The sequence below is a fragment of the Geodermatophilus sp. SYSU D01180 genome (assembly GCF_054050415.1).
In genome coordinates, this window is record NZ_JBJGZH010000024.1 from 1 (window position 1) to 56863 (window position 56863).

The following is a 56863-nucleotide window of genomic DNA, read 5'->3' on the forward strand; positions in this document are numbered from 1 at the left end:
CCCCCCCACCCCCCCGACCCCGACCACGCCGGCCCCGCCGGCCCCCACCACCCCGCCCACCACCCCCCCCCCCCCCCCCCCCCCCCCCCCCCCCCCCCCCCCCGCCCCCCCCCCCCCCCCCCCCCCCCCCCCCGGGCTGGTTGGCGTACGGCGACTCGGTTGTCTACGTTGTAAATGCGGTTGAGCAGGCAGCCGCGCACGCCGGCCGGCCGATCGCCTCCGGCGTGTCCACTGCGACGCCGGACCGCCCGGGGGCGACGACACCTCCGCGGCATACGGCGGTAGATTGACCGGTGGCCGCACCGCTCGGCGTGGCCACTGAGAGGAGCTGCGTCCGTGACCGCATCCGACCTGCCCGCCGGGGGGCAGCACGACGTGTCCACCGAGGGCACGGAGGCACCCTTCGACGACGTGATCACGCTCTCGACCTCCACCGGTGAGGACGGCGCGGTCACGGTGACGGTCGTCGGCGAGGTCGACACCTTCACCGCCCCGGTGCTGCGCTCCTCGCTGGACACCCAGCTCGAGCAGCAGCCCCGCGAGCTGGTCATCGACCTGTCGGGGGTCCAGTTCCTGGGTTCCGCCGGTCTGGCCGTGCTGGTCGAGACCCAGAAGTCGGCGAAGTCCCGGGACGTCGAGCTGCGCCTGGTCGCCACCACCCGGGCGGTCACCCGCCCGCTGGAGGTCACCGGCCTGATCGACCTGTTCACCATCGTGGACAGCAGCGCCCGCTGACCCCTCCGCACCACCTGCGACGAGGCCCCGCTCCGGCGGGGCCTCGTCGGCTTTCCGGGGCAGCTATGCGGACAGGAGGCGGCAGACCGCCTGCTCGAGGACCTTCTGCGCCTCGCGGTCGTCGTCGGCGCGGGCCAGGTCGGCCAGCGCGTCGGCCACCGTCTCCCCGTTCTCGTAGCGGTCGACCACCCGCGGGTCGACGTAGCTGGCCTTGCACACCGCCGGGGTGTTGCCGAGCTGCTCGGAGACCCGCACGTAGGCCTCGCGGATCGTCCGGTTCCGCGCCGTCCGGCTCTTCGGCGGCGGCTGCTCGGCCAGGGCGGCGGCCATCATCACCGTGGCGTTCCAGGTCCGGAAGTCCTTGGCGGTGATCTCCGCGCCGCTGACCTCCTTGAGGTAGGCGTTGATCTCGTCGCTGGTCACGTCGTGCCAGGTGCCGTCGTCGAGCCGGTAGGCCAGCAGTTCCTCGCCGGCGTCGTCGGGCCGCTCGAGCAGGTGCCGGACGACGGTCGCCGTCGGCCGGTCGGTGATCTCCACCTCCCGCTCGATGCCGCCCTTCGCGGTGTACCGGAAGAACGTCCGCTCCCCGCGCACGGTCACGTGCTCGCGGCGCAGCGTGGCCAGGCCGTAGGTGCCGTTCTCCTCCGCGTACTCCTCGCTGCCGATGCGGAAGGTCCCGAGGTCCAGCAGCCGCAGCGCGCAGGCGAGCACCCGCTCCCGGTTGGGCCCGCGGGTGCGCAGCGCCTCGGCCACCCGGTCGCGGACCTCGGGCAGCTCGGAGGCGATGGCCAGCACCCGCTCGTGCTTCTCCGCGTCCCGCCGCGCCCGCCAGGCGTCGTGGTAGCGGTACTGGCGGCGGCCGGCCGCGTCGAGCCCGGTGGCCTGGATGTGCCCGTTGGGCCACGGGCAGATCCACACGTCCTTCCAGGCCGGGGGGATCGCGATCGACCGGATCCGGTCCAGTCGCTCCGCGTCCCGGATCAGCTGCCCGTCCTCGTCGCGGTAGGAGAAGCCGCGACCGGCCCGGCGACGGGTCCAGCCGCGCCCGTGCACGTCGCTGCGCCGGAGTCTCACGCGCAGTGGATGCGCACCACGCCGGTCCCGTAAACGGACCGTCGCCCGGCGGGGGTCAGCGCAGCTCGACCAGCCGCTGCAGTCCGCTCACCTCGAGGATGTGCCGGGTGACGCCGCCGTCGGGCGCGTGCACCACCAGCCGCCACCCCTCGGCCTCGGCGATCGCGGCGACGGCGAGCACCACCCGCACCGCCGCGCTGCTGAACAGCGTGACCGCGGTGAGGTCCAGCTCGACCCGGACGGTGCCGCCGTGGCTGGCCTCGAGCAGCCGGATGCGCAGCTGCTCGGCGCTCACCAGGTCGACGTCGCCGGCCGCCCGCACCACCGGGTCGGCGCCCTCCCGGTCGACGACGACGGTCGCGCCGCTGCCGCCCGCCGGGTGCTCGGGCTCCTCGTCCGGCGTCTGCCGCAGCCGCGTGCGCAGGGTGACCGTCGTGCCGTGCTCGCCGCGCACGACCATCCCGTCGACCAGCTGGCGCATGATCAGCAGCCCCCGGCCGCGGTCGCCGGGGTCGCGGTCCGGCGGGCGCCAGGTGCCCTCGTCGTGCACGGTCACGGTGAGCACGCCGTCGACGTCGACCGCCGCGGTGACCTGCATCGGCCCGGGGTCGGTGTCGCGGTAGGCGTGCTCGGCGGCGTTGGCGCAGGCCTCCCCCACCGCGACCACGACGCCCACCCGGTCCTGCTCGCCCATGCCCAGCGCGGTGAGCCACGCGCTCAGCCGCCGGCGCACGGCGGGCAGCGACGCGGGCACCGCCAGCAGGTCCAGCCGCAGCGCCTCCACCGACCGCGCGCGGCGGTGCGCCACGAGCACGGCGACGTCGTCGGGGCGGCCGCCGCCGGTGAGCACCCCGGCGGCGATGGTGGCGGCCAGCCCGGCCGCCGCGTCGCCGTCGAGGGCCTCGGGGTCGGCCAGCGCCGCCCGGGCGACCGCGGCGAGCCGGTCCAGGCCCGCGGCAGGCGGCGGACCGGCGGCGGCCACCGCGCCGTCGGAGTAGAGGACCAGGGTGGCACCCCGCTCCAGCCGGGCCGAGGCCACCGGGGTGGCCGCGCCACGCACCGTCCCCAGCGGCGGCCGGGCGTCGACCGGCAGGCGGGTCGTGCGCCCGTCGGCCTCCACCAGCAGCGGCGGCGGGTGCCCGGCGGCGGCGTAGGTCAGCGCGCCGGTGGCCGCGTCCAGGACGGCGTAGAACACCGAGGCGCCCTGGACGTCGTCCATCTGGCCGGCGAAGTCGTCGAGGGCGGCGAGCACCGCGGCTGGGGCGGGGTCGCGCAGCGCGCTGGAGCGCATCGCCCCGCGCAGCCGGCTCATCGCGGCGGCGGCCGGCACCCCGGAGCCGACGGCGTCGCCGATGACCAGCGCCAGCCGGCCGTGGCCCAGGGACACGGCGTCGTACCAGTCGCCGCCGGCGGCGCGGTCGGAGCTGGCCGGGTGGTAGCTGCCCGACAGCCGCACGTCGGGGAGCAGCGGCAGGGAGGGCGGCAGCAGCGAGTGCTGCGCCTCCCCCACGACGTCGGCGGGGGCCGGGCCCTCCTCCTCGCCGCCGCTCTCGAGGACCAGGACCGCGCCGGGCTCCGCGCCGGCGGCCAGGGGCTGCACGGCCACGGTGACCTCCGGGCCGTCGCCGGCCAGGACGCCGGAGAGGGTCACCGGCCGGCCGGTGCGCAGGACGTCGGCGACGACGTCGGCCACCGGCCGGTCGCCGACGACGGGCAGGTCGTGCGGGGTGGGCCCCAGCGCGCGGGCCCGGGCGTTGGCCCACAGCGTCCGCGGGCCGGGCCCGGCCACGAACCACAGGGCCGACGGCGCGTCCTCCAGCGCGGCCACCAGCGCGGCAGGGCCCTCGTCCTCGGCGGGACGGGGCCCCGGCGGCAGACTGCCCTGGCTGGCGTTCATCCGGGGACCAACAGACCACAGGGCCGGTGCCCCGGCAACCGCGCGCGACGCCGTCGACACACGGTGTTTGCCGACGCGCCGGCGACGGGTAGTCCGTTCCGCTGGGACACGGCCCGGTCGCCTCCCGCCCCCGCCCCGCGCACACCGCGGAGCCGCGTGCGGGGCAGGATGGGACCGGGCGCCGCGGCCCCGGACACCTGCGGAGCAGACCGGCCGCGGCCGGACGTACTGATGAGGAGCGGACGACGCATGGCGGACTCGAGGGGTGCCCTCGCCCAGGACGGGCGGCGCGCGGAACGGCTGGAGCTGCGCGTGCCGACCACGCCGACCCAGCTGCCCGCGGTGCGGGCGATGGCCGGTGACCTGGCCATCCGCATGGACTACGACCTGGACTCGGTCGAGGACCTGCGGCTGGCGGTGGACGAGGCCTGCGCGACGCTCGCGGCGATCGCGCTCGGCGACGCGCCGCTGACGGTCGTCTTCGAGACCACCCGGGCCGGGCTGCACATCGACGCGTGGGTGCCCACCGCCGAGGGGACCGACGTCCCCCGCGACGGCTTCGGCTGGGCGGTGCTGCAGACCCTGGCGGACAACGTCGAGGGCCGGCCGGCCTCCCAGCGGGAGGTGCCGGCCGGTGACGGCGGCGAGGGCGCGGTGGCGGTCATCTCCATGGACAAGTACCTGCCCGGGCAGCGGCCGGCGCAGCTGGTCGGCTCCGCGGGCAGCGACGACTCGGTGGCCCCGTGACGCCGGCGACCGCCGGTCCCCGGGCCTCCGCCGAGGAGGACGCCCTGCACGACGATCCGCCGGTGACCGCCCCGGACCCGGCCGGCCGGGCCGAGGACGTCGAGGCCGAGGACACCGACACCGAGGACACCGACACCGAGGACGGCGAGGACGCCGAGGACAGCGACACCGAGGACGGCGCCCGGTCGGGCACCGGGCGGACCGCCGGCGCCCGCGAGGGCGACAGCGCGCCGGTCTCGGACAACCGGCGGCGGGCCGAGCGGACCGCGCCGCTGTTCGCCGAGCTGGCCACCCTGGAGAAGGACGACCCTCGGCGGGAGCGGCTGCGCGAGATCCTGGTCGAGGAGCACCTGCCCCTCGTCCGGCACTTCGCCCGCCGGTTCAGCAACCGCGGCGAGCCGTTCGACGACCTGCTGCAGGTCGGCACGCTGGGCCTGATCGCGGCGATCGATCGGTTCGACCCGACCCGCGGGGTGGAGTTCCTCTCCTTCGCCGTCCCCACCATCACCGGGGAGATCAAGCGGCACTTCCGCGACCAGGGCTGGTCGGTGCGGGTGCCGCGGCGGCTGCAGGAGCTCCACCTGTCGCTGAACTCCGCCGTCGGCGAGCTGGCGCAGAAGAACGGCCGCGCCCCCACGCCGTCGGAGCTGGCCGAGCACCTGGGCATCCCGCGCGAGGAGGTCCTCGAGGGCCTGGCGGTGGCCAACGCCTACCGCAGCAGCTCGCTCGACGAGCGGCTCTCCGGCGAGGACGACTCCCCCACACTCGCGGCCACCCTCGGCGAGGAGGACGCGGCGCTGGAGGGCGTGGAGTACCGCGAGTCGCTGCAGCCGCTCCTGGCCACCATCCCGGCCCGCGAGCGCCGCATCCTCATCCTGCGGTTCTTCGGGAACATGACCCAGTCGCAGATCGCCGCCGACATCGGCATCTCCCAGATGCACGTGTCCCGGCTGCTGAGCCAGACCCTGGCCAAGCTCCGCGAGGGCCTGCTCAAGGACTGAGGGAGGGCCCCCCGCGGGGGGCCGTCCCGGTCGCCCGGGTCAGCCCTGCGGCCGCCCGCCGTCGGGGGTCCCCCCGTGGGCGACGTCCTCCTCCGCCGCCCGCGCCAGCGACGTCGTGGGCGGCAGCTCGGGGGCCGGCAGGGCCGGTCCGGCGTCGGCGATGCTGTGCAGCTCGATCTTCGCCTCGGGCTGCTCCGCGGCCGGCGGCAGCTGCGACTCGAACCAGCCGCTGGTGTCCAGGCCGGCGCCGGCGGGGGCCCCGTCGGCGGGCGGCGGGACGTCGAGGAACGACCGGCCGTCGCCGTCGGCGCCGCCGAGCTTCGCCAGGCCCTCCAGCGCGCGGCTGAACTCGCTGGGGACGATCCACATCTTGTTCGCGTCGCCCTGCGCGATCCGCGGCAGCGTCTGCAGGTACTGGTAGGCCAGCACGCCCTGGTCGGGCCGGCCCTCGTGGATCGCCCGGAACACCGTCTCGATCGACTTGGCCTGCCCCTGCGCCTGCAGGTACAGCGCCGCCCGCTCGCCCTCGGCCCGCAGGATCCGGCTCTGCCGCTCCGCCTCCGCCTCGAGGATCGCGGACTGCTTCTTCCCCTCGGCCGACAGGATCGCGGCGGCCTTCTGGCCCTCGGCGGTGGTGATCGCCGACTGCCGGGCGCCCTCGGCCTGCAGGATGATCGCCCGCTTGTCGCGGTCGGCGCGCAGCTGCTTCTCCATGGAGTCGCGGATCGACGGCGGCGGGTCGATCGCCTTGATCTCCACCCGCGCCACCCGCAGCCCCCACGGGCCGGTGGTGCCGTCGAGCACCTCGCGCAGCTGGCTGTTGATGCCGTCACGGCCGGTCAGGGACTGCTCGAGGTTCAACCCGCCGACGACGTTGCGCAGCGTCGTCGTGGTCAGCTGCTCCATGCCGGTGATGTAGTTGGCGATGCCGTACACCGCCAGCCGCGGGTCGGTGACCTGGAAGTAGACGACGGTGTCGATGCCGACCTGCAGGTTGTCGGCGGTGATCACCGGCTGGGGCGGGAACGAGACCACCTGCTCGCGCAGGTCGACCGTCGCGCGCACCCGGTCGACGAAGGGCACGAGCAGCGACAGGCCCGGGGAGAGCGTGCGGCTGTAACGACCGAGCCGCTCCACCACCTTGGCCTGGGCCTGCGGGACGATCGTCACGCTCTTCGCGACGACGAGCACCACCAGCAGGGCGACGACGATCAGCGCGATCAGGGCAGGGGTCACGGCGGCGCTCCTCGGGTCGGGTCCCGCTGTGATCATCCCCCGGGTGGCACCCGGGGTCACGGCCCCGGCGCGCGGGGCTCAGAGCTCGAGCGCCTCGCCGACCACCGCGGTCGCCCCGTCGACCTGCATGATCCGCACCGTGGCGCCGACGGGGAAGGTGCCGTCGCCGTAGTCGGTGCGGGCGGTCCACTCGTCGGCGCCCACCCGGATGCGGCCACTGGACCGACCGACCTCGCGGGTCACCGTGGCGGTGCGGCCGACGAGGGCCTGCACGCCGTCGACGTGCCGGGGCGTCCGGCTCTCCAGGTGCGCCTTCGCCGCGGGCCGCACGCTCGCCAGCAGGAACACCGAGACGGCGATGAACGCCACGATCTGGAAGGCGAGCGACCCGCCCGCCAGCGCCACCACGGCCCCGCCCAGCGCGCCGCCGGCGAACATCAGCAGGACCAGGTCGAGGCTGGCCACCTCGCCCGCGACGAACAGGCCCGAGGCGACCAGCCAGAGCACCCACGCAGCCACGTCCCCAGTCTCCCAGACCACCCGCCGTCTCCGGGCCCCCGCATCGCGGCCGACGTAGCCTCGCTGGGTGCTCCACGACCTCCCCGCCGGGCGGTTCGCCGTCTGGGCGACCGCGTGGCTGTCCGGCCGCGCCTCCTACGACGACGCGCTCGACGCGCTGACCGACGACCGCGCCCACCGCGTCACCGGCCTGCCCGGCACCTCCGGCGCCGTCCCCCTCGGCTGGGCGCTGACCGCGCTGCGCGGCCTGGGCGAGCGGCGGCTGTGGCTGGTGCTGCCGGTGCCCGGCGACGTCCGGGGCGTGCCGTCCGCGCCGGGCCTGGCCGCGCTGGCGCTGGAGGCGGGGCAGGTCGCGGTCGGCGACGCTGTCGCGCTGGTGCCGGAGGACCTCGGGCCGGAGGTCACCGCGTGGACGGCGGTCGACCTGACCGGCGTCCCGCCCGCGCCGCCGCCGGTCGAGGGCTCGCTGCGCGCGGTGTCGGGGGCGCTGGACCTCGCCGTCGGCGACGCCGCCCGGACCCTCGCCGCCCTGGACCTGGCCCGCTGGAACCCCGAGGTGCCGGCGCTGCTGGCCGGCCTGGGCAGCGCCCGCGCCCCCGAGCTGCCGCCGGACACCGACCCGCTGGCGTCCTCGGTGCTCGCGCGGGCGCAGCGGCTGGCGCGGGTGCTGGACCTGGCGCTCACCGACACCCCCGGCGGCGCGGTCACCCACGGCCAGGCCGCCGCCCGCGACGAGGCGCTGCGCCCGCTGGCCACCGCCGTCCGCGAGGCGACCGTCGCCGCGTACAACGCGGTCCCGCGCCCGTAGCGGCACCCCGGGCGGGCCGCCGCCGCTACGGTCCGCCGCCATGACGGTGCCGACCATGAACGGCCTGATCCACAACGCCGTGCGCCGCGACCTGGCCCGGCTGGCCGCAGCCCTGGACCCCTGGCGCGACGGCGACCGGGAGCGGGCGCGGCAGCTCGAGCGGGCGTTCGCCAACCTCCGCCGCGAGCTCACCCACCACCACGAGGGCGAGGACGCCCACGTCTGGCCGTTCCTCGAGGGCACCGGCGTGGGCCGGGACCTGCTCGCGGAGATGGAGACCGAGCACGCGGCGCTGTCGGCGGCGCTCGCGGACACCGGGGACGCGCTGGCGGCGCTGGCCCGCACCGGGTCCGGCGCCGATGCCGGGGTGGCCCGCGCCGCCGTCACCCGCGCCCGTGAGGTGGTGGTCGGCCACCTCGACCACGAGGAGGCCGTGCTCGAGCCGCTGCTGCGCGAGCACGAGGGCACCGCCGAGTGGCGGGCGGTCACCGGGAGGCTGCGGCACACCTCTCCCGGTGACGCCGGCTCGTTCTTCGCCTGGCTCACCGACGGCATCAGCGACGGCGACCGGGCGGCGCTGCGCGCCACGGTCCCGGCGCCGGTCACCGCCGTGCTGTCCCGGGTGTTCGGCCGCCGCTACACCCGGCAGATCGCGCCCGTGTGGCGATAGGCGCCCGTCGGGCGCTGGGCGCCCGTCGGGCGCTAGGCGCGGCGGGCGGTGACCAGCCAGGCCGCGGAGCCGAGCTCGACGCCGTCGGGCCCGGCGTGCGCCTCGAGCCGGCGCCGCAGGTCGGCCACGGCGCGGTCCCGGGCGGCCGCGTCCCGCCCGTCGAGCAGCCAGCCGGCGAGGCCGAGGACGAAGGTCAGCGCCTCGTCGGCGTCGGCCCCCCACCACTCCGGCTCGGCCAGACCCTCGACCTCCACCTGACGGTGACCCGACGCGGTGAGCACCTCGTGGACCCGCGCCGGGTCGGCGAGGGAGAACGGGCCCGGTGCGCCCGGCGGCGGTGCCGGCAGCGTGCGGCCGGTGGCCAGCGCCCCCGTGATCTCGGTGATCCACTCGTTGGCCTCGGCCGCCTGCCAGACGAGCAGGACCAGCCGGCCGCCGGGCACGAGCGCCCGCCCGACGTTGGCCAGCGCGGCCACCGGGTCGGCGAAGAACATTGCGCCGGTCCGGCTGATCGCCACGTCGAACGCGGCCGGCGGGAAGGCCGCCACCTGGGCGTCGGCCTGCTCGAACCGGACGCCGGTCAGCCCCTCGTCGGCGGCGCGGCGCCGCGCGACGTCGAGCATCGCCGAGGACAGGTCCACCCCGAGCGCGGACCCGGTGCGGCGCGCGGCCTCCCGCGTCGTCCGGCCGGTGCCGCAGCCGACGTCGAGGACCCGGTCCCCCGGCCGCAGGTCGGCCGCGGCGAGGAAGGCGGCGTCGTAGCGGGCGACCGACCGGTCGAAGCGGTCGGCCTGCGCGGCCCAGTACGCGCCCTGCGCGCCGTCCCACGCCTGCAGCTGCGCGGCGTTGGCGGGAGCGACCTCGACCACGGCCCACCGTCCTCGTCCGGCCCCCGGTGGCCCGACGGTCCACCCGCGGGCCGGGGCCCGTCAACGGGTCAGGACGGACGGTGGACCGGTCGCGGGGGCCGGAGGCTCCCGCGACCGGGACACCGACGGGGCTCAGCTCACGCCGGGGACGGTTCCTGGTCGCGGTGTCGCCCGGTAGGGCGACGAACGAAACAGCAGGACGCCGGGCAGTTCGTGCCCAGCCGCGGCTCGCCGCCCGCGCGCCGCTCCTCGAGCAGCTCGCGGACCATCGCGACGAACGCCGGGTGGGTGCCCGCCGTCGCGGCCCGGACGAACGCCAGCCCGAGCTCCCCGGCGGTCTCCTCGGCCTCGTTGTCGAGGTCCCAGATCACCTCGAGGTGGTCGCTGACGAACCCGATCGGGAACAGCACGACCGCCGTCTCGCCGTTCTCGTGCAGCGCGCGCAGGTGGTCGTTGACGTCGGGTTCCAGCCACGACACCGACGGCGGGCCGCTGCGGGACTGCCAGACCAGGTCGAAGTCGCGGCCCGGCTCGACGGCGTCGACGACGGCGCGCGCGGCCGCCAGCAGCTCCGCCTCGTAGGCGTGCCCGTCGGGGCCGGCGACGTCGGCCATCGCGTCGGGGATCGAGTGCGCCGTCGCCACCAGGCGCGCGGTGGCCCGGTGCTCCTCGGGCAGCCGCGCGAGCGCCGCGGCGAGGGCGTCGGCGTTGGCCCGCACGAACCCCGGGGTGTCGAAGTAGTGCGGCAGCTTCTCCGCCGTCGGGCCCCCGCCGGTCGCGATCCGGGCCCGGGCGACGTCCTCGTGGTACTGCCGGCACCCGGAGTAGGAGGCGTAGGCCGACGTCGCCAGCACGTAGACGTGCTCGATCCCGTCGTCGGTCATCTGCTGCCAGACGTCCTCGACGTAGGGGTCCCAGTTGCGGTTGCCCCAGTAGACCGGCAGGTCGACGCCGTTCGCGGCGAGGTCCTCGCGGACCGCGGAGACCAGCGCCTCGTTCTGCTCGTTGATCGGGCTGACGCCGCCGAAGTGGTGGTAGTGCTCGGCCACGTCGAGCAGCCGCTCGCCCGGGACGCCGCGGCCGCGGGTGACGTTCTCCAGGAACGGCATGACGTCGTCGTGGCCACGGGGACCGCCGAAGGACAGGACCAGCAGCGCCTCGCGGCGGCCGGCGGGGGCGGGCGCCGCCGCGGGCGGCGTCCCCCCGTTGTTGCGGACGGCCAGCGAGGGGTCCTCGTCGGGACGCTGGCCGGGGTTGATGTCGACGGTGGCGCGGGGCACGGACGTCCTTCGGTGCTACGGGGCGGTTCGGATGCGGTCGGGCGCCGACGGCGTGGCCCTGTGACCGGTCACACGCCGACGGCGTGGAACCCGCCGTCGACGTGCACGATCTCGCCGGTGGTGGCGGGGAACCAGTCCGACAGCAGGGCGACGACGGCCTTGCCGGCGGGCTCGGTGTCGGTGACCGACCAGCCCAGCGGGGCGCGGCCCTCCCACGCCTCCTCGAACTGGGCGCTGCCGGGGATGGACTTCATGGCCATGCTGCGCAGCGGGCCGGCGGCGACGATGTTGGACCGCACGCCGTCGGGGCCGAGCTCGCGGGCCACGTAGCGGCTGACCGACTCCAGGGCCGCCTTGGCCGCGCCCATCCAGCCGTAGACCGGCCAGGCGACGGAGGCGTCGAAGGTGAGCCCGACGACCGAGGACGGGTTCGCCAGCAGCGGCCGGCAGGCCTGGACGAGCGAGGCGTAGGACCACGACGACACCTGGAACGCGGTCGCGGCGTGCTCCCAGGCGACCTCGGGGAAGCCCTCCCCCATCGCCTCCTGCGGCGCGAAGCCGATGGAGTGCACGACGCCGTCGAGGGTGTCGAGGCCGGCCTCGCGCAGCCGGTCGGCGAGCGAGGCCAGGTGCTCGGTGTCCGTGACGTCGAGCTCGACGACCGGCGCCTCCTGCGGCAGCCGCTTGGCGATCCGCTGGCACAGCGACAGCGCGCGCCCGAAGTTGGACAGCACCACCGTGGCGCCCTGCTCCTGCGCGATCCGCGCGGTGGCGAAGGCGATCGACGCCTCGGTCAGCACGCCGGTGACGAGGACCTTCCGGCCCTCGAGAATGCCGCTCATCAGTGCCCCATCCCCAGTCCGCCGTCGACCGGGACGACCGCCCCGGTGACGTATCCGGCCGCGTCGCTCGCCAGGAAGCGGACGACGGCGGCGATCTCGTCGGCCTCGGCGTACCGGCCCAGCGGCACCTGCCCGAGGATCTCCTGCTGTCGCTTCTCCGGCAGCTCCGCGGTCATGTCGGTGCGCACGAACCCGGGCGCGACGACGTTCGCGGTGACGTTGCGGCTGCCGAGCTCGCGGGCGATCGAGCGGGCCAGGCCCACCAGGCCCGCCTTGCTCGACGCGTAGTTGGTCTGGCCGGCCGAGCCCAGCATCCCGACGACGGAGCTGACGAACACCATGCGGCCGAACCGGGCGCGCACCATCTTCGCCGAGGCGCGCTTGGCCACCCGGTAGGCGGCGGTGAGGTTGGCGTCGAGGACGTCGGTGAAGTCGTCCTCCTTCATCCGCATGAGCAGCCCGTCGCGGGTGATGCCGGCGTTGCTCACCAGCACCTCGACCGGCCCCTGCTGCTCCTCGACCTCGGCGAACGCCCGGTCGACGGCCGCGGCGTCGGTGACGTCGCACTGCACGCCGAACAGCCCGTCGGGGGCGCCGCTGCCGCGGTGGGTGACCGCCACCGAGTCGCCCTGCTCGGCGAAGGAGCGGGCGATCGCCAGCCCGATCCCCCGGTTGCCGCCGGTCACCAGCACCGACCTGCCCACGCTCGACCCCCTGGCCACCGGCGACGTTGTCAGGTGCCGAACCTAGTCGCTGGCCGCAGGTCACACCCGGTCGCGGTCGGCCGCCTCCCGCAGCACGGCGGCCACCTCGGGCGTCGCGGCGTGCGCGCCCGCCTGGAAGAACGACTGCTGCAGCACCTCGTCGACGCGCTCGCCGGACATGAAGTCCGCGCCCATGACCTCCTGCTCGGCCGCACCGGGGGTGAACACGACGGTCCGGATCCCGGCCGCGCGCAGCGCCTTGACCTCCCGGTCCAGCTGCCGCTGCGAGAACCGGCGCATGGCGGCGGTGAAGTCCTGGCGCCAGCCCGGCGACCCGCTCATCGGGGCGAGCACGACGACGACGTCCACCCCGGCGCGGCGCAGCACCGCGGCGTTGGTCGCGGAGTGCACGCCGCCGTCGACGTAGGCGTGCCGGCCGATGGTCACGGGGGCGAAGTAGCCGGGCACCGCGCAGGAGGCGGCGACCGCCAGGTGCACCGGCGCCGGCGGCGCCCCGGGACGGCCGAAGACGACGCGGCGCCCGTCCCGCCGGCGCACGGCGGTGATCCACAGGTCGCGCTCGGGCCAGGTCGGCCCCTCGACCTCCCGGAGGGCTCCCAGCTGGGACACGATGTCGTGCCGGCCCGCGGCCAGCAGCGTCATGCCGGCGGTGAGGGGCCGGAACCGCCACGGGCGGGCCAGGGCGCGGGCGACCAGGTGCGGGCCGGGCACGCGCATCGGCCGGCGGAGCACGTCGAGCGGGCGGAACGGCGCGAGCTCGGGGACGGGGGTCGCGGCGATGGTCCGCAGCACGTCGTCGTCGCCGGACAGCGGCGCCTTGACCGTCCACGCGGCGAGGTCCTCCGGCGAGACGCCGGCCCGCAGCAGGGTGCCGGTGATCGACCCGGCGGAGGTGCCGACGACGACGTCCGCGGTGCGCGCGTCGAAGCCGACGTCGTGCTGCAGCACCGCCAGCACGCCCGCGTGGTAGGCCTGCCCCACCACGCCGCCGCCACCCAGCACCAGACCCACCCGGACCATCCCTCCACGGTCCCACGGCCCGGTCCGGACGGCGCCCGGGCCCTCGGGCCGACCTACGCTGGCCGGGTGTTCCTCCTCTTCGGGTTCGGCACGCGGCAGAAGGACCTCGGCCCGGGGGCGGTGCGCACCTGCCCGCGGTGCGGCAACACCACCCGCTGGGCGCGGGTGCGGCAGTTCCGCCAGCTGAGCGTGTTCTTCGTGCCGGTCGCCCGGTGGGGACGCCGGCGGCTCGAGGTCTGCGGCGTCTGCGGCACCGCCGTCGGGGTCTGAGCCCCGACGGCGGCGCCGCCGGCCGCGGCCTCAGCCGATGCGGAGCGGCAGCGCGCGGGGGCCGCGGATCTGGCCGGTGGACCAGCGCACCCCGGCCGGGTCGGCCAGGGAGAACTCGGGCACCCGGTCGAGCCACACGTCGAGCGCCACCCGCATCTCCATCCGCGCCAGGTGCGACCCGACGCAGCGGTGGATGCCCAGGCCGAAGGCGGCGTGCCGGTTGACCTGCCGGTCGATGACCACCTCGCCGGCCCGCTCGAACTGGGCGGGGTCGCGGTTGGCGGCCGGGAAGGACAGCAGCACCCAGTCCTCGGCCCTCATCTCGACGCCGCGCCAGGTCACGTCCTCCTTCACCAGGCGCGCCATGGTGACGGGGGCGTACGCGCGGAGGAACTCCTCGACGGCGGTGGGCCGCAGCCCCGGCTCGGCGACCAGCCGGCGCCGGTCGTCGGGGTGGCCGGCGAGGTGCCACAGCGAGGCGCCGATCGCGCTCCAGGTGGTGTCGATGCCGGCGATGAGCAGCAGCGCCATCGTCCCGGCGACGTGCGCGGGCTCGAGCCGGCGGCCGTACAGCTCGGCCTCGAGCAGGTAGGTGGTGAGGTCCTCGCGCGGGCGCTCGAGGTGGTCCTGGATCTGCGCGAGCAGGTACTCGAACAGGTGGCTGCTGCGGGCGAGGCGCTCCTCGGGCGGCAGGTCGATGCCCTCCAGCGCGTTCTCGACGAACTGCCGGAACCGCGGGCCGTCCTCGGGCGGGAAGCCGAGCACGTCGGCGATGACCCGCACCGGGATGTGCTGGGCGTAGTCGGCGGCGGCGTCGACGACGTCCCGGCCCTCCAGGGCGTCGACCAGCGAGTGGCAAAAGGCCCGGGTGCTCTCCTCCTGCCGGCCGACCGCGGACTTGGTGAACGCCGGCAGCAGCAGCTTGCGCGCGTCGTGGTGGAACGGCGGGTCCGAGGAGATCGGCGGGGTGCCGCCGACCGGGGCGAGCGCCCGCGGCGGCCGGAAGTTGCCCGCGATGATCGCGCGGGAGGAGAAGTGCTCGGTGTCGTAGGCGACGGCGGCGACGTCCTCGTAGCGGGTGGGCAGCCACGCGCCGCCGAACCGCTCGGTGTGCGCGATCGGGCAGCGCTGCCGCAGGTCGTCCCAGATGCCGATCGCGCCCTGCGCCCACTCCTCCGCGGTGTGCGAGAAGTCGGTGGCCCAGTCCTCGACCGGGCCGCTGCGCACCTCGCTGAACGTGCCGAGGGCCGGGTCCGAGCGCAGGGTGCCGGCGTCGGCGAAGGGGCGGTCGTCGACGGTCACCGCGCCGGCTCCTGCGCGAGCACCAGCACGGCGGCCTCGGGGCAGTTGTCGGCGGCCAGCTGCGCGTCGTCCTCGAGCCCGGCCGGCACCTCCCCGCCGGGGACGAGGAGGGTCGAGTAGCCCTCGTCGTCGGCGCCGAACAGGTCGGGCGCGAGGTCGTAGCAGCGGCCGTGCCCCTGGCACAGCGACGGGTCGATCGAGATCCTCACGGGCGGCTCTCCGTTCCTCGGGCGGGTGGTTCCTGCGGTGCGAGTCCGGCGACGAGGCGGGCGAGCAGCGCCGTCCACTCCGCGTCGTCGACCGGGTCCACGTCGGGGCCGACCAGCGCGGTGCCGACGGCCAGGGACAGGCACAGGTGGGCGACCGCGCGCGGGGACAGCGCGGCGTCGATCTCGCCGTCGTCCTGGCCGCGGCGCACCAGGCCGGCCAGCCACGCGGCGCGCTCCTGCACGTAGTCGCGCACCGGGCCGGCGGCGTCGTCGTCGCGGCGGGCGGCGACCAGCGCCTCGACCAGCAGGTCGCCGTCGGGGTCCCGGCGGCGGCGCAGCGTGCGGCCGCTGGCCAGCAGCAGGTCGGCGACCGAGCGGCCGGGGTCGGCGGCGACGAGGTCGGCGAGCAGCCGGCGGCCGTGCACGCGCAGCGCGTCGACGAGCAGGGCGGCCTTGGAGCCGAAGTAGGCGTAGAGGGCGCCGTTGCTCAGCCCGGCGGCGTCGGCGACCTCGGACACGCGCGTGCCCTCGTAGCCCCGCCGGGCGAAGACGTCGGCGGCCGCGCGCAGCAGCCGCTCGCGCGTGCCCGCCGCGGTGGCGCCCGGAGTGCGACCCACGTCACGAATCGAACAGTGGTTCAATTCGCGCCGTCAAGGGGTCGGGAGGCGACGTGACCGGTGGGCTGGCCGAGCTGCTCGACCTGCGGCCGGCGGGTCCGGACGCGTTCGCGGCCGGTCCGCGCCGCGCCTCCCCCGAGCGGGCCTTCGGCGGCGCGGTCGTCGCCCAGGCGCTGGTCGCCGCCGGGCGGACCGTGCCGGAGGACCGGTCGGTCCACTCGCTGCACGCGTACTTCCTGCGCGCCGGGGAGGCCGCCGAGCACACCGGCTACTCCGTGGAGCGGGTGCGCGACGGCGGCAGCTACGCCACCCGCCGGGTGCGGGCGCAGCAGCGCGGCCGGACGACGCTCGAGCTCACCGCGTCCTTCCACCGGCCCGAGCCCGGCTTCGCCCACCAGACCCCGCGGCTGGACGCCCCGTCGCCGGAGGAGCTGCCCGGCCCGCTCGAGGCCGGCGCCGGGGCGGAGGGGCTGCTGCGCGCGTGGCTGGACGGGCTGGCCGACCGGCACCCGCTGGAGTTCCGCCTGGACGGCGAGCTGCCCCGGCAGGCCGCCGCGCGCGGCGAGGCGGCGGCGCCGCGCCAGCGGTTCTGGGTGCGCTCGCGCGAGGACCTGCCCGACGGGCCGCTGGCGCGCGCGGCCGTCCTGGCCTACGTCTCCGACGTGCTGCTGCTGTCCACCTCGCTGGCGCCGCACCGGACGGTGATCGGCGCGCCCGACGTCGCGGCGGCGAGCCTGGACCACGCGGTGTGGTTCCACCGCCTGGCCCGCCCCGGCGAGTGGCTCCACTACGACCAGGAGAGCACCTGGGCCGACGGCGGGCGGACCATGTGCGCCGGCCGGCTGTTCGACCGGTCCGGCCGGCTGGTGCTCACCGTCGCGCAGGAGGGGACGGTGCGCCCGCTCGGTCCCCGCTGACCGGCGCGCGGGTGTGACCTTGACAACACTCCGGGTCCTGCCCGAGTGTCTCCCCGCGTTCCGGAACGGAGCACTCCCGGGACGTCCCGCCGCCGTCCGCGGCGGGGTCCGACCGGCCTGGGGCGCGCCGACGACGTCGCGCCGGAGGAGGCGCCGTGCCCCGCTCCTACGTCCGCCGGCTCGACGAGTACCCGACCGGGCGCCGCCGCCGGCGGATCCTCGCGATGGCGGTGCTGGCCAGCCTGATCTGCTCGTTCGAGGCGCAGATCGCCCCGGTCGTGCCGCTGCTGCTCGACGACCTCGGGATGAGCCTGGCGGCCTACGGCGGCATCTCGGCCACCGCGATGCTCGCCGGCGCCGTCGCGGGCCTGATCGGGGGGCGGCTCACCGACTCCGTCGGCCGCGTCCGGCTGCTGGTGCCGCTCATGCTGCTCACCTCGCTGCTGTGCGTGGCCACCACGCTGGTGCAGACGCCGACCCAGCTGCTGGTCGCCCGCACGGTGCTGTCCTTCGTCGACGGCGTGGCGATCGCCAGCACCGCCCCGCTGGTCCGCGACTTCTCCCCGCGGATGGGCCGGGCGACGGCGTTCGCGTTCTGGACCTGGGGGCCGGTGGGCGCCAACTTCCTCGCCGCGGCGGTCGCCGGCGCGACGCTGGCCGCTTTCGACGACAGCTGGCGGTCGCAGTTCTGGCTCATGGGCGGCGTCTCGCTCGTCGTCTCGCTGGTCATCGCCGCCAACATCGCGGAGCTGTCCCCCACGCTGCGGGCCAGCATCCTGCAGAGCGAGCAGCGCGCCCTCGGCGTCGCCGACGACGCCCGCCCGGCCCGCCCCGGCGACCTGCTGCGCTCGGTCGCGGTGTGGGCACACTGCCTGGGCATCGCCTGCTGGCTGGTCACCTACCTGACCCTGGCGCTGTACGGCCAGACGATGCTGGTGGACACCTTCGCGCTGACCACCGCGCAGGCGTCCCAGGTGATGATGCTGTTCTGGGTGCTCAACCTCGGCACGCTGGTCGCGGCCGGGCGGCTGTCGGACCGGCTGCAGCTGCGCCGCCCGTTCTCCCTCGGCGGCACGCTGGTCGCGCTGGTGTGCGGCGTCGTGCTGATCCGGCTGATGGCCGACCCGGCCGGGGTGTCCTGGACGGCGCTGATGGTGACCGGGGTGCTGCTCGGCGCCGGCCTGGGCGTGGCCTACGGGCCGTGGATGGCGAACTACTCGGAGAACGCCGAGGACGTCGACCCGCGGCTGCAGGGCACCGCGTGGGGCCTGTTCTCCTTCCTCAGCAAGGCCATGGCGGTCGTCGTGCTGCTGGGAGCCCCGCGCGTGGTCGACGCCGCCGACTGGCGCACCTGGATGGTCGTGTCCCTCGGCACGATGGCGTTGTTCGGGGTCGCCGTCCTGTTCTTCCGCGGCCCGTGGCGCCGGCCGGCCGGGGTCGCGCTCCCCGTGCTGCCGCGCCCGGTCGTGGTTCCGGTCGTGGGCCCGGTCGCCGAGCCCGCGCCGCCGGTGGCCCCCGGGCGCTGAGGGGCGGCGTCGTGGCGTCCCGGTGGGAGCGCGTGTGGGCACGCTGGCTGGTGCACCGGCTGGAGGTGGCGAACCGGCGGTCCGCGTGCCCGCACGACGGGCTCTCCCTGCTCTGCTCGACCTGCCTGGCCATCGCCTCGGCCGGGTTCCTGCTGCCGGCCGCCCCGCCCGTGCCGGCCGGCGGGCCGCGGGACTGACCGGTCAGTCCCCGTCGTCGGCGAGGACCCGCTCGGCCACGTGCTCGCCGATGGCCAGCGAGGAGGTGGCCGCCGGCGAGGGCGCGTTGCGGACGGTGACCACCGGGCCGAGCCGGTGGACCCGGAAGTCGTCGACCAGGCTGCCGTCCCGGTCGACGGCCTGGGCGCGGACGCCGGCGGGGGCGCGCACCACGTCGTCGTCGGTCAGCGCGGGCACGAACTCCCGCGCCGCGGCGAGGAACACCCGGCGCGACAGCGACCCGCGGAACTCGGCCACGCCCATCCGCCAGTGCTGCCGGGCCAGCGGGCGCATGCCCGGCCAGGTGAGCGTCCGCAGCAGCTCGGCGGGCCGGACGTCGCGGCGCCGGTAGCCCTCGCGGGCGAGGGCCAGCACGGCGTTGGGCCCGACGTCGACCCCGCCGCCGACCCGGCGGGTGAAGTGCACGCCGAGGAACGGGTACCGGGGGTCGGGCACCGGGTAGATCAGCCCGCGGACCAGGTGCTCGCGCTCGGGCACCAGCCGGAAGTACTCGCCGCGGAACGGCACGATCGCCGGCCCCGCGTCGTCGCCGGCCAGCCGCGAGACCGTGTCGCTCTGCAGCCCGGCGCAGACCACCAGCCGGTCGACGGCGAACGCCTCGCGGCCGGAGGACACCACCACTCCCCCGCCGACCTGCGGCAGCACCGCGGTGACCTCGAAGCCGAGCCGCACGTCGTGACCCTTGTCCCGCAGGTCGCCGGCGATGGCGCGGGCGACGGCGCGGAAGTCGACGATCGCGGTGTGCGGCGAGTGCAGCGCCGCGACGCCCGCCGCCTCCGGCTCCACCTCGCGCAGCCCCTCGGCGGACAGCCGGCGCAGGCCGGGCACCCCGTTCGCGGTGGCCCGCCGCTCGATCTCGTCCAGGGCGGGCAGCTCGTCGTCCCGGCGGGCGACGACGAGCTTGCCGCACTCGGCGTAGGCGAGGCCGTGCTCGGCGCAGAACTCGCGCAGCAGGCCGCGCCCGCGGGTGCACAGCCGCGCCTTGAGCGAGCCGGGCGCGTAGTAGAGCCCGGCGTGCACCACGCCGCTGTTGTGGCCGGTCTGGTGGACGGCGACGTCGTCCTCCTTGTCCACCACCGTCACGTGCAGGTCGGGCCGGAGCTCGGCCAGCCGGCGGGCGACCGCCAGGCCCACGATCCCGGCGCCGACGACGCCGATCCGGTCGACGGTCCCTGCGGTCACCGGCCACCTCCGTCCTCCGGGCAGGACCGCGGGCCCCGCCGTGAGCAGGGATGGTGCCCGCCCGGGCCGGGGAGGGCCAGCCCCCGGCCCGCGGGCGGTCAGGCGGTGCCGCGGCGGGACCGGACGGCGGCGGCCAGCTCGGCCAGCAGCGCCTCCGTCGTCGCCGGGTCGACGCAGGCGTCGGTGACGCTCACGCCGTACTCGAGCCGCTCGGGGTGCTCGCGGTCGAGGTCCTGCCGGCCCTCGGCGAGGTTGCTCTCGATCATCACGCCGCGGATCGCCTGCTCCCCGCCGGCGACCTGCTCGGCCAGGTCGTGCACGACCGCGGGCTGGCGCCGGTGGTCCTTCTGGCTGTTGCCGTGGGAGGCGTCGACGACGACCACCTCCGGCAGCCCGCGCGCGGCGAGCTTCCGCCTCACCTCGGCGACGTGCGCCGCCGAGTAGTTGGGGCCGTCCTTGGTGCCGCGCAGGATGACGTGACCCGTGTCGTTGCCGGTGGTCGACAGTTGCGCCGACACCCCGTGGTGGTCGACGCCGAGGAACTCGTGCGGGGCGCGCGCGGTGACGACGGCCTGGATGGCGGAGTCGACGCTGCCCTCGGGCGAGTTCTTGAAGCCGACCACCGAGGAGAAGCCCGACACCCGCTCGCGGGCGGTCTGGTCGGTGACGTTGCGCGCGCCGACGCCGTTGTAGGTCACCAGCCCGTTGACGTACTGCGGCGTGAGCGCGTTGAGCGGCTCGGCGGCGACGGGCACGCCCAGCCCGGTGATGCGGCACATGAGCATCCGGGTGGCGACCAGGCCGACGCTGATCCGGTTGGACCCGTCGAGGAACGGGTCGTAGGCGAAGCCCTTCCAGTCGACCTCGGTCCGCGGCTTCTCCGTGTAGGTCCGCATGAGGATCTCGAGGTCGTCGCCGTGCCGCGCCCGCATGCGGCCGAGGAAGGCGGCGTACTCCAGCGCCGCGACGGGGTCGTGCACCGAGCAGGGGCCGGCGATGACGACGAGGCGGTCGTCGGCGCCGGTGAGGACGTCGGTGACCGCGGTCCGCGCGGCGCGCGTCGTGGCGGCCGACTCCGGCGACAGCGGGACGACGGTGGCCACCGCCGCGGGGGTGACGACGACGCTCAGGCCGGTGATCCGCGCGTTCACCAGGCCGGACAGGTCGGCGCCGTCCGCCGCCGAGACGCCCACCTGCTGCTGGACGCCGGGCAGCAGGTCGGCGAGCGTGGCGTCGATCTGCGCGTTCACCGTCGTCTGGACGTCGAGCAGCAGGTCGGCGATCCGCGTCGCCGCCTCCAGGATCCGGTCAGCGGGGATGGGGGCCTCCTCGGTCGTTCCCGACCGTCGAGCCAACCACAGCGGCGCAACGGCCCGGCGCCCGGTGGCGGACGGCCCGCCCCCCGTCCCCGACGGGGCGGGTGTGACGCCCGGGACGGGTGGGGCGGGCCGCCGCCTCGCGAGGGCCGGCGCGCGCACCATGGGCGCGTGCCCGCCCGCCCGGACGCCGTCGCCGTGCTGCCGGCCGCGCCCGGCGTGTACCGCTTCCGGGACGGCGCCGGGCGCGTGCTGTACGTCGGCCGCGCCACGCACCTGCGCTCCCGCGTGAGCTCGTACTGGGGCGACCTGCGCGACCGCCGCCACCTGCGCCGGATGGTGGGCCGGGTCGCCCGGATCGAGGCGCTGGTCTGCGACTCGGTGCACGAGGCCGCGTGGGCCGAGCGCAACCTGCTCGAGCGGTCCCTGCCACCGTGGAACCGGATCCCCGGGGGGCTGGAGGTCCCCGTCCGGATCCGGCTGGACCCGTCGGCGGACGCGCCCCGCCTCGACGTCGTCCACGACGCCCGCCCGGCGCCAGGGGTGCGGCACTTCGGCCCCTACCTCGGCCGGCGCCGGGTGCGGTCGGCCGTCTCCGGGCTGAGCCGCGTGTACCCGCTCGCCCACGCCGGCCCCGGCCGGAGCGCCGGCGAGCGGGAGCTGGCGCGGCTGCGGGGTGCGCGGGACGCCTCCCTGCCGGAGCTCGCCGCCGCGCTGACGGCCGTGCTCGACCGCGAGCCGGCCGCGGTCGCGGCCGCGCTGGCGGCGCTGGGCGCCCGGCGGGACGCCGCGGCCGCGGCGCAGGCCTACGAGGCCGCGGCCCGGTTGCAGGAGGAGATCGAGGCCGTCGAGTGGGTGGTGGCGCCGCAGCGGGTCACCGCGCCCGAGGGGCAGGCCGACGGCGACGTCACCGGCTGGACGGGCGAGGTGCTCGTGCGGCTGCGCATCCGCGGCGGCCGGGTGCGCGACTGGGACCAGGAGCCCTGCACCCGCGCCGCCCCGGGGACCCGAGCGCCGGCCGGGTGGACGCCGTTCCTCCGCCGCAACGCCGAGCTGGCCGCCCGGCTCGTCGCGCTGCCGGTCACCTGAGCCCGCCCTGGTCGGAATTCGAAGCACCTAGGCTCCCGCCATGAACGCCTCGTCCCCGTCGCTCGACCCCGTCCAGCTCGGCGCCTACTTCGACCTGATCGAGGTGACCAGCCTCCTGCGGCACGCGGTGGAGCAGCAGCTGCGGGACGCCGGCGGCCTCAGCTACGTGCAGTTCCAGCTGCTGGCCCGCCTCGGGGACTCGCCGGCCGGGAGCGCCCGCATGACCGACCTGGCCGACGGCGTCGTCTACAGCCGCAGCGGCCTCACCTACCAGGCCGGCCTGCTGGAGAAGGCGGGCCTGGTGGCGCGCGCCCCCTCCCCGGACGACGAGCGGGGCGTCACGGTCACCATCACCGACGCCGGGCGCGCACTCCTGGCCGAGGTGCTGCCGGGTCACGTCGAGGTCGTCCGCGACCTGCTGTTCGCGCCGCTGTCCCGGGCCCAGGTCGCGGACCTCGCCGGCCTGCTGGCACCGGTGCGCGACCACATGCGCGCGGCACCGCCCCGCTCGGCCGCACCCCGCCGCCGCGCGGCCGGGACCTGAGGACGGGCCCCGGTCCGCCACGGTCGGGGTTGCTGCGAATTCGAAGCAGGTCTACGGTCGGCTCAGTGCTTCGAATTCGAAGCCAACCGCGAGACGAGAGCGAGTCCGGCCATGAAGGCAGTCCGGTTCCACGAGTTCGGCGCCCCCGACGTCCTCCGCTACGAGGACGTGGACCTGCCCGTCCCCGGCGCCGGGGAGGTGCGCCTCCGCGTCGCCGCGACGTCGTTCAACGGCGTCGACGGCACCATCCGCGCCGGCAGCATGCAGGGCCCCATCCCGGTCGTCCTGCCGCACACCCCCGGCATCGACGTCTCCGGCACGGTGGACGCGCTCGGCGAGGGCGTCGACGGCGTGCAGGTCGGCGACCGGGTCGTCGGGTTCCTGCCGATGGGGGCCGACGGCGCGGCCGCGGAGTACGTCGTCGCGCCCGCCGGGGTCCTGGCGCCGGCGCCCCGGAGCATCCCGCTGCCCGACGCCGCGGCCCTGCCCATCGTCGGCCTCACCGCGCGGCAGGCGCTGTTCGACCACGGCGGCCTGACGGCCGGGCAGCGCGTGCTGGTCAACGGCGCCGGCGGCGCGGTCGGCGGCTACGCCGTCCAGCTGGCCAGGCGCGCCGGCGCGCACGTCATCGCGACGGCCGGACCTCGCAGCAGGGACCGCGTCACGGCGGACGGCGCCGACGAGGTCGTCGACCACACCACCACCGACGTGACCACGGCCGTCCCCGAGCCGGTCGACCTCGTGCTCAACCTCGCGCCGGTCGACCCGGCGCAGCTGGCCGCGCTGGCCGGTCTGGTGCGTCCCGGCGGCGCCCTCGTGAACACGACGGTGTGGATGCCCGCCCCGTCCGACGAGGAGCGCGGCGTGCGCGGGATCGACCTCTTCGTCCGCAACGACGCCGACCAGTTGGCCGAACTGGTGGCGCTGGTCGACGGCGGGGAGCTGCGGGTCGACGTCGCCCAGCGGGTGCCCCTGGCGGACCTGGCCGACGTGCACGCCCGGGCCGCCACCGGCGGGCTGCCCGGCAAGGTGGTCGTCGTCCCGGCCGCCGCGTGACGCCCCCCTCCTGAGGGTCCGGAGCAACGGAACGAGCCGGTGCGTCACGGGGGTTGCGCTCGCCCGGGCGGCCCCACGACGCTGTGGCGGCCGGAGAACCACACCGTGCAGTCGGCCCGCTGGTGCACGCGCAGGCCGAGGACAGGACCCGCCGACCCGGGTCCACCGAACCGCCCGACCGCAGCCTGCCGCCGGCCGTCGACCCCGGCTCCCCCACCCCGAGAGCACGTCCGGAGCGGCCGTCCCACCTGCGGACCCACCACCCCCGCGAGACCGACGGAGGCACGACATGGGCACGATCACGACCGACGACGGCACCGAGATCTTCTACAAGGACTGGGGCACCGGTCAGCCGATCGTCTTCAGCCACGGCTGGCCGCTGTCGGCCGACGACTGGGACGCGCAGATGATGTTCTTCCTGGCGCAGGGCTACCGGGTCATCGCGCACGACCGGCGGGGGCACGGCCGCTCGACCCAGACCGGCGACGGGCACGACATGGACCACTACGCCGACGACCTGGCCGCGCTGACGGCGCACCTCGACCTGCACGACGCCGTGCACGTCGGCCACTCGACCGGTGGCGGCGAGGTCGCGCACCTCCTCGGCCGGCACGGTGAGGAGCGCGTCGCGAAGGCGGTGCTGATCAGCGCGGTGCCGCCGCTCATGGTGCAGACCGACGCCAACCCCGGCGGCCTGCCGAAGAGCGTGTTCGACGACATCCAGACCCAGGTCGCGACCAACCGGTCCCGGTTCTACCGCGACCTGCCGTCGGGGCCGTTCTACGGGTTCAACCGGCCGGGCGTCGAACCCTCGGAGGCGATCATCGCGAACTGGTGGCGGCAGGGGATGATGGGCGGCGCGAAGGCCCACTACGACGGCGTCGTCGCCTTCTCCCAGACCGACTTCACCGACGACCTGGAGAAGATCACGGTGCCGGTCCTGGTGATGCACGGCGACGACGACCAGGTCGTCCCGTACGCGAACTCGGGGCCGCTGTCCGCCGGGCTCCTCCAGAACGGGACGCTGAAGACCTACGGCGGCTTCCCCCACGGCATGCCGACGACGCAGGCCGAGACGATCAACGCCGACCTGCTCGAGTTCATCCGCTCCTGACCGCCGCCCCGTCCGGGGCCGGTGGGAAGACCGGCCCCGGTCGCGGTGTTCAGCCACACGCTCGACACAGAGGGAGGCACACGTGACCACCGAGACCGCGATCCTCGCCGGCGGCTGCTTCTGGGGCGCGCAGGACCTGCTGCGCAAGCGCCCGGGAGTGCTCTCGAGCCGCGTCGGCTACTCCGGCGGCGACACCCCGAACGCCACGTACAGGAACCACGGTGACCACGCCGAGGCGGTCGAGATCGTCTTCGACCCCGACGTGATCACGTACCGGGAGCTCCTGGAGTTCTTCTTCCAGATCCACGACCCGACGACCGTGGACCGGCAGGGCAACGACGTCGGCCGGAGCTACCGCTCGGCTGTCTTCTACACGAGCGAGGAGCAGCGGCGCGTCGCTCTCGACACGATCGCCGACGTCGACGCCTCGGGCCTGTGGCCCGGGAAGGTCGTGACGGAGGTGTCGCCGGCCGGCCCCTTCTGGGAGGCCGAGGAGGAGCACCAGGACTACCTGCAGAAGCACCCGTACGGCTACACCTGCCACTACGTGCGGCCCGACTGGGTGCTCCCCCGCCGGGAGGCGCAGACCGCCCGCTGACGTGAGGTCCCGGCCGGCTCGCCCCACCCGGCGGGCCGGCCGGGCGGGGGCCCGCTCAGGCCCCCTGGTGAGCGGCGACGACGGCCAGGTTCTCCCGTGCGGTGACCGTGACCGGGTGACCGTCGCCCACTGCCTGCGGCAGGCCCGCGAGCACCTGCTCGAGCACCGCCCGCGCCGCACCCCACTCCCCCGTCCCCGCCAGGACGGCCGCGAGGTCGCCCTGGGCGGTCAGGGTGTCGGGGTGGGCCGGTCCCAGGGCCCGCCCGAGCCCGTCCACCACCCGCTCGAGCAACCCGCGAGCCGGGTACCACTCCCCCGACTGCGCCAGGACCAGCGCCAGGTTGGCCTCCGCCGTCCTGGTGTCCGGGTGCTCGCTGCCCAGCACCCGCTCCCGGACGGACACCACCTGTTCGAGGAGCCGGCGGGCCTCGGGCAGTTCCCCCAGCACGGTGAGGGTCCCGGCGAGACTGCCCTGCGCGGTCAGCGTCGCCGGGTGCTCCGGACCCGACACCCGCAGCCGGGCCGCCACCAACCGCTCCAGGACGCGCCGGGCCTCGGCGGGCTCACCCGCCGCCATCAGGACGAAGGCCAGATTCCCGGAGGTCGTCAGGGTGCTCGGGTGCTCCGGTCCCAGTGTCCGCTCCAGCACCTGCTCCATGCGGGCCAGCACCCGTCGCGCCTCTCCGAGTCCCCTCAGATCGGCCAGCGCCAGCGCCGTCACCGCCCCCGTCGTGAGGACCGGGGGCTCGTCGGACCCCGATGCGCGCAACCGGGCCGGCAGCACCCGTTCCAGGGGCAACCTCGCCTCGGCCAGGTCGGCCAGGTCGGCGAGGCCGGCCAGGTCGGCCCCGCCACCACCTGGCTCGGTCGGCCCGACCGGTCCCGGCTCGGGCAGCACCTGCGCCAGTCCGCCGATCACCTGCTGCAGCACCTCCCGCGCCTCGATCCACCGGCCCAGGTACCACAGGGTGAGGGACAGGTTGGCCCGGGCGGTGAGGGTGGCCGGGTGGGTGGGGCCCAGCACCTGCGACCGGGTCCTGGCGACCTGGTCCAGCACCCCGCGCGCCCCGTCGAGGTCCCCCAGGGCGAAGAGGGTCCGCGCCAGGTCGACCTGCGCCGCCAGGGTGTCGGGGTGCTCCGACCCCAGCGCCCCCGCCAGGCCCGGGACCACCCGGTCCAGCACCCGTCGGGCGCTGCGGAAGTCCCCGCGGACGTGGAGGAACCGAGCGGCTCCTCGCAGGTCGTCGTCGGTGTCGGGCAGCGTCGCCAGCAGGTGGGGCAGCAGCGCCGAGAAGGCCGGCCAGCCCGCCGGGTCCTCCGGGTCGGGTGGCAGAACGCGGTGGAGGAGGGAGCGCGCGGCGTGTTCCCACGCCGTCCGCTGCTCGTCCGGCATCTGGTCCCTGACCACGGCCTGGACCAGGCGGTGCACCGACACGGTCCGCCCGTCCCGCGGCACCTCGGCGTCCGCCCCCCGCACGCTCCGGGAGCCGGCGCCGGTCCGCACCAGGGAGTAGCGGTACAGCGCGGCCAGGGCCCTGTCCAGGGCCAGCTCGTCCCCGGCCAGCGCGCCGAGGACGTCGGCGGGCTCCGGTGCCAGTTCCGCTCCGTCGGTGCCGCCGGACAGCAGCAGGGTCAGAGGGACGTCGTCGGGGCCGCAGCAGGCCAGCAGCCGCAACAGCCCCACCGCCGTCGGACCGAGCGCCTCGAACGCGACGCTCCACGTCCGGGCGATCGGGTACTCGTAGTCGGTCGGGTCTCCCTGCCCGAGCAGGTCCGGCCGGTGCCGACGGAAGGACCTCAGGTAGGAGGCGAGCGTGGCGCCCGGTGAGGCCGAGATGTAGGCGCCGGCCTGCTCCAGGCCCAGCGGCAGGTGGCCCAGCTCCTCGGCCAGCTCGCCGGCGCTGACCTCGTCGGGGTCCCCGGTCCGGCCGATGAGGAACGCCACGGCCGCCGGCGGGTCCAGGTCCGGCACCCGCAGGCCCCGGTGCGGATACCAGCCGGGGTTGCGGCTGGTGACCACCACGTGCCCGGACCCGGCCGGTGGGAGGAACTCCCGGACGGCGTCCGGGCTCTCGGCGTTGTCGAGGACGAGCAGCCACGGGTCCGTGCGCGCCGCCAGCACCGCGTGGGTGGCCGCTACTGCGTCCCGGCCCTCGACGTCCACCTCGAGCTGAGCGGCCAGCAGCGTCCCCCACTGCGTGGCGACCGTGGCCGGTTCGGCCGTCGCCACCCACCACACCAGTCCGTAGTCCTCCGCGAGCCAGTGCCGGTGGGCGTACTCGAGCGCGAGGCTGGACTTGCCCACCCCACCCAGGCCGTGCAGCGCCAGCACGGCCGGGCCGGCGTCCTCGCCCGCGCTCAGGTGCAGGAGCTCACGCCGCACCCGCTCCAGGAGCTGCTCGCGCCCCGTCAGCCGGTGGCGGGGCGGCAGGAAGACCGCGTGCCGGGCCACCGTCTCCTTGCTGATCTGGAAGACGTTGGTCTGCCGGTTGAAGCTGCCGGCCTGCAGGCCCTGCGCCCGCTCGGCCGCCACCCGGGGCGCGCCGGCGGGGACCTCCGGCGTCCGGTCCTCGGTCACCCGGCGCCGAAGGTGTTGATCTGCTGGTTGCGGTCACCGACCTGCACGCCCTGCGCGTGGGCGGCGTCCACCCGGTACTTGCCGGCGGCGGTCCCCGCGGAGTCGGCGAGAGCCAGCACCCTCTCCGCCAGCTCCAGGACCTCGGCGTCGCGGTCGGCGCCGGTCTCGGTCACGTACCTGCGCAGCAGCGGCTCGTAGGCCTCCGGGTCCTTCTCGTGCTCGGCCAGCGCTTCCTCGGCCGCCGGCCTCCCGGCGAACCGCCGGCGGAGGACCTCGCGCAGCTTCGCGTACGCGTCCCGCACCGCGGAGCCGGCGACGTCCTGCACGCCCGCCCCGACCCCAGCTGCCAACGCCGCCAACAGCAGACTCACGGGTTCCATCTCGACCCCTGTCGTCGGAGTGTGACCAGTCTCCCACCGAGGGTGCAGGACCGGGCAGGTCGCTCCGCGGTCACGAGCTGTGGTCAGCGGCGTCCGCTGCCCTGCGTGGTCGCGACGCCACGGAGGGTCCCTGCCCTGGCACGCCCGCCCGCGCCGCTGCCGCGACCCACCCCGGACACCCACCGGGCTCGTCGGCCCCCACTCCCGTCCAGCACACGAGGAGGCAGCCGGGCCTCGCCGATCGCCACCTCCGGTCCGGCCATAGCCTCACCGCATGCGTGCCGTGCAGATCACCCGCTTCGGCGGCCCCGAGGTCCTCGACGTCGTCGACCTCCCCGACCCCGTCCCCGGCGACGGCCAGCAGCTCTACGAGGTGAGTGCCGCCGGCGTGAACTACGCCGACACCCACCAGACCGAGGACAGCTACCTCGCCCCGCAGACGCTGCCGCTCGTCCCCGGGGCGGAGTTCGTCGGCCGGCCGGTGGGCGGCGGCGAGCGCGTCGTCGGACTGCTCGACGGCGGCGGCTACGCGGAGAAGGTGGTCGCCAACCCGCGGCTGACCTGGCCGGTGCCCGACGCCGTCACCGACGAGCAGGCCCTCGCCCTCGTGCTGCAGGGCACCACCGCCTGGCACCTGCTGCGCACCAGCGCCCACCTGGCCGCGGGCGAGTCGGTCGTCGTCATCGCCGGCGCCGGCGGGGTGGGCTCGCTGGCCGTCCAGCTGGCCAAGCGCTGGGGCGCCGGGCGGGTCGTCGCCACCGCCTCCACCCCGGAGAAGCGGGCGCTGGCCGAGGAGCTCGGCGCCGACGCCACCGTCGACCCGGCGCTGGCCGACGACGACCCGAAGACGTTCACCGCCGCGCTGCGCGAGGCCAACGGCGGCAAGCGGGTCGACGTCGTGCTGGAGATGACCGGCGGCAACGTCTTCGACGGCTCGTTCTCCGCGCTGGCGCCCTTCGGCCGGCTCGTCGCCTACGGCATGGCCGGCCGGCGCCCGCCGAAGCCGGTGCAGGCGCCGGCGCTCATGGGCACGAGCCGCGCCGTCGTCGGCTTCTGGCTGGCGCACTGCTTCAGCCGCCCGGCCATGCTCGACGACGCCATGACCGACCTCCTCCAGCTCACCGCCGACGGCGCGCTCAGGCCGGTCGGCGGCGGCCGCTACCCGCTGACCGCCGTCCGCGAGGCGCACCAGGACATCCTGTCCCGCCGCACCACCGGCAAGCTCGTCCTCGACCCGACGAGGTAGCCCCCGCCGCTCCTGCTTCACACGCACGGTCACCGCCCGGAGGAGTCCGCCCCTCCGGGCGGTGGCACGTCTCCCCCCGCGGGGTTACAGGCCCTCGTCCGTCCGCAACTCCGCTCCTAGCGTCGTCAACGACCACTGCTGGGGGTGTGCAACGGCGCCCGGTCCCGGCGACCACCACCTCCTGCTGGGGGAACCGTGCCCCGACCGACACCCCGATCCCGCGCGGCCGCGTTCGCCCTGGGCGCGGCCCTGATCACGGGGCTGACCGGCTGCGAGTGGCCCGACGTGAGCATGAGCCCGGGCCTCGCCGCCGAGTCCCCCGAGGCCACGCCGTCCACTGAGGCCTCCCTTGCGCCGGCGGACGAGCCCGCCGACCGGACCGCCGCTGCCGCGTCTTCCACGGCCACGCGCCCGGCCGGCGACCTCGATGCCGGCTCGCTCACCCGCGCGCTGCCGGCCGGCGACCGCACCGTCGTCGTCGACTACTGGACCGCCGACGAGGCGGCCACGTGGACCGCTGCGGACGACAAGACGATCCAGCTCTCGGCGCACGTCGAGGGCGGAGACGGCGACACCGAGGTGCTGGTCACCCGTTTCGCGGCCACCACCGACGACGGCACCACCCGCGCCCTCGCCGCCGAGGACCGCGGCGAGTTCGCCCTCATGCCGCCCTTCAGCTACACCACCGCGCTCAGTCTCCCGGGGTCGGCGGTCCCGGCGGACTCGCTGACCGTCTCGGTCCAGTTCGACCTCCTGGTCGAGACGGAGCCGGGCTCCGGGCGCTACTTCCGCCAGACCGTGCTCGACGCCCTCAAGCTGCCGCTCCTGCAGGAGGACCCCTCGTGACCCAGCTCGTCGTCCACGGCAACCGGCGGTCGACCGACCGCGTGAACCTGCTGGCCCGCGGTGGTCAGCAGGTGCCCGACATCAGTTCGCTGGTGCCCGCGGAGTTCGGTGGCCCGCAGGCCGAGGAGCAGCTCCGGCACGCCACCATCAGCTGCGTCATCCCGGCCTACAACGAGGAGTCGACGATCGCCGACGTCCTCACCTCGCTGCTGGCGCAGACCCGGCCGCCGGACGTCGTCCACGTCGTCATCAACAACACCGACGACGACACCCCGGAGATCGTCGAGCAGTTCGTCGGCGAGCACACCCGGGTGGTCAAGGGCGAGACCTACCGGACGACGGTGTTCTCGCACGACATCGGCGAGAACCCCGACAAGAAGGTCGGCGCGCTCAACTACGGCTACTACGTCAGCCGCGGCTACGACTACATCCTCGGGGTCGACGGCGACACCACGCTCGACCGCCGCTGCGTCGAGTGGCTGGAGAAGGAGATGGTCACCGACCCGCGCATCGGTGGGCTCTCGGCGATCTACACCTTCGACAAGTCCGAGGTGCACGGCGCGATGGCGAGGTTCCTCGTCGCCGGCCAGCGGGCCCAGTTCGCCGGCTTCAACATGGACAACCTCGTCCGCGGCCGGAACATGGCCGTGCTCGGCGGTCAGTGCAGCCTGTTCAGCGTCCGGGCGCTCGAGGCGGTCATGTACCGCCACCACCAGTCCGCACCGTGGGTGCGCGACTCGGAGGTCGAGGACTCCAAGCTCTCGCTGCAGATCAAGGACGCCGGCTTCAGCACCAAGATCAGCGCGCGGGCCCGCGCGTTCGTCGGCCCCATGACCACGCTGCGCGCGCTCCACGGCCAGCAGGTGAAGTGGAACTTCGGCGGCATCGACCTGCTGTGGCCGGGCCAGCGCGGGGACAGCAAGGGCCAGCCGCTGCACCCGAACCTGCGGCTGCGCTGGTACGAGAACATCTCGATGGTCTTCAACATCGCCGCACGCATGGGGTTCCTGCTCCTGCTCGCGGCGGCGTTGTCGATCGACGCGTTCGTGTTCAACCCGGTGTGGCTCATCCCGCCGGCCGTGGCCACGCTGCTCAACCTCCGCATCGCGCTGTCCATGCACGACAAGAGCGCGGTCGACATCTTCTACGCCGTGCTGGTGGCGCCGGCGGAGCTGTACATGTGGGTCCGCATGGGTCACTTCGTCACCGCGTGGGTGCAGTTCTTCGCCCGGGTGGAGAAGGACAACTGGGCCGCCCAGGCGGCTGCGGAACGGGGTCGCGGGTCGGCCTACGTCATGCCGGCCATCTGCGCCGCCGCGACCTTCGCCGTCCTGATCTTCGCGTGGAGCCAGCAGAGCATCGGCGTGCAGTCGGCGATCCTGTCGATCGGCTGGCCGGTCCTCTACCTGCTCACCGTGCTGCAGACGATCTTCATGCTGAAGAAGCTGGTGCGCCGCCAGCGGGGCTTCACCGTCTGAGGCCGCACCACGGACGACGGGCCCGGGACCTCTGTGGTCCCGGGCCCGGTCCGTCAGAACAGGCGCTGCAGGCGCCAGGCCGCCAGGCCCAGCCCGCAGGCCAGCAGCAGCGTGGCGACGCGGACGAACCAGTAGGAGACGTCCCGCGGCTCGGTGGTGTAGCCGATCTGGCTGCCGAGGTCGTCGTAGACCGCCTCGAGCTCGGCGCGGCTGCGCGCCTCGTTGTACTGCCCGCCGGTCTCGTCGGCGATCTGCCGCAGCGCGTCGCGGTCGATCGGCACCGGCGTCACCTCGCCGCCGATCTCGATCGAGCCGTAGTCGGTGCCGAACGCGATCGTCGACACCGGCACCTCGGCCGCCTGCGCCGCCGCGATCGCCTGCGTGTTCTCCCGCCCGACAGTGTTGTACCCGTCGGACAGCAGCAGGATCCGCGCCGGCGGCAGCTGCTCGGGGTCCTCGACGTCGAGGGTCGACTGGAACGTGGTGATCGTGGTCAGCGAGGTGAAGATCGCCTCGCCGATCGCCGTCGCCTCCGACAGCTCCAGGTTCTGGATCGCGCCGCGCACCTGCTCGCGGTCCGTCGTCGGCGCCACCAGCGTCGAGGCGGTGCCGGAGAACGACACCAGCCCCAGGTTGATCCGCTCCGGGAGGATGTCGACGAAGTCGCTGGCGGCGGCCTTCATCGCCTCGAACCGGCTGGGCTCGATGTCCTCGGCCTGCATGGACAGCGAGACGTCCAGCGCGAGGACGACGGTGGCGGTCTCCCGCGGCACCCGGACCTCGGTGCTCGGCTGCGCCAGCGACAGCACCAGCCCCAGCAGCGCGCTCAGCGTCAGGCCGAACGCCACGTGCCGCACCCAGCCGGCCCGCTTGGGCAGCAGGCTCTGCGCCAGCCCGGTCTGGGAGAACCGCGCCGCGTACACCCGGCGACGCAGCTGGCGGACGACGTAGAGCACCGCCAGCGCGACGACGGGGACGAGCGCGATCAGCCACAGCGGTGACTGGAAACTCACGGGCGGGCCTCTCTCGTGGTGCGGTGGGGGCTCACCGGGACGCCCCGCCGCTGCCGGCGCGCCGCCGGTCGGCGACGAACCGGACGACGTCCATCACCCAGTCGCGGTCGGTGCGCAGCTGCAGGTGCCCGGCCCCGGTGCGGCGCAGCGAGGCGGCGATCGCCCGCCGCTGCTCGGCCGCGGCCTCGGCGAAGCGGGCGCGGAAGCGCGGGTCGCCGGTGGGCACCTCGAGCGTCTGCCCGGTCTCCGGGTCGACGACGGTCAGCGGGCCGACGTCGGGCAGCTCCAGCTCGCGCGGGTCGACCACCTCGATGGCCAGCAGCTCGTGCCGGGCGCCGAGACCGCGCAGCGGGCGCTCCCAGTCCAGGTCGCCCAGGAAGTCGGAGACGACGACCACCAGCCCGCGGCGGCGCGGCGGGCGGCGCAGCGTCTCCAGCGCGGCGGCCAGGTCGCCGCGGCGGCCGGTCGCGGCCCGCGGGGTGGCGACGACGGCGCGCAGCAGCCGGTCGGCGGCCAGCCGCCCGGCCTGCGCCGGGTACCGGTCGACCCGCTCGCCGGTGGTGACGACGGCGCCGAGCCGGTTGCCGCCGCGCACGGTGAGGTGGCTGACCGCGGCGAGCCCGGCGATCGCCAGGTCCCGCTTGTCGCAGTTGCCGGTGCCGAAGTCGAGGCTGGCCGAGAGGTCGACCACCGCCCACGTCTCCAGCTCGCGGTCGGCGATCGTCTCGCGGACGTGCGGCACCTGCGTGCGGGCGGTCACCGGCCAGTCCATGCGCCGGACGTCGTCGCCGGGGTGGTAGGTCCGGGAGTCGCCGGCCTCGCTGCCCGAGCCGGGCACCAGGCCGAGGTGGTCGCCCTGCAGCAGCCCGTCCAGGCGCCGGCGGACGGTGAGCTCCAGCCGCTGCAGCAGCACGTCGGCCGGGCCCTCGCCGAAGTGCGGCAGGTCGCCGTCGGGGTCGGCCGTCGCGACGGCGGGGACGCCCGCGCCGGGCTCGTCAGCGGGCGCGGCCGGGTCCTCCCCGGCCCGCGCCCGGCCGCGCCGCAGTCTCACGCCTGCGGGGTCCCCGGGACGTGCCCGTTGCCGCCGGGACCCTGGGGCGGCTGGCCGTTGCCCGCCGGGCCGTGCGGGGACGCCCCGTGCGCGGACGCGCCGTGCGGGGGCTGGCCGTTGGGGACCGGGCCGCCCGGCTGCGGCTGCGGGGCGGGCGGGAAGCCGGGCGCGTAGGGGCCCTGCGGACCGCCCGGCGGCGGGCCGTACTGCGGCGCCCCGGGCGGCGGCACCTGCGGGCCGCCCGGCGCGGCCGGGCCGAAGCCGCCGGCCCGCTGCCGCGGGGTGACCTGGGGCAGCGGGACCGTCTGCAGGATCCGCTTGACCACGTGGTCGGCGGGCACGCCGTCGGCCAGCGCGTCGTAGGACAGCACCAGCCGGTGGCGCAGCACGTCGGTGGTGACGTCGAGGACGTCCTGCGGCAGCACGTAGTCGCGGCCGCGGACCAGCGCCAGCGCCCGGCTGGCGGCGATCAGGCCGAGCGAGGCGCGCGGGCTCGCGCCGTAGGAGACCCACGAGGCGACGTCGTCCATGCCGTGCTCGCGCGGCTGCCGGGTGGCGACGACGAGCCGGACGACGTAGTCGACCAGCGCGTGGTGCACGAACACCTGCGAGGCGGTGCGCTGCATGCGGCGCAGGTCCTCGGGGCCGAGGACGGTCTCGGGCACCGGCGGGTTGGCGCCCATCCGGTAGATGATCTCGCGCTCCTCCTCCGGCGTCGGGTAGTCGACGAGCACCTTCATGAGGAAGCGGTCGCGCTGGGCCTCGGGCAGCGGGTAGACGCCCTCGGACTCGATCGGGTTCTGCGTGGCCAGCACGAGGAACGGGTCGGGCAGCGGGTGGGTGACGCCGCCGATGGAGACCTGCCGCTCGGCCATGACCTCCAGCAGCGCCGACTGCACCTTCGCCGGCGCGCGGTTGATCTCGTCGGTGAGCACGAAGTTGGCGAACACCGGGCCGAGCTCGGTGTCGAAGGCGTCCTGCCCGGCCTTGTAGATGCGGGTGCCGAGGATGTCGGCGGGCACCAGGTCCGGGGTGAACTGCAGGCGGGCGAACTTCCCGCCGACGACGGTGGCCAGCGTCTCCACGGCGAGGGTCTTCGCCACGCCGGGCACGCCCTCGAGCAGCACGTGGCCGCGGGCGAGCAGGGCGACCAGCATCCGCTCGACCAGCCGGTCCTGGCCGACGATGACCCGCTTGATCTCGAACAGCGCGCGCTCGAGCAGCGCGGCGTCCACCGAGGGCGGGACCGGTGCGCCGGCGGGCTTCTCGAGCGGGGTGCTGGCGGCGGTGGTCACAGGGCTCCCTGTCGTGCCGGTCCGCGGCCTCCGGGCGCGTCACGGGGCGACACGGGGGCCGGTGACGGGGCCTCTCGCCCGTCCCACGGGCCAGTGTCCTACACGGAGCCGGGAGTCCGGCCGTCGTCCGCGCTGGCACGCCGGGTGCCGGCCGGGCGGCCGCCGCGCGACGCGCCGGGCGACGCGCCGGACGACGACAGAGGCCGCGGCGCGCCGGGTCTTCCCCCCTGCACCGCCGCGGCCCCTGCTGCTAGCGTGACTCCTGCGTCGGGCAGCTCCCCCCGTGGCTGCCCGACGCCCCAGACTCTCGCCTCACCCGCTCCCTGTGGCCTCCCTGCAGGGTCCCGCCGCGAGCCTGCGAGCGGCGGGGGCAGGGAGGCCCTTCCTCAGGCGGTCGGCCGCACGGCTCCGAAGTAGTCGCTGCCGAACCACATCGACGACACCCGGACGACGTCCCCGCTCTGCGGCGCCTGCACCACCTTGCCGTCGCCGAGGTAGAGCGCCACGTGGTAGATGTCCGTGTACGCGCTGCTGTCGGCCCAGAAGACCAGGTCACCGGCGCGCAGGTCCGCCCGGGCGACGGTCTTGCCGCGGTTGAGCCACCACTGGTCGCGGCTGGTGCCGCCGATCCGGATGCCGGCCCTGGCGTAGGCGTACTCGGTCAGCCCCGAGCAGTCGAAGCCGTAGATCCGGGTGTCCGGCGGGATGCCGTAGCTCGGGCCGTTGGCGCCGCCACCGCCCCAGCTGTAGGGCAGACCGCGCTGCGACAGCGCCGCGTCGATGGCCGTCTGCACGGCCGAGCCGGAGGGCGCGCCGGCCGTGGTGGTCACCGGCGGCGTCGGGTTGCTGCTCGACGACCCGCCCGCCGACGACCCGCCCGAGGACGAGGAGGACCCGCCCGTCGAGGGACGGCTCGAGCTCGAGCCCGACGACGAGGACGACGACGAGGACGACGAGGACGCGGAGGACGCGGAGGACGCGGAGCCGCCGGAGGAGCTGCGCGGGGGCGCGGCCTGGCTCGCCGGGGCGGCTGCCGCCTGGCGGGCGGCCGCGGCGGCCTGCGCAGCGGCGGCAGCGGCGGCGGCCTCGGCCCGGTCCTGCTCGGCCTGCATGCCCGCGACCTGCTGCCCGGCGGCCTCGGCCTGCGCGGCGACGGCGTCGCGCTGCCCGGCCAGCGCGGCGGTCTGCTCGCGGGAGGCGGTCTCCTGGGCCTGCGCGCCGGCCAGCGCCTGCGCGGCCTGCTCCTGCAGCGTCTCGGCCTGCACGGACGTGGTCTGCGCCTGCTCCTGGGCCTGAGCGGCCTGGGCCTGCAGCACGGTCAGCTCGCCGACGACGTCGACGCGGTGGGTGCCGGCCGCCTCGAGCAGCGCGGCGCGCTCGATCAGCTGGGCGGGACCGGCGGCCGACAGCAGCGCGGTGGCGCCGGGCGCGGTGCTGCCCTGCATGTAGACCGTGCGGGCGTGGTGGGCGACCTGGACGCGGCCCTCGGCGAGGTCGGCGTCGGCCTGCGCGGCGGCGGCCGTGGCGGCGTCGGCGGCCGCGCGGGCGGCCTCGTAGGCGGCCTGGGTCTCCTCGTAGTCCTGCAGCGCGATCTGCGCGGCCTGGTGCGCCTCGGCGGCGGCGGCCTCGGCCTGGGCGAGCTGGGCGCTGAGCACGCCGACCTGCGCGGCGGCGGCGTCGCGGGCGGCCTCGGCCGCGGCGATCTCGGCGTCGCTGGGCGCCGCCGAGGCGGTGCCCGGCGTCAGCCCGAGAACGACCAGCCCGGCGACCGCCGTGCCGGCCGCCCGCACCGCCCAGCGGTGATGTCGCGTGCGCGTACCCGTACCCACGTGCCGACCCCTCCCGGTGCGCCGGCGTCGCAGGCCGGGCGCTGGTCTCCGGGCGCCCGTGCGGGCGCCACCCGGACCGGTTGTCGACCGGTCCGGGTGACCTCCGGAGGGGCAGGCGGGCGGATCTCCCCCCGAGGGGGTAGGCCGTCAGTTGACCTGGCGGCCGCCGGTCGCGGACCAGAAGGGCTCGCGCAGCTTGAACTTCTGGATCTTGCCGGTGGCGGTGCGGGCCAGTTCGTCGCGGAACTCGACCCGCTTGGGCGCCTTGTAGCCAGCCAGCCGGGACCGGCAGTGGGCGATGATGTCCGCCTCGGTCGCCGTCTCGCCCTCGGCGAGCACGACCAGCGCGGTCACCAGCTCGCCCCACTTCTCGTCGGGGATGCCGATGACGGCGACCTCGGCGACGGCGGGGTGGCTGAAGACGGCGTCCTCGACCTCGATCGAGGAGACGTTCTCGCCGCCGGTGATGATCACGTCCTTCTTGCGGTCGGAGATCGTGAGGTAGCCGCCGTCGTCGAGGCTGCCACCGTCGCCGGTGTGGAACCAGCCGCCGTCGAGCGCCTCGGCGGAGGCGTCGGGGTTCTCCCAGTAGCCCTCGAGCACGGTGTTGCCCTGCGCCAGCACCTCCCCGGACTCGCTGACCGCGATGCGGGTGCCGATCGCCGGCACGCCGGCCCGCGACAGCCGCTTCGCGCGCTCCTCGGGGTCGAGGCCGTCGAACTCGGCGCGCGGCCGGTTGATCGTCAGCAGCGGCGCGGTCTCGGTGAGGCCGTAGATCTGGTTGAACTCCCAGCCGAGCTCGGCCTCGACGCGGGCGATCGTCCGCGACGGCGGCGGCGCCCCGGCGACGACGATCCGCACCCGGTCCCGGCCGGGGACCTCGCCGTCCCAGTCGGCGGCGGCCTCGAGGACGGCGTTCCACACCGCCGGCGCGCCGGACATCATCGTGACGCCGTGCCGCTCGACCCGGCGCAGGATCTCCGCGCCGTCCACCTTGCGCAGCACCACCTGGCGGGCCCCGACGCCGGCCATCGTGTAGGGCAGGCCCCAGCCGTTGCAGTGGAACATCGGCAGCGTGTGCATGTAGACGTCGCGGTCGCTCACCTGCATGTGCATGCCGAAGGTGACCGCGTTGACCCAGATGTTGCGGTGGGTCATCTGCACGCCCTTGGGCCGCGCCGTCGTCCCGCTGGTGTAGTTGATCGTGGCGGTGGCGTCCTCGTCGGGCGCGGTCCACGGCCGCGGCTCGGTGTCGTACGCCAGCAGCTGCTCGTACTCCTCGCCGGTGGAGAACCGGTGCTCGGCCTCGACGCCCTTGAGGCTCGCCTCCAGCTCGGGGTCGACCAGCAGCACCCGCGCGCCGCTGTGCCCGACGATGTAGGAGACCTCCTCGGGGTTGAGCCGGAAGTTGACCGGCACCGCCACCCGCCCCGACGACGGCACGGCGAGCAGCACCTCGAGCAGCCGGGCGGAGTTGTGGCTGACGACCGCGATCCGCTCGCCCTCCCCCACCCCCAGCGCGTCCAGGCCGGCCTGCAGGGCGCGGCCGCGGCGGGCCACCTCCCGCCAGGTGGGCTCACCCACCGACGGCGCCGGCTGGTCCGGTTCGTCCACGACGCCGACGCGGTCGCCGTAGACCAGCTCGGCGCGGTCGAGGAAGTCGCGGGTGGTGAGGGGCACGCGCATGCCGGGCTCCCGGTGGCCAGGGCTGCCGGCGCGCCGGTCAGCCGCTCGACGTGGTCGGGGTCACGCTAGCCGCTGACGTGCAGCAGCCACCCGGCCGCGACCGTGCCGCAGGTGGCGGCCAGCGCCCGCGCGGTGTCCGCCCGCAGCAGCCGGCCGAACGCGCCGGGGTCGAACCCCTCCCCCAGCCGCCGGTGCAGCGGCACGGCGAGCAGCGCGGTGACGCCGAGGACGACGGCGAGGCAGGCGCCGCCCACGAGCACCGGCAGCAGCGGGACGCCGTCGGGCCGGGCGGCGAGCAGCCACAGCGTGGTGATGCCCTGCCCGGCGAACAGCGGGCCCACGAGCCGGGAGACCCGACGCTGGTGCGCCCGCTCGTAGGCCGGGAACGCGGCGGCCGGCACCTGCGTGAACTGCGGGTAGACCAGCGCCCGCACGGTCCACTGGAAGCCCGCGTAGGCCGCCGTCAGCGTCAGGTGGACGACGAGCAGGGTCACCGCTTCTGCGGCCTGCCGCGCCAGGCCCGGCTCTGCGCGTCCAGCTCGCGCAGCAGCGGGTCGCCCTCGGCGAGCACCCGCTCGGCCAGCGCCACCGCGCCGGCGAGCTGCTCGTCCGGCAGCTGGGCGAACGCCGGGGAGCGCCGCCGGTCGAGGGCGTCGTACCAGCGGCCCCCGACGGCGTGGTCGAGCACGATCCGGCCGGAGCAGTGGTCGTCCGTCACCACCCACCGCCCCGCGCGCGCCCGCCGCGGCAGCTCGCCGAGCACCAGCTCGCGGTAGCGCGCCTCCAGCTCGGCGCGGGTCACGCCGTCCCCAGCAGCCGCGGCAGGGCCGCGGAGACGGGCTCGCGGACGACGAGGTCGGCCACCCCGTCGTAGGGCGTGGGCTCGGCGTTGACGATGACGATGCGGGCGCCGTGCGCGGCGGCGAGCTCGACCAGCCCGGCCACCGGGTACACGACCAGCGAGGTGCCGACGGCGAGGAAGACGTCGCAGTCGGCGGCGGCCTGCGCCGCGGCGTCGAGGACCCGCTCGTCGAGGGCCTGCCCGAAGCTCACCGTCGCGGACTTGAGGATGCCGCCGCAGACGGTGCAGGCCGGGTCGGGGTCGCCGGCGTCGACGCGGGCCAGCGCCTCGTCCATCGACGTCCGGTCCCCGCAGGACAGGCACTCGACGGCGTGCACGGTGCCGTGCAGCTCGAGCACCGCCCGCGGCGAGGACCCGGCGGCCTGGTGCAGCCCGTCGACGTTCTGGGTGAGCAGCGCCCGCAGCCGGCCCTGCCGCTCCAGGTCGGCCAGCGCCCGGTGCCCCGCGTTCGGGGCGATCGTGGCCGCCCGCACGTCCGCCCGCATGCGCCACGCCTTGCGCCGGATCTCCGGGTCGGCGACGTAGTAGGACAGCGTCACGAGCTTCTCGGCGTCCGGGTCGCGGGTCCACACGCCGTTGGGCCCCCGGTAGTCGGGGATGCCGCTGTCGGTGGAGACGCCGGCCCCGGTCAGGACGGTGACCCGCCGGGCCTGCGCCAGCCAGGGGGGCAGCGGGTCGGGGACGGCGCCGGTCACGCGCCCACGGTAGGTCGCCGGCGAGACCGACGTCACCGGGTGAGGGAAGGGTCGCCTCACCAGTGCGTCTCCGCAGGCGGCTGGGATGATGGGGGGTGGCATTCAAGCCCGATGGACTCTCGAGGGTGAGGCGCAAGCAGTGGCAGCCAGCAAGGACAGCTTCGGGGCCCGGGCGACGCTCAGCGTCGACGGCACCGACTACGACATCTACCGGCTCGACGCGGTCGAGGGCGCGGACCGGCTCCCCTTCAGCCTGAAGGTCCTGCTCGAGAACCTGCTGCGCACCGAGGACGGCGCGGACATCACCGCCGACCACATCCGGGCGCTGGCGAACTGGGACCCGTCGGCGGAGCCCGACCAGGAGATCCAGTTCACCCCGGCGCGGGTGGTCATGCAGGACTTCACCGGCGTCCCCTGCATCGTCGACCTCGCCACGATGCGCGAGGCCATGGCCGAGCTCGGCGGCGACCCGAACAAGATCAACCCGCTGGCGCCGGCCGAGCTGGTCATCGACCACTCGGTCATCGCCGACGTCTTCGGCACGCCGGACTCGTTCGAGCGCAACGTCGAGATCGAGTACCAGCGCAACGGCGAGCGCTACCAGTTCCTGCGCTGGGGCCAGGGCGCCTTCGACGACTTCAAGGTCGTCCCCCCGGGCATGGGCATCGTCCACCAGGTCAACATCGAGCACCTGGCCCGCGTGGTGTTCCCGCGGCAGGAGGGTGACCGCGTCGTCGCCTACCCCGACACCTGCGTGGGCACCGACAGCCACACCACGATGGTCAACGGCCTGGGCGTGCTCGGCTGGGGCGTGGGCGGCATCGAGGCCGAGGCCGCGATGCTCGGCCAGCCGGTGTCGATGCTCATCCCGCGCGTGGTCGGCTTCAAGCTGACCGGCGAGCTGCCCGAGGGCTCCACCGCCACCGACCTGGTCCTCACGATCACCGAGATGCTGCGCCAGCACGGCGTCGTCGGGAAGTTCGTCGAGTTCTACGGCGAGGGTGTCTCCGCGGTGCCGCTGGCCAACCGCGCCACGATCGGCAACATGAGCCCGGAGTTCGGCTCGACCGCGGCGATGTTCCCCATCGACGAGGAGACCATCGCCTACCTGGAGCTGACCGGGCGCCCGGCCTCGCAGGTGGCGCTGGTCGAGGCCTACGCCAAGGAGCAGGGCCTCTGGCACGACCCGTCCCGCGAGCCGGCCTTCTCCGAGTACCTCGAGCTGGACCTGTCCACCGTCGTCCCCTCGATCGCCGGCCCGAAGCGGCCGCAGGACCGGGTCGCGCTCACCGACGCCAAGGCCTCCTTCCGCGAGGCGCTGCCGACCTACGCGCCGGTCGAGGAGATGGACCGCGACGACGACGACGCCGCGAGCGCCGGCTCCAGCGTCGACGAGTCGGTCGAGGAGACCTTCCCGGCGTCGGACCCGGCCAGCCCGTTCGCGCACGACAACGGCGACGCCGGCAAGCCGCACCACGTCGTCCCCGGCCCGGTGGCCGACCGCTCCTCCAAGCCCACCCGCGTGGTGCTCGAGGACGGCACGGAGACCTTCGTCGACCACGGCCACGTGGTGATCGCCGCGATCACCTCCTGCACCAACACCTCCAACCCGCAGGTGATGATCGGCGCGGCGCTGCTGGCCCGGAAGGCCGTCGAGGCCGGCCTGCAGACCAAGCCCTGGGTCAAGACGACGCTGGCGCCGGGCTCGAAGGTCGTCACCGACTACTACGAGAAGTCCGGCCTCACCCCGTACCTGGAGAAGCTCGGCTTCTTCCTGGTCGGCTACGGCTGCACCACCTGCATCGGCAACTCCGGCCCGCTGCCGGAGCCGGTGTCGGCCGCGGTCAACGAGGCCGACCTCGCCGTCGTCTCGGTGCTCTCGGGCAACCGGAACTTCGAGGGCCGGATCAACCCCGACGTCAAGATGAACTACCTGGCCAGCCCGCCGCTGGTCATCGCCTACGCGCTGGCCGGGTCGATGGACGTCGACATCACCACCGAGCCGCTGGGCAAGGGCAAGGACGGGCAGGACGTGTACCTGCGCGACATCTGGCCCTCGCCGGCCGAGGTGCAGCGGGTCATCGACGAGGCGGTCTCGGCCGAGCAGTTCGGCCGCAGCTACGAGGACGTCTTCGCCGGCACCGAGCAGTGGCAGAACCTGCCCACGCCCACCGGTGACACGTTCTCGTGGGACGCCGAGAGCACCTACGTCCGCAAGCCCCCGTACTTCGAGGGCATGCAGGACCAGCCGGCCCCGGTGCAGGACATCACCGGCGCCCGGACGCTGGCGGTGCTCGGCGACTCGGTGACCACCGACCACATCTCGCCCGCGGGGTCGATCAAGGCCGACAGCCCGGCCGGTCAGTACCTGCGCGAGCACGGCGTGGAGCGGCGTGACTTCAACTCCTACGGCTCCCGCCGCGGGAACCACGAGGTCATGATCCGCGGCACCTTCGCCAACATCCGGCTGCGCAACCAGCTGGTGCCCGGCACCGAGGGCGGTGTCACCAAGAACCACCTGACCGGCGAGACGACGAGCATCTACGAGGCGTCGCAGGCCTACCAGCAGGCCGGCGTCCCGCTGGTCGTGCTGGCCGGCAAGGAGTACGGCTCGGGCTCGTCGCGCGACTGGGCGGCCAAGGGGACGGCGCTGCTCGGCGTCAAGGCGGTCATCGCCGAGAGCTACGAGCGGATCCACCGCTCCAACCTCATCGGCATGGGCGTGCTGCCGCTGCAGTTCCCCGAGGGCGAGAACCGCGAGTCCCTCGGCCTGACCGGCGACGAGGAGTTCACCATCACCGGGATCACCGCCCTCAACGACGGCGAGACCCCGCGCACGGTGAAGGTGCAGGCCGGCAGCGGCGATCAGGCTGTGGAGTTCGACGCCCGCGTCCGCATCGACACCCCCGGCGAGGCGAACTACTACCGCAACGGCGGGATCATGCAGTACGTCCTCCGCTCGCTGCGGCAGGGCTGACCTCCCGTGGACCTGGGCCTGGGCGGTCGCGGGTACCTGCTCACCGGCGCGAGCCGGGGGCTGGGCCTGGCGACCGCCCGGGCCCTCGTCGCCGACGGGGCCCGCGTCCTCGTCAGCTCCCGCTCCGCCGAGTCGGTCTCCGCGGCCGTCGAGGAGCTCGGCGACGGCGCGTCCGGGGTGGCCGCCGACCTCGCCGACCCCGGCGCGGCCGACCTGCTCGTCGGCCGCGCGCTCGAGACCCTCGGCCGGGTCGACGGCGTGCTGGTCTCGGTCGGCGGCCCGGCACCGGGCACCGTGCTCACGACGGCGGAGGACGACTGGCGGGCCGCCGTCGACAGCGTGCTGCTCGGCCCGCTGCGGCTGGTCCGCGCGCTGGACCCGCACCTGTCCGCGGGCGCGGCGATCGGGTTCGTGCTGTCGACGTCGGTGCGCCAGCCGATCGGGCACCTGGCCATCTCCAACGCGCTGCGCCCGGGCCTGGCCATGACCGCGAAGGCGCTGGCCGACGAGCTCGGCCCGCGCGGGATCCGGGTGGTCGGGCTGATGCCCGGCACGATCGCCACCGACCGGATCACCGAGATCGAGGCCGCCTCCGGCGACGCCGCCGCCATGCGGGCGCGCACCGAGCGCGGCATCCCGCTGCGCCGCGTCGGCGAGCCCGACGAGTTCGGCCGGGTGGCGGCCTTCCTGCTCTCCCCCGCCGCCAGTTACGTCACCGGCACCATGGTCGCCGTCGACGGCGGCGTCCTCCGCACTCCGTGATGAAGGACCCCCTCGCCCCCCGAGAAGGACCCCCTCGCCCCCCGTCACTCGCAGGCTCGCGACGGGACCCTGCGAGGGGGCCGATCGACGCTCGCGGCGGGCCCCTGCGAGGGGGCCGGGTCCTGGTGGCGTGCGCCCACGGCACGCGCAACCCCACCGGGCGCCGGCTGGTCGCCGAGCTGGCCCTGGCCGCGCGCCGGCTGCGCCCGGGCCTGGTGACCACGGCGGCGTTCGTCGACGTGCAGCCGCCCACGGTGGTCGACGTCGTCGCGGGGCTCGCCGCCTCCGGGCAGCCGGCCGTCGTCGTGCCGCTGCTGCTGTCCGGCGGGTACCACGTGCACGTCGACATCGCGGGCGCCGTGGCCGCGCACGAGTCCGCCGTCGCCGCCCGCCCGCTGGGTCCCGACCCGCGGCTGGCCGACGTCCTCTCCGACCGGCTGACCGAGGCCGGTGCCGATCCGCGCGACCCGCTCACCGCCGTGGTCCTGGCCGCCGCGGGCTCCAGCGACCCGCGGTCGGTGGCCGACGTCGAGGACACCGCCGACCTGCTGCAGCGCTCCTGGGCCGGGCCGGTGACCACCGGCTACGGCTCGGCCGCGCAGCCCCCGGTCGTCGACGCGGTCGCCGCCGCGCGCAAGGCCGGCGCCGAGCGGGTCGTCGTCGCCTCCTACCTGCTCGCGCCCGGCCACTTCCACGGGAAGCTCGCCGAGGCCGGCGCCGACCTCGTCACCGCGCCCCTGCTGCCCGACGAGCGCATCGCCGCCGTCCTGCTCGACCGCTACGACGCCGCGCTCGGCTGACCGCGGCCGCTCAGGCCGTCCAGCCGAGCAGCTCCCCGCCGACGGCGACGACGAGCCCGAGCAGCACCGCGGCCTCCACCGGCACCGCCGGCGTCCACCAGGAGCGGCGGACCGCCAGCCGCACCAGCACCACGGCCCCGGCGAGCCAGATCAGCCAGAGCGGGACGAGCACCGGACCGGGGACCACCAGCCCGCCGGCGAGGTAGAACCACCCGACCACCAGGTGCGCGAGTCCGGCCAGCACGGCGACGACCAGCGGTCCGGTGCGGCGGGCGGTGTCGGCGGACACGGCCGCAGTATGGCGGCGTCAGCCCGGATCGGGCCCCGTGGCCGCCGGGCGGGACGGGTCGGCCGACCACTGGGACCAGGAGCCCGGCCACAGCGCTGCCTCGACGCCCGCCTCGGCCAGCGCGGCCACCTCGTGCGCGGCGGTGACGCCCGAGCCGCAGTAGACGCCGACCGGTGTCCCCGGCCGCACGCCGAGCGCGGCGAACCGGTCGGTCAGGTCGGTCCGGAACCGGCCGTCGGCCTGCAGGTTCTCGCCCGTCGGCGCGCTCACCGCCCCCGGCACGTGCCCGGCCCGGGGGTCCACCGGCTCGCGCTCGCCGCGGTAGCGCTCGCCGGCCCGCGCGTCGAGCAGCAGCCCACCGCGTACGGGCAGTGCCGCGGCCGCGTCGGCGGTGAGGGTCGGCATGCCGCCGCCGGTCAGCACCACGTCGCCGGGCGCCGGGACGACGTCGCCGGTCTCCAGGTCCCCACCGGCCGCGACCCACGCGTCCAGGCCGCCGTCGAGCAACCGGACGCCGGTCAGCCCGCCCCAGCGCAGCAGCCACCACGCCCGCGCGGCGGCCTGCCCGCCGGTGGCGTCGTAGGCCACGACGGACGCCCCGCGGCCGATCCCCCACCGCCGGGCCGCGGCCTGCAGGGCCGCCACCGACGGCAGCGGGTGCCGGCCCTCGGCGGCCGACGGCGGCGCGGACAGCTCGGTCTCCAGGTCGACGAACACCGCGCCAGGCAGGTGGCCGGCCAGGTACCGCTCCCGGCCGTGCGGGTCGCCCAGCGCCCAGCGGACGTCGAGCAGCACGGGGCGCGCCGGCGCCGCCAGGAGCTCGGCAGCGCTGACGAGCACGCTCACCGGGCGGTGGCGAGCAGCCCGCGCAGCTCCTGGGTGAGGGCGTCCCGGGCGTCACGGCGGCCCAGCCACGCGGCCGGCGTCGCCTGGAACAGCGTGGTCTTCCACCGCCCGCCGCCCTCGTCGACGGCGACGAGGGTGTGGATGCTGTGCAGCCCCGGGTCCACGTCGTCCTCGCCCGGCGGGATCATCCCGGCGTGCGCGTGCAGCACGGCCACGCCGTCGGACACCGCGCGCACCGAGCGGACCACGGCCACGTAGGTCGCCGTCGGGTGGCTGCCGAACACCCGCCGCAGGTCCGAGGCGATCGACAGCCGGCCGCTCACCGAGGTCCCGTCGTAGCCGACCATGTCGCCGTCGTCGGCGAAGACCGCGGCCACCGCCGCGCCGCTGCGCCGGTTCCAGCCGTCGACGAAGTCGGCGTAGAGGGCGCGGATCTGGGCGTCGTACGGGTGCGCGGACGTCACGGGGACTCCTCCTGGTGCAGATGGGGCAGGAGGAACGCTAGTTGCTACGCCGCGCCGACCGTCCGACGCTCGCCGTCGGCGAACTGGGTCCGGTAGAGGTCGGCGTAGCGGCCCCCGAGCGCCAGCAACTCCTCGTGAGCGCCCGACTCCACGATGCGACCGTCGTCGACCACGAGGATCTGGTCGGCGCTGCGGATCGTGGACAGCCGGTGCGCGATCACCAGCGACGTCCGGCCGGTCAGCGCAGTGTCCAGCGCGTGCTGCACCGCGACCTCGGACTCGCTGTCCAGGTGCGCGGTCGCCTCGTCGAGGATGACGATCCCCGGCGCCTTGAGCAGCACCCGCGCGATCGCCAGCCGCTGCTTCTCCCCGCCCGAGAGCCGGTAGCCGCGGTCGCCGACGACGGTGTCCAGGCCGTCGGGCAGCGCCGCCACCAGCGCGGCGATCCGCGCGCCGGTCAGCGCCGCCCACAGCTGCTCCTCGGTGGCGTCCGGGCGGGCGTAGAGCAGGTTGGCGCGGATGGTATCGTGGAACAGGTGCGCGTCCTGGCTGACGACGCCGATCGCGTCGCGCAGCGAGGCCAGCGTCGCCTCGCGGACGTCGAGCCCGCCGACCCGCACCGCGCCCCCGGTGACGTCGTACAGCCGCGGCACCAGGTTGACGATCGTCGACTTGCCGGCGCCCGAGTGCCCGACCAGCGCCACCATCTGCCCGGGCTCCACCCGGAACGACACGTCGTGCAGCACCGCCGTCGGGCCGCCGTGCTCGGGCAGCGACACGTCCTCGAGCGAGGCCAGCGACACGTCGGTCGCGGCCGGGTAGCTGAAGGAGACGGCGTCGAACTCGATCGACCGGTCACCGGCGGGCACCGGGACGGCGCCGGGCGCCTCGGCGATCATCGGCGCGAGGTCGAGCACCTCGAAGACCCGGTCGAAGCTGACCATCGCGCTCATGACGTCGACCCGGACGTTGGACAGCGCGGTCAGCGGCCCGTACAGCCGCGACAGCAGCAGCGCCAGCGCGACGACGTCGCCCGGCGACAGCGACCCGTCGAACGCCAGCCAGCCGCCCAGGCCGTAGACCAGCGCGGTGGCCAGCGCCGCCACCAGGGTCAGCGCGGTGAAGAACGTGCGGCCGTACATGGCCGACAGGACGCCGATGTCGCGCACCCGCGCCGCCCGCCCGCGGAAGCTCTCGGCCTCGGTGTCGGGCCGGCCGAACAGCTTGACCAGCAGGGCGCCGGCGACGTTGAACCGCTCGGTCATCGTCGCGTTCATCGACGCGTTGAGCCCGTAGGACTCCCGGGTGATCTCCTGCAGCCGCTTGCCGATCCGCCGCGCGGGCAGCACGAACAGCGGCACCATCACCAGCGAGAGCAGGGTGATCTGCCAGGACAGCGTGAACATGACGCCCGCGGTGAGCACCAGGCCGATCACGTTGGAGACGACGCCGGACAGCGTCGAGGTGAACGCCTGCTGTGCGCCGACGACGTCGTTGTTGAGCCGGCTGACCAGCGCACCGGTCTGGGTGCGGGTGAAGAACGCGACCGGCATCCGCTGCACGTGCTCGAACACCCGGCTGCGCAGGTCGTAGATGACGCCCTCGCCGATCCGGGCGGAGTACCAGCGGGTGGCCACCGAGATCGCGGCGTCGAGCACCGCCAGGCCCGCGATGAACAGCGCGATGCGGACGATGCCGCCGGCGGTGCCGTCGAGGCGGGCGATCCGGTTGACGATGTCGCCGGCCAGCAGCGGGGTGAGCACGCCGATGACCGAGGAACCGACCACCAGCAGCAGGAAGAAGGTGAGCTCGCGCCGGTAGGGCCGGGCCACGCCGAGGATGCGGCGCACCGTGCCCTTCGGCAGCGGCCGCGAGGTGACCGACGGGTCCCGGCGGAACGAGCGCATCGCCGCCATGGAGGTCATGGGACTGCTCACGACACGACCTCCTCACGACCGGACGGGGACCGGCCGCAGGCACAACAGCGGCCGGTCCCCTCCTGTTCCGGATCCCTCAGCGGCGGGCGAGCCCCGCCAGCTCGGCCAGCCGCCGGGACTGCGCGGCCCGCTCGGCCGCGTCCTGCGCCTCCGGGGGGTTGCGGACGGCCGAGCGCACCAGCGCCGCGGTCTCCCGCACCGCCCCGGCCGGCGGCGCGGTGAGCGCGGCGACCAGCGTCGCCACCGCCCCGTCCAGCTCCGCGGCCGGGACGACGGCGTTCGCGATCCCCCACGCCAGCGCCTCCGCCGCCGGCACCGGCCGGCCGGTCACGCAGACCTCCATCGCCCGCGCGTAGCCCACCAGCTCCGCCAGCGTGGACGTGCCGGTGAGGTCGGGGACGAGGCCGAGCGTCGCCTCGGGCAGCCGCAGCGACGCGTCGTCGGTCATCACCCGCAGGTCGCAGGCCAGCGCCAGCTGGGCGCCGGCGCCGATCGCGTGCCCCTGCACCGCGGCCACCGAGACGATCCCCGGCGAGCGCAGCCACCGGAAGCCGCCCTGGTACCCGCGGATCCGCTCCTGGGCCAGCTCGGCCGGCATCGTGCCCAGCTCGCCGAGCCCGCCGGGGGTCGACGGGTCGGCGCCGAACAGGCTGCGGTCCAGGCCCGCGGAGAAGGAGCGGCCGCTGCCCCGCACGACGACCACGCGGACGTCGTCGTCGAGCGAGGCGCCCACGGCCGCCAGCGCCGCCCAGGTGGCCGGCGTCTGGGCGTTGAGCTGGTCGGGTCGGTCGAGCGTGACGGTCAGGACGGCGCCGTCCCGGCTGGTGCGGACCCAGCCGCCGGCGTCGGCCGCCGTCACGCGGTCTTCTTGCTGTTCCGGTTCGCCCCGCCACGGCTGCGCAGCGTGGCACCGGACTCCGACAGGAGCCGGTGCACGAACCCGTAGGACCGGTTGGTCGAGGTCGCCAGGGAGCGGATGCTCTCCCCGCCGTCGTACCGCTTCTTCAGCTCGTCGGCCAGGGTGGTGCGGTCCCCACCGGTGATGCGCTTGCCCTTGCCGAGGTCCGTGCTCGAGTCGGCCATGACTCCCCTCCGTCGCAGCCGCCGAGGCCGGCGAGGGGTGCCGGCCCGGTCGGGTGCTGGCTCGCGTGGTGCCGTCGTCCCCGTGACGCCGGCCTCCCGCACCGATGATCACCCAGCCCGCGCGGCTCGGCCACGCGAATGACAAGTTCCCGGCGAGGGCCGCCTCAGGCGAGCTCGACGAGGTCGGCGAGGTCCTCGCTCCAGGCGTCCTCGGTGCCGTCGGGCAGCAGGATGACCTTGTCCGGGTCCAGCGCGCGGACCGCGCCCTCGTCGTGCGTGACCAGCACGATCGCACCGGTGTAGGTGCGCAGCGCGTCGAGCACCTGCTCGCGGCTGGCCGGGTCGAGGTTGTTGGTCGGCTCGTCGAGCAGCAGCACGTTGGCGCCGGAGACGACGAGCGTGGCCATGGCCAGCCGGGTCTTCTCGCCACCGGAGAGCGTCCCGGCGCGCTGGTCGGCGGCGTCGCCGGAGAAGAGGAAGGCGCCGAGGATCCGCCGCAGCTCGGTGTCCGTGCTCTGCGGCGCGGCCGCGCGCATGTTCTCCAGCAGCGAGCGGTCGTGGTCGAGTGTCTCGTGCTCCTGCGCGTAGTAGCCGATGCGCAGCCCGTGGCCCGGCTGCACCTCGCCGGTGTCGGGGGCCTCGGTGCCGGCCAGCATCCGCAGCAGCGTCGTCTTCCCGGCCCCGTTGAGCCCGAGGACGACGACCCGCGCGCCCCGGTCGACGGCGAGGTCGACGTCGGTGAACACCTCGAGCGAGCCGTAGCTCTTGGACAGCCCCTCCGCGGTGAGCGGGGTCCGCCCGCACGGCGCCGGCGTGGGGAACCGCAGCTTGGCCACCCGGTCCTGGACGCGGACGTCCTCCAGCCCGGCGGCCAGCCGCGCGGCGCGCTTGTCCATGCTCTGTGCGGCCCGGGCCTTGGTGGCCTTGGCGCGCATCTTGTCCGCCTGCGCGGTCAGCGCGTCGATCTTGCGCTCGGTGTTGGCCCGCTCCTGCTTGCGGCGCCGCTCGTCGGTCTCCCGCTGGGCGAGGTAGGGCTTCCAGCCGAGGTTGTAGATGTCGACGGTGGCCCGGTTGGCGTCGAGGTGCCACACCTTGTTCACGACGGCGTCGAGCAGCTCGACGTCGTGGCTGATGACGATCAGCCCGCCCTTGTGCGCGGCGAGGAAGGTCTTGAGCCAGGCGATCGAGTCGGCGTCGAGGTGGTTGGTGGGCTCGTCGAGCAGCAGCGTCTCGGCGTCGGAGAACAGGATGCGGGCGAGCTCCACGCGCCGCCGCTGGCCGCCGGACAGGGTGCGCAGCGGCTGGCCCATGACCCGGTCGGGCAGGCCGAGGGCGGTGCAGATGCGCGCGGCGTCGCTCTCGGCGGCGTACCCGCCCAGCGCCGCGAACTGGTCCTCGAGCCGCCCGTACCGGCGGACGGCGCGGTCGCGCTCGGCGTCGTCGGCGGGCTCGGCCATGGCGACCTGCGCCTTGACCAGCTGGGCCCTGAGGACGTCGAGGCCGCGGCCGGACAGCACGCGGTCGCTGGCGGTGGTGTCGAGGTCGCCGCTGCGCGGGTCCTGCGGGAGGTAGCCGATCTCGCCGGTCACCTCGACCTTGCCGGCGTGCGGCAGGCGCTCACCGGCGAGCGTGGTGAGCGTGGTGGTCTTGCCGGCGCCGTTGCGCCCGACCAGACCGATGCGGTCGCCCGGCTGCACGCGCAGGGTGACGTCGCTGAGGAGGATGCGGGCGCCGGCGCGCAGTTCGAGGCCGGTCGTCGTGATCACTGATCCCAGGGTAGGCCCTGTCGTCCCGGGACCGGAGCGGATTGCCGGGTGACGTCCACGGCACGACCGTCCGTCCACACCCCGGGCGGATCGCTACCGCCGGGGCCCGCGGCGCGTCACCATCCGCTCGTGAGCGATCCCTCGTGGTCCGGACCCTCCTGGGGTCTGCCCTGTCCCGTCTGCGGCACGCCGGCCGCGCCCGCCCCGGCGCCCTGCGGGACCTGCGGGCTGCCCGCCGTCGCGCAGGCGGCCACGGTGGTGGCCCGGCTCGGCGCGACGATCGACGAGTTCGCCCGCGAGCGGGACGCCCTGGTGGCCACCCTGCGCGCCGCGGCCCCGGGCCCGGCCCCCGTCCCGGCTCCGGCTCCTGCCCCGGCTCCGGCCCCCGCGTGGGTGCCTCCGCCGGTGCAGCCGCCTCCTCCCGTGGCGCCGCCCGTCCCGCCGCCCCTCGAGCCGCCGTCCCCGCGGCGGCGGCTGAGCCCGCAGCAGGTGCTGCTGGGCCTGGGGGCGCTGCTCGTGGTCGCCGCGGCGGTCGCGTTCGTGGCGGTGGCCTGGACCCGGCTGGGCGTGACCTTCCAGGCCGCGGTCATGGCCGCGGTCACCGCCGCCGCCTGCGCGACCTCGGCGTGGAGCGCCCGCCGCGGCCTGCGGGCCACCGAGGAGGCGCTGGCCGGCGCCGGGGCCGCGCTGCTGGCCGTCGACCTCGCCGCCGCGCACGCGCTGGGCCTGTGGGGCGCCGACGCCGTGCCGCCCCGGCTGTGGGGCGGGCTGTCCTGCGTCGTCGTCGCGGGGGCGGCCCTGGCCCTCGGCCGCGGCACGCGCAGCACGGTCGCCTGGCCGCTGGTCGCCCTGCTCGCGGCCCAGCCGGCCGGCTGGCTGCTGCTGCCGCTCGGGATCGCCGACGGCGCCGCGGGGGTCGCGGTCCTGCTCGCCACCGCGCTGGTCGACGTCCTGGCGCTGCTGGTGCTGCGCCCGGCCCTGCAGCGGGCCGCGGCCGGCCTGGGCGCCCTGACCGGAGGCGCCGGCGTGCTGCTCGGCGTCCCGCTGGCCTGGGACGGCGGCGCGGTCGACGGCTGGGCCGCCACCGCCGTCCTCGCGGTGGCCGCGGCCGTCGCCGGCGCCCTGCTGCGGGAGCCCCGGCTGGCGCCGTTCCTGCCGGAGCCCCGTGCCGCCGCGGCCGGCGCGGCGGCGGTCGCGGCCCTGGCCCTGGCCGGGTCGCTGAGCGGGCTCGGCGTCGCGGGGACCGTCGCGGCGGGCGGGCTGGGCCTGGTGCTGCTCACCGCCGCCACCCCGCCGTCGGTGACCGGGCCGGCGCCGGCGGCGGTGCTCGCCGCCGGTGGCGTGCTCGCCGCCGCCGGCACCGGCGTCCTCGCCGACGGCGACTCCTGGGCGCCGCTGGCCCTGCTGGTGCTGGCCGCCGCCGTCCCGGCCGGCCTCGCCGCGGTGCTCCGCCCCCGGGTCCGCGCCGCGGCGACCGCGGCCGCGCTGGCCGCGCCCGGCGGTGCCGTCCTGATCGCCTCCGGGGCCGGCCTGCTGTCCCCCGCGGTCGCCGGCCTGCTGCTCGCGCTCGTCGCCGCCGCCGCGTTCGCCGTCGCCACGGCCCGCGTCACGCGACCGGAGGAGGCGGCCGCCGCGGGCACCGGCGCGGTCCTCGCCGTGGCCGCCGGGCTCACCGCCGGCAGCGCCGGGGCGTGGGGGCAGGTCGCGGTCGACCTCGCCGTGGCCGGGGCGGCCGCCGGCTGCTACGCCGTCGTCGGCCGGCGGCGGCTCGCCGCCGTCCTCGCGGTGGCCGACCTCGTGCTCGCGGGGTGGATCGCCGCGGCGGGCGCGGAGATCCGCACGCCGGAGGTCTACACGCTGCCGGCCGCGGCGGGCCTGCTGCTGCTCGCGCTCCCGGCCCTGCGCACCGGGGCCGCGTCCTGGGCCGCCGAGGGCGCCGCGGTGGCCGTGGCGGTGCTGCCGTCGGCGGTGGTCGCGGTGGCCGACCCGGCGCCGCTGCGGCTGGTCGGGGTGGTCGCGGCGGCGGCCGGGCTGACGGTCGGCGGGGCGCTCACCCACCGGCAGGCGCCGTTCGTCGTCGGGGCCGGCGCCCTGCTGGTGGTGACGCTCGGCCGGCTGGCGCCCTACGCGCCGCTGGTGCCGCGCTGGGTCACGCTGGCCACCGCGGGCCTGCTCCTGCTGGTCGTGGGGGCCACCTACGAGCGGCGCCGGCAGCAGGCGCGGGAGGCGGTGGCCTGGGTCGCGCAGATGCGCTGACCGCCCCTAGCGTGGGCCCGACGGCCGGGCACGAGGGGGGACGGCGATGACGGGCGCGCCGCTGCCGCCACTGCCCTACGCGGGCCCGCCGGGGGCCGCCACCGTCGACCCCGGCCCGCCGCTCCCCTCGCTGCCGGCCCGGCTGCGGCCGCCGCAGGTGATCCTCGGCGTCGGCGTGGTCCTGCTGGTGGCCGCGGCGCTGGCCGGGCCGTCGCTGGTCGGCGGGGTCGCCCGGATCGGCGTCCTGCTGCTGGCGCTGGTCGCCGCGTGCGCCGCGGCGGTGGCCGCCCGCGCCCGGCTGCGCAGCACCGAGGAGGCCTGCGCGGCGGCCGCGGCCGCGCTCGCGCTGACCGGCGCCGCCGACGGGGACCGCGCCACCGACGGCGGGCCGCTGCCGGCGCTGGGCCTGGCCGTGGTGCTGCTCAGCCTGCGGGTGCTGCTCCCCCGGCCGCTGGGCTGGCCGCTCGGCGCGTGGCTGGCGGTGCAGGTGGCGGCCCTGCGGTCGCTGGCCCTCGTGCCCGCGGGGGTGCCGCGGACCGCGCTGCTGCTCGGCGTCGCGCTGGCCGGGCTCGCGGTCACCCTGACGGCGCGGCGCCCGCTGGCCCGCGTCGCCCTGGTCACCTCCGCACCGTGGCTCGTCGCCGGGGTGGCCGGCGGGCTGCACACCGCCGCCACCGGCGCCGGCGCCGCGCGCTGGGTCGCCGCCGGCCTGACCGTCGCGGCGGCGGCCGGGCTGCTGCTCGTGCGGCTGGAGCGCGCGGTCGAGCCGCTGCTCGGGCCGCCGCGGCTGGTGCCCGGAGTCGCGGGCCTGGTCGCCGGCGGGGCGGTGGGCGCGGCGCTGTCCACCGACGGGCCGGTCCCGCTCCCGCTCGCGGGCTGGCTCGGCGTGCTGCTCGCCGGCGTCGCCGCGGGCACGCTGACCGGCTGGCGCCGGGGGCTGCTGCTGCCCGCCACGACCGCCGCGGGGCTGGTCCTGGTCGCGCTGGCGGTGGCCCAGCTGGTCGCGGCCGCGCGCTGGCCGGCGCTGGTCGCGCTGCTGGTGCTGACCGCGCTGCCCGCGGCCGGTGTCGCGGCTGCCCGGCGGGACGAGCGGGCCCGGGCGCTGCCGGCGGCCGTCGGCTGCCTCGCCGCGGCGGCGCTGCTCGCGGTGCCGGCGGGGCTGCTCTCCCCCGGCGCGACCGCCGCGGCGCTCACCGGGCTGTTCGCCGGGACGCTGGCCGCCCGGCCCGGGACGGCCGCCGACGTCCGCGGCCCCACCGGCACGGTCGGCGCCGTCTGCGCGGGCGCCGCGCTGGCCGTGCTCGCCGTCGCCGCCGCGTGGGGTCTGCTGGCGCTGCACCTGGCCGTGCAGGGCGTGCTCACCTGCGCCTGGGCGGCGGGAGCGGGCCGCAGGCGCGGGTCGGAGGCGGCCTGGCGCACCGGCGCGGGAGAGCTGGGCGCGGCGGGGTGGACGCTGGCCGCGCTGACCGGCACGTCCGTGGTCGAGGCGTGGAGCCTTCCGGCCGCCGCGGCGCTGCTGGTGGCGGCCGGGCCACGCCTGCTCGACGGCCCGTCCTGGCCGGTGTGGGGCCCGGGCCTGGTGGCCGCGGCGGCGCCGTCGACGGTGGCCGCGGTGGTGGAGCCCGGCGCGCTGCGCCCGCTGCTGGTGCTCCTCGCCGCGGCCGCGGTCATGGCGCTCGGTGCGCGCACCGCGGTGCGGGCGCCGCTGCTCATCGGCGCGGCGACGGCGGTCGCGCTCGGTGCGGGGCTCGCGGTCGAGGCCCTGCCGCTGCCGCTGGCCGGGGTGCTCGTCGCCGGCGCGAGCCTGCTGGCGCTCGGCGCCCGCCGCGAGCTGCGGCCGGTCGCGGGCTCCGGCGCGCGGCTGGCGGAGATGCGCTGAGGCTCAGGAGCCGAACAGCGACTCCGCGCACACCGGCCGGTAGCCCGCGCCCAGGAACCCGCGCAGCGAGGCGGTGTTCGCCGGCGCGACCTGCGCCCACAGCGGCGCGCCGGGCACCAGCGACGGCGCGGCGGCGACCAGCGCGGTCCCCAGCCCGCGCCCGCGCGCGGCCGGGTCGACCTCCAGGCTGACCTCCCAGCGGCCGGCGACGCCGCGGCCGAGCACCAGCACGCCGGCGCCGTCGGGCGTCGCCCACACCCGGACGCCGGTGCGGTGCCGCCGGGCCCGGTCGACGCGCGGGTGGTCCACCTCGGCCGGCACCAGCTCGACGCCCGGTCCCGCGGCGGCCGGCGGCGGGGCCACGAGGACGGCGTCGACCACCCCGGGCTCGGCGCCGACGCGGTCGGCCAGCGCGGCGAGGAAGCGGGCGCCCAGCGGCAGGGCCAGCGGGTCCGGCGCCACGCAGCGGGCGACCCAGTCCGGGTCGACGTCGGCGGCGACGACGTGCCAGGCCGTCCCCCCGACGACGACCGCCCGCGCCCCGGGGGGCGCGGGCAGTGTCACGACGCTCGCGTCGGCCGGCGGAGGATCCCCGGCGGCCAGCCGGTCGAGGAGCCCGGCGAGGGGATGGCGGCCCCGCAGCGTCCCGTCGAGCCCGTCCGGCGACGTGGCGGAACGGCTGCTCCGCAGGGGCCCGCGCCGGGCCTGCGCGGCGTGGTGGGCGGAGTGGTCCTCCGTCAGACCCGGAAGCCGAGGGCGCGCAGCTGCTCGCGCCCGTCGTCGGTGATCTTGTCCGGGCCCCACGGCGGCATCCAGACCCAGTTGATCCGGACGTCGTCGACCAGGCCGGGGCCGGGGCCGCCGGTCAGCGCGGCGCGCGCCTGGTCCTCGATGACGTCGGTCAGCGGGCAGGCCGCCGAGGTGAGCGTCATGTCCAGGACGGCGACCTGCGTGCTGCCCTCGTCCGCGACGTCGATGCCGTAGACCAGGCCGAGGTCGACGACGTTGACCCCCAGCTCGGGGTCGACGACGTCGCGCATGGCCTCCTCGACGTCCTCCAGCAGCGCCGACTTGTAGGCCGGCAGCTCGGGGGCGTCGTTCTCGGTGGTGTCGCTCATGCCTGTCCTCCAGTGGGGGTGGCGGCCAGCGCGCGGGCGGAGGCGTCCTTGAGGGCCATCCAGCTCATCAGCGCGCACTTGATGCGGGCGGGGTACTTCGACACCCCGGCGAAGGCGACGGCGTCCTCGAGCTCGTCCTCGAGCTGCTCGGCCACGGCCGAGTCGCCCTTGGACTGCATGAGCGTCATGAAGTGCTCGCCGGTGGCCAGCGCGTCGGTGACCGGGCGGCCGACGACGAGGTCGTACATCGCCGAGACCGACGCCTGGCTGATCGAGCAGCCCATGCCCTCGTAGGACACGTCGGCGATCGTCTCGCCGTCCAGGTGC

At 76.1% G+C, this 56863-nt stretch carries 56 protein-coding genes (1 of these 56 cut by a window edge); 22 read left to right on the top strand and 34 right to left on the bottom strand.

Annotated features, from left to right (window positions below):
* Positions 1 to 336: 336 nt before the first annotated feature.
* Positions 337 to 735 carry an STAS domain-containing protein gene (locus tag ACI8AA_RS18835; RefSeq protein ID WP_110907395.1) on the top strand — a complete coding sequence of 133 codons (399 nt, stop codon included), beginning with the start codon at positions 337 to 339 and terminating at the stop codon, positions 733 to 735.
* Between the two features lie 63 nt (positions 736 to 798).
* Here the strand turns inward: ACI8AA_RS18835 and ACI8AA_RS18840 are convergent, their stop codons facing one another.
* Complete coding sequence (locus ACI8AA_RS18840; RefSeq protein WP_457045913.1) at positions 799 to 1809, bottom strand: DNA topoisomerase IB; 1011 nt, start codon at positions 1807 to 1809, stop codon at positions 799 to 801.
* Between the two features lie 55 nt (positions 1810 to 1864).
* Positions 1865 to 3706 carry a SpoIIE family protein phosphatase gene (locus ACI8AA_RS18845; protein WP_457045914.1) on the bottom strand — a complete coding sequence of 614 codons (1842 nt, stop codon included), beginning with the start codon at positions 3704 to 3706 and terminating at the stop codon, positions 1865 to 1867.
* 249 nt (positions 3707 to 3955) lie between these two features.
* Here ACI8AA_RS18845 and ACI8AA_RS18850 point away from each other — a divergent pair, with 249 nt between their 5' ends.
* Together ACI8AA_RS18850 and ACI8AA_RS18855 are read left to right on the top strand one after the other, a co-directional pair.
* On the top strand, positions 3956 to 4453 hold the full coding sequence (locus tag ACI8AA_RS18850; RefSeq protein WP_456927997.1) for an ATP-binding protein: 498 nt from the start codon (positions 3956 to 3958) through the stop codon (positions 4451 to 4453).
* Complete coding sequence (locus tag ACI8AA_RS18855) at positions 4450 to 5454, top strand: RNA polymerase sigma factor SigF (protein ID WP_457045915.1); 1005 nt, start codon at positions 4450 to 4452, stop codon at positions 5452 to 5454. The genes ACI8AA_RS18850 and ACI8AA_RS18855 overlap by 4 nt, the downstream gene beginning before the upstream one ends.
* A 39-nt stretch (positions 5455 to 5493) precedes the next feature.
* On the opposite strand, the gene ACI8AA_RS18860 is transcribed toward ACI8AA_RS18855, so the two are convergent.
* Together ACI8AA_RS18860 and ACI8AA_RS18865 are read right to left on the bottom strand one after the other, a co-directional pair.
* Positions 5494 to 6690 carry an SPFH domain-containing protein gene (locus ACI8AA_RS18860; RefSeq protein ID WP_457045916.1) on the bottom strand — a complete coding sequence of 399 codons (1197 nt, stop codon included), beginning with the start codon at positions 6688 to 6690 and terminating at the stop codon, positions 5494 to 5496.
* Positions 6691 to 6768: 78 nt separating this feature from the next.
* Entirely contained in the window at positions 6769 to 7209 is a 441-nt protein-coding gene (locus ACI8AA_RS18865) for an NfeD family protein (RefSeq protein WP_456928001.1), read from the bottom strand.
* 67 nt (positions 7210 to 7276) lie between these two features.
* Between ACI8AA_RS18865 and ACI8AA_RS18870 the strand changes: the two genes are divergently transcribed.
* On the top strand, positions 7277 to 8017 hold the full coding sequence (locus tag ACI8AA_RS18870; RefSeq protein WP_457045917.1) for a hypothetical protein: 741 nt from the start codon (positions 7277 to 7279) through the stop codon (positions 8015 to 8017).
* Positions 8018 to 8057: 40 nt separating this feature from the next.
* Entirely contained in the window at positions 8058 to 8687 is a 630-nt protein-coding gene (locus tag ACI8AA_RS18875) for a hemerythrin domain-containing protein (RefSeq protein ID WP_457045918.1), read from the top strand.
* 32 nt (positions 8688 to 8719) lie between these two features.
* Here the strand turns inward: ACI8AA_RS18875 and ACI8AA_RS18880 are convergent, their stop codons facing one another.
* The 5 genes from ACI8AA_RS18880 to ACI8AA_RS18900 all read right to left on the bottom strand — a co-directional run bounded on the left by ACI8AA_RS18880 (position 8720) and on the right by ACI8AA_RS18900 (position 13423).
* Entirely contained in the window at positions 8720 to 9556 is an 837-nt protein-coding gene (locus ACI8AA_RS18880) for a class I SAM-dependent methyltransferase (protein ID WP_457045919.1), read from the bottom strand.
* Between the two features lie 137 nt (positions 9557 to 9693).
* Positions 9694 to 10836 (bottom strand): ferrochelatase, encoded by a 1143-nt coding sequence (locus ACI8AA_RS18885; protein WP_457045920.1) that lies wholly within the window; start codon positions 10834 to 10836, stop codon positions 9694 to 9696.
* Positions 10837 to 10904: 68 nt separating this feature from the next.
* A complete protein-coding gene (gene fabI / locus ACI8AA_RS18890; protein ID WP_457045921.1) occupies positions 10905 to 11678 on the bottom strand; it encodes an enoyl-ACP reductase FabI in 774 nt (257 codons plus the stop codon).
* Entirely contained in the window at positions 11678 to 12382 is a 705-nt protein-coding gene (gene fabG / locus ACI8AA_RS18895; protein ID WP_457045922.1) for a 3-oxoacyl-ACP reductase FabG, read from the bottom strand. The genes fabI and fabG overlap by 1 nt, the downstream gene beginning before the upstream one ends.
* 60 nt (positions 12383 to 12442) lie before the next feature.
* The gene (locus ACI8AA_RS18900; protein ID WP_457045923.1) at positions 12443 to 13423 is read right to left on the bottom strand and encodes a patatin-like phospholipase family protein; all 981 of its coding nucleotides are present in this window, start codon (positions 13421 to 13423) and stop codon (positions 12443 to 12445) included.
* A gap of 66 nt (positions 13424 to 13489) precedes the next feature.
* Between ACI8AA_RS18900 and ACI8AA_RS18905 the strand changes: the two genes are divergently transcribed.
* The gene (locus ACI8AA_RS18905) at positions 13490 to 13693 is read left to right on the top strand and encodes a zinc-ribbon domain-containing protein (RefSeq protein WP_457045924.1); all 204 of its coding nucleotides are present in this window, start codon (positions 13490 to 13492) and stop codon (positions 13691 to 13693) included.
* A 30-nt stretch (positions 13694 to 13723) separates the two neighbouring features.
* On the opposite strand, the gene ACI8AA_RS18910 is transcribed toward ACI8AA_RS18905, so the two are convergent.
* From ACI8AA_RS18910 to ACI8AA_RS18920, 3 genes are read right to left on the bottom strand one after another with little or no spacing between them, the layout of a single operon-like run.
* Complete coding sequence (locus tag ACI8AA_RS18910; RefSeq protein WP_457045925.1) at positions 13724 to 14995, bottom strand: cytochrome P450; 1272 nt, start codon at positions 14993 to 14995, stop codon at positions 13724 to 13726.
* A complete protein-coding gene (locus ACI8AA_RS18915; RefSeq protein WP_457045926.1) occupies positions 14992 to 15204 on the bottom strand; it encodes a ferredoxin in 213 nt (70 codons plus the stop codon). Before ACI8AA_RS18915 ends, ACI8AA_RS18910 begins: the two co-directional genes overlap by 4 nt.
* Positions 15201 to 15821 (bottom strand): TetR/AcrR family transcriptional regulator, encoded by a 621-nt coding sequence (locus tag ACI8AA_RS18920; RefSeq protein WP_457045927.1) that lies wholly within the window; start codon positions 15819 to 15821, stop codon positions 15201 to 15203. Before ACI8AA_RS18920 ends, ACI8AA_RS18915 begins: the two co-directional genes overlap by 4 nt.
* A gap of 53 nt (positions 15822 to 15874) precedes the next feature.
* Between ACI8AA_RS18920 and ACI8AA_RS18925 the strand changes: the two genes are divergently transcribed.
* The 3 genes from ACI8AA_RS18925 (at position 15875) to ACI8AA_RS18935 (ending at position 18461) form a co-directional block, all read left to right on the top strand.
* Entirely contained in the window at positions 15875 to 16738 is an 864-nt protein-coding gene (locus tag ACI8AA_RS18925; protein WP_457045928.1) for an acyl-CoA thioesterase, read from the top strand.
* A 155-nt stretch (positions 16739 to 16893) separates the two neighbouring features.
* Positions 16894 to 18264: an MFS transporter gene (locus ACI8AA_RS18930; protein ID WP_457045929.1), complete on the top strand. Its 1371-nt coding sequence runs from the start codon at positions 16894 to 16896 to the stop codon at positions 18262 to 18264.
* A gap of 11 nt (positions 18265 to 18275) precedes the next feature.
* Complete coding sequence (locus tag ACI8AA_RS18935; RefSeq protein ID WP_457045930.1) at positions 18276 to 18461, top strand: hypothetical protein; 186 nt, start codon at positions 18276 to 18278, stop codon at positions 18459 to 18461.
* A gap of 4 nt (positions 18462 to 18465) precedes the next feature.
* Here the strand turns inward: ACI8AA_RS18935 and lhgO are convergent, their stop codons facing one another.
* Positions 18466 to 19683, bottom strand: a complete 1218-nt coding sequence (gene lhgO / locus ACI8AA_RS18940; RefSeq protein ID WP_457045931.1) for an L-2-hydroxyglutarate oxidase — start codon at positions 19681 to 19683, stop codon at positions 18466 to 18468.
* 98 nt (positions 19684 to 19781) lie between these two features.
* Positions 19782 to 21038, bottom strand: a complete 1257-nt coding sequence (locus tag ACI8AA_RS18945) for a 3-deoxy-7-phosphoheptulonate synthase (RefSeq protein WP_457045932.1) — start codon at positions 21036 to 21038, stop codon at positions 19782 to 19784.
* A 132-nt stretch (positions 21039 to 21170) separates the two neighbouring features.
* On the opposite strand from ACI8AA_RS18945, the gene ACI8AA_RS18950 reads away from it, so the two are divergent.
* From ACI8AA_RS18950 to msrA, 5 genes are all read left to right on the top strand, one after another.
* Entirely contained in the window at positions 21171 to 22088 is a 918-nt protein-coding gene (locus ACI8AA_RS18950; protein WP_457045933.1) for a hypothetical protein, read from the top strand.
* A gap of 40 nt (positions 22089 to 22128) precedes the next feature.
* A complete protein-coding gene (locus ACI8AA_RS18955) occupies positions 22129 to 22632 on the top strand; it encodes a MarR family winged helix-turn-helix transcriptional regulator (RefSeq protein WP_457045934.1) in 504 nt (167 codons plus the stop codon).
* A 111-nt stretch (positions 22633 to 22743) separates the two neighbouring features.
* Positions 22744 to 23688 carry an NADP-dependent oxidoreductase gene (locus ACI8AA_RS18960; RefSeq protein WP_457045935.1) on the top strand — a complete coding sequence of 315 codons (945 nt, stop codon included), beginning with the start codon at positions 22744 to 22746 and terminating at the stop codon, positions 23686 to 23688.
* Between the two features lie 289 nt (positions 23689 to 23977).
* Positions 23978 to 24802: an alpha/beta fold hydrolase gene (locus ACI8AA_RS18965; protein WP_457045936.1), complete on the top strand. Its 825-nt coding sequence runs from the start codon at positions 23978 to 23980 to the stop codon at positions 24800 to 24802.
* An 82-nt stretch (positions 24803 to 24884) separates the two neighbouring features.
* The gene (gene msrA, locus ACI8AA_RS18970; protein ID WP_457045937.1) at positions 24885 to 25400 is read left to right on the top strand and encodes a peptide-methionine (S)-S-oxide reductase MsrA; all 516 of its coding nucleotides are present in this window, start codon (positions 24885 to 24887) and stop codon (positions 25398 to 25400) included.
* Between the two features lie 55 nt (positions 25401 to 25455).
* On the opposite strand, the gene fxsT is transcribed toward msrA, so the two are convergent.
* Positions 25456 to 27978: an FxSxx-COOH system tetratricopeptide repeat protein gene (gene fxsT, locus ACI8AA_RS18975; RefSeq protein ID WP_457045938.1), complete on the bottom strand. Its 2523-nt coding sequence runs from the start codon at positions 27976 to 27978 to the stop codon at positions 25456 to 25458.
* The gene (locus tag ACI8AA_RS18980; RefSeq protein WP_457045939.1) at positions 27975 to 28349 is read right to left on the bottom strand and encodes a hypothetical protein; all 375 of its coding nucleotides are present in this window, start codon (positions 28347 to 28349) and stop codon (positions 27975 to 27977) included. Before ACI8AA_RS18980 ends, fxsT begins: the two co-directional genes overlap by 4 nt.
* Positions 28350 to 28632: 283 nt before the next feature.
* Here ACI8AA_RS18980 and ACI8AA_RS18985 point away from each other — a divergent pair, with 283 nt between their 5' ends.
* The 3 genes from ACI8AA_RS18985 (at position 28633) to ACI8AA_RS18995 (ending at position 31928) form a co-directional block, all read left to right on the top strand.
* Positions 28633 to 29604 (top strand): quinone oxidoreductase family protein, encoded by a 972-nt coding sequence (locus ACI8AA_RS18985; RefSeq protein WP_457045940.1) that lies wholly within the window; start codon positions 28633 to 28635, stop codon positions 29602 to 29604.
* A gap of 195 nt (positions 29605 to 29799) precedes the next feature.
* Entirely contained in the window at positions 29800 to 30450 is a 651-nt protein-coding gene (locus ACI8AA_RS18990; protein WP_457045941.1) for a hypothetical protein, read from the top strand.
* Positions 30447 to 31928, top strand: coding sequence for a glycosyltransferase family 2 protein (locus ACI8AA_RS18995; protein WP_457045942.1), 1482 nt, complete (start codon positions 30447 to 30449; stop codon positions 31926 to 31928). Before ACI8AA_RS18990 ends, ACI8AA_RS18995 begins: the two co-directional genes overlap by 4 nt.
* 53 nt (positions 31929 to 31981) lie before the next feature.
* Here ACI8AA_RS18995 and ACI8AA_RS19000 read toward each other — a convergent pair whose 3' ends face one another.
* From ACI8AA_RS19000 to ACI8AA_RS19035, 8 genes are all read right to left on the bottom strand, one after another.
* The gene (locus ACI8AA_RS19000; RefSeq protein ID WP_457045943.1) at positions 31982 to 32941 is read right to left on the bottom strand and encodes a VWA domain-containing protein; all 960 of its coding nucleotides are present in this window, start codon (positions 32939 to 32941) and stop codon (positions 31982 to 31984) included.
* A gap of 31 nt (positions 32942 to 32972) precedes the next feature.
* Positions 32973 to 33992, bottom strand: a complete 1020-nt coding sequence (locus tag ACI8AA_RS19005) for a DUF58 domain-containing protein (RefSeq protein WP_457045944.1) — start codon at positions 33990 to 33992, stop codon at positions 32973 to 32975.
* Positions 33989 to 35287, bottom strand: coding sequence for an AAA family ATPase (locus tag ACI8AA_RS19010; RefSeq protein ID WP_457045945.1), 1299 nt, complete (start codon positions 35285 to 35287; stop codon positions 33989 to 33991). Before ACI8AA_RS19010 ends, ACI8AA_RS19005 begins: the two co-directional genes overlap by 4 nt.
* A 386-nt stretch (positions 35288 to 35673) precedes the next feature.
* A complete protein-coding gene (locus tag ACI8AA_RS19015; RefSeq protein WP_457045946.1) occupies positions 35674 to 37116 on the bottom strand; it encodes a C40 family peptidase in 1443 nt (480 codons plus the stop codon).
* Between the two features lie 147 nt (positions 37117 to 37263).
* The gene (locus tag ACI8AA_RS19020; protein ID WP_457045947.1) at positions 37264 to 38802 is read right to left on the bottom strand and encodes an AMP-binding protein; all 1539 of its coding nucleotides are present in this window, start codon (positions 38800 to 38802) and stop codon (positions 37264 to 37266) included.
* Positions 38803 to 38867: 65 nt separating this feature from the next.
* Entirely contained in the window at positions 38868 to 39296 is a 429-nt protein-coding gene (locus ACI8AA_RS19025; RefSeq protein ID WP_457045948.1) for a DUF1772 domain-containing protein, read from the bottom strand.
* On the bottom strand, positions 39293 to 39604 hold the full coding sequence (locus tag ACI8AA_RS19030) for a hypothetical protein (RefSeq protein ID WP_457045949.1): 312 nt from the start codon (positions 39602 to 39604) through the stop codon (positions 39293 to 39295). Before ACI8AA_RS19030 ends, ACI8AA_RS19025 begins: the two co-directional genes overlap by 4 nt.
* Entirely contained in the window at positions 39601 to 40359 is a 759-nt protein-coding gene (locus tag ACI8AA_RS19035) for an SIR2 family NAD-dependent protein deacylase (protein WP_457045950.1), read from the bottom strand. The genes ACI8AA_RS19030 and ACI8AA_RS19035 overlap by 4 nt, the downstream gene beginning before the upstream one ends.
* 139 nt (positions 40360 to 40498) lie before the next feature.
* Here ACI8AA_RS19035 and ACI8AA_RS19040 point away from each other — a divergent pair, with 139 nt between their 5' ends.
* From ACI8AA_RS19040 to ACI8AA_RS19050, 3 genes are all read left to right on the top strand, one after another.
* Positions 40499 to 43336 carry an aconitate hydratase gene (locus tag ACI8AA_RS19040; protein WP_457045951.1) on the top strand — a complete coding sequence of 946 codons (2838 nt, stop codon included), beginning with the start codon at positions 40499 to 40501 and terminating at the stop codon, positions 43334 to 43336.
* Between the two features lie 6 nt (positions 43337 to 43342).
* A complete protein-coding gene (locus ACI8AA_RS19045; RefSeq protein ID WP_457045952.1) occupies positions 43343 to 44098 on the top strand; it encodes an SDR family oxidoreductase in 756 nt (251 codons plus the stop codon).
* 125 nt (positions 44099 to 44223) lie between these two features.
* The gene (locus ACI8AA_RS19050; RefSeq protein WP_457045953.1) at positions 44224 to 44898 is read left to right on the top strand and encodes a sirohydrochlorin chelatase; all 675 of its coding nucleotides are present in this window, start codon (positions 44224 to 44226) and stop codon (positions 44896 to 44898) included.
* A 10-nt stretch (positions 44899 to 44908) separates the two neighbouring features.
* Here the strand turns inward: ACI8AA_RS19050 and ACI8AA_RS19055 are convergent, their stop codons facing one another.
* The 7 genes from ACI8AA_RS19055 to ACI8AA_RS19085 form a co-directional block, all read right to left on the bottom strand.
* Positions 44909 to 45187, bottom strand: coding sequence for a hypothetical protein (locus tag ACI8AA_RS19055; protein WP_457045954.1), 279 nt, complete (start codon positions 45185 to 45187; stop codon positions 44909 to 44911).
* An 18-nt stretch (positions 45188 to 45205) separates the two neighbouring features.
* Positions 45206 to 46033: a sulfurtransferase gene (locus ACI8AA_RS19060; RefSeq protein WP_457045955.1), complete on the bottom strand. Its 828-nt coding sequence runs from the start codon at positions 46031 to 46033 to the stop codon at positions 45206 to 45208.
* Positions 46030 to 46497 (bottom strand): SgcJ/EcaC family oxidoreductase, encoded by a 468-nt coding sequence (locus ACI8AA_RS19065; protein WP_456929760.1) that lies wholly within the window; start codon positions 46495 to 46497, stop codon positions 46030 to 46032. The genes ACI8AA_RS19060 and ACI8AA_RS19065 overlap by 4 nt, the downstream gene beginning before the upstream one ends.
* A 44-nt stretch (positions 46498 to 46541) precedes the next feature.
* A complete protein-coding gene (locus ACI8AA_RS19070) occupies positions 46542 to 48434 on the bottom strand; it encodes an ABC transporter ATP-binding protein (protein WP_457045956.1) in 1893 nt (630 codons plus the stop codon).
* 76 nt (positions 48435 to 48510) lie between these two features.
* Positions 48511 to 49293, bottom strand: a complete 783-nt coding sequence (locus tag ACI8AA_RS19075) for an enoyl-CoA hydratase/isomerase family protein (protein WP_457045957.1) — start codon at positions 49291 to 49293, stop codon at positions 48511 to 48513.
* Positions 49290 to 49517: a helix-turn-helix domain-containing protein gene (locus ACI8AA_RS19080; RefSeq protein ID WP_387992902.1), complete on the bottom strand. Its 228-nt coding sequence runs from the start codon at positions 49515 to 49517 to the stop codon at positions 49290 to 49292. The genes ACI8AA_RS19075 and ACI8AA_RS19080 overlap by 4 nt, the downstream gene beginning before the upstream one ends.
* 164 nt (positions 49518 to 49681) lie before the next feature.
* Positions 49682 to 51283, bottom strand: a complete 1602-nt coding sequence (locus ACI8AA_RS19085) for an ABC-F family ATP-binding cassette domain-containing protein (RefSeq protein WP_457045958.1) — start codon at positions 51281 to 51283, stop codon at positions 49682 to 49684.
* 129 nt (positions 51284 to 51412) lie between these two features.
* Here ACI8AA_RS19085 and ACI8AA_RS19090 point away from each other — a divergent pair, with 129 nt between their 5' ends.
* Positions 51413 to 53539 (top strand): SCO7613 C-terminal domain-containing membrane protein, encoded by a 2127-nt coding sequence (locus ACI8AA_RS19090; RefSeq protein WP_457045959.1) that lies wholly within the window; start codon positions 51413 to 51415, stop codon positions 53537 to 53539.
* Positions 53540 to 53585: 46 nt separating this feature from the next.
* Positions 53586 to 55418, top strand: coding sequence for an SCO7613 C-terminal domain-containing membrane protein (locus ACI8AA_RS19095; RefSeq protein WP_457045960.1), 1833 nt, complete (start codon positions 53586 to 53588; stop codon positions 55416 to 55418).
* A gap of 3 nt (positions 55419 to 55421) precedes the next feature.
* Here ACI8AA_RS19095 and ACI8AA_RS19100 read toward each other — a convergent pair whose 3' ends face one another.
* The 3 genes from ACI8AA_RS19100 to sufU form a co-directional block, all read right to left on the bottom strand.
* Positions 55422 to 55982: an N-acetyltransferase family protein gene (locus ACI8AA_RS19100; protein WP_457045961.1), complete on the bottom strand. Its 561-nt coding sequence runs from the start codon at positions 55980 to 55982 to the stop codon at positions 55422 to 55424.
* A gap of 173 nt (positions 55983 to 56155) precedes the next feature.
* Positions 56156 to 56536: a metal-sulfur cluster assembly factor gene (locus ACI8AA_RS19105; RefSeq protein WP_456934996.1), complete on the bottom strand. Its 381-nt coding sequence runs from the start codon at positions 56534 to 56536 to the stop codon at positions 56156 to 56158.
* On the bottom strand, positions 56533 to 56863 hold the 3' portion of the coding sequence (sufU, locus tag ACI8AA_RS19110) for a Fe-S cluster assembly sulfur transfer protein SufU (RefSeq protein ID WP_457045962.1). It continues 137 nt past the right edge of the window; the window shows 331 of its 468 coding nt (coding positions 138-468); its start codon lies beyond the right edge, outside the window; it ends in the stop codon at positions 56533 to 56535. The genes ACI8AA_RS19105 and sufU overlap by 4 nt, the downstream gene beginning before the upstream one ends.

Coding starts and splice junctions, on each gene's coding strand:
- ACI8AA_RS18845 (WP_457045914.1), bottom strand. CDS start 3,706: ATGAACGCCAGCCAGGGCAGTCTGCCGCCGGGGCCCCGTCCCGCCGAG.
- ACI8AA_RS18850 (WP_456927997.1), top strand. CDS start 3,956: ATGGCGGACTCGAGGGGTGCCCTCGCCCAGGACGGGCGGCGCGCGGAA.
- ACI8AA_RS18875 (WP_457045918.1), top strand. CDS start 8,058: ATGACGGTGCCGACCATGAACGGCCTGATCCACAACGCCGTGCGCCGC.
- fabI (WP_457045921.1), bottom strand. CDS start 11,678: ATGAGCGGCATTCTCGAGGGCCGGAAGGTCCTCGTCACCGGCGTGCTG.
- ACI8AA_RS18900 (WP_457045923.1), bottom strand. CDS start 13,423: ATGGTCCGGGTGGGTCTGGTGCTGGGTGGCGGCGGCGTGGTGGGGCAG.
- ACI8AA_RS18955 (WP_457045934.1), top strand. CDS start 22,129: ATGAACGCCTCGTCCCCGTCGCTCGACCCCGTCCAGCTCGGCGCCTAC.
- ACI8AA_RS18960 (WP_457045935.1), top strand. CDS start 22,744: ATGAAGGCAGTCCGGTTCCACGAGTTCGGCGCCCCCGACGTCCTCCGC.
- ACI8AA_RS18965 (WP_457045936.1), top strand. CDS start 23,978: ATGGGCACGATCACGACCGACGACGGCACCGAGATCTTCTACAAGGAC.
- ACI8AA_RS18985 (WP_457045940.1), top strand. CDS start 28,633: ATGCGTGCCGTGCAGATCACCCGCTTCGGCGGCCCCGAGGTCCTCGAC.
- ACI8AA_RS19020 (WP_457045947.1), bottom strand. CDS start 38,802: ATGCGCGTGCCCCTCACCACCCGCGACTTCCTCGACCGCGCCGAGCTG.
- ACI8AA_RS19080 (WP_387992902.1), bottom strand. CDS start 49,517: ATGGCCGACTCGAGCACGGACCTCGGCAAGGGCAAGCGCATCACCGGT.
- ACI8AA_RS19095 (WP_457045960.1), top strand. CDS start 53,586: ATGACGGGCGCGCCGCTGCCGCCACTGCCCTACGCGGGCCCGCCGGGG.
- ACI8AA_RS19105 (WP_456934996.1), bottom strand. CDS start 56,536: ATGAGCGACACCACCGAGAACGACGCCCCCGAGCTGCCGGCCTACAAG.